61 protein-coding genes, 1 other RNA gene and 1 pseudogene (2 of these 63 only partly in view) are annotated in these 52,529 nt (G+C 66.0%); 25 read left to right on the forward strand and 38 right to left on the reverse strand.

Annotated features, from left to right (window positions below; genetic code table 11):
* The 3 genes in view from ACK4FK_RS06320 to cysG are tightly spaced (at most 15 nt apart) and all read right to left on the reverse strand, a layout consistent with a single transcriptional unit that may run on beyond the window.
* On the reverse strand, positions 1–300 hold the beginning of the coding sequence (locus tag ACK4FK_RS06320) for a nitrite/sulfite reductase (protein WP_409742684.1). Its footprint begins 1,362 nt before the window's first position; 300 of the gene's 1,662 nt are visible here — the first part of the coding sequence; it begins with the start codon at positions 298–300; its stop codon lies off the left edge, out of view.
* A gap of 15 nt (positions 301–315) precedes the next feature.
* Positions 316–624 carry a DUF2849 domain-containing protein gene (locus ACK4FK_RS06325; RefSeq protein WP_409742687.1) on the reverse strand — a complete coding sequence of 103 codons (309 nt, stop codon included), beginning with the start codon at positions 622–624 and terminating at the stop codon, positions 316–318.
* Positions 625–634: 10 nt separating this feature from the next.
* Entirely contained in the window at positions 635–2,047 is a 1,413-nt protein-coding gene (gene cysG / locus ACK4FK_RS06330) for a siroheme synthase CysG (RefSeq protein WP_409742690.1), read from the reverse strand.
* Positions 2,048–2,256: 209 nt separating this feature from the next.
* Here cysG and ACK4FK_RS06335 point away from each other — a divergent pair, with 209 nt between their 5' ends.
* From ACK4FK_RS06335 to ACK4FK_RS06345, 3 genes are all read left to right on the forward strand, one after another.
* Positions 2,257–2,670, forward strand: coding sequence for a hypothetical protein (locus ACK4FK_RS06335; RefSeq protein WP_409742693.1), 414 nt, complete (start codon positions 2,257–2,259; stop codon positions 2,668–2,670).
* A 75-nt stretch (positions 2,671–2,745) separates the two neighbouring features.
* The gene (locus tag ACK4FK_RS06340) at positions 2,746–3,588 is read left to right on the forward strand and encodes a helix-turn-helix domain-containing protein (protein WP_409742696.1); all 843 of its coding nucleotides are present in this window, start codon (positions 2,746–2,748) and stop codon (positions 3,586–3,588) included.
* Positions 3,589–3,653: 65 nt separating this feature from the next.
* A complete protein-coding gene (locus ACK4FK_RS06345; protein ID WP_409742699.1) occupies positions 3,654–4,364 on the forward strand; it encodes a CBS domain-containing protein in 711 nt (236 codons plus the stop codon).
* A gap of 3 nt (positions 4,365–4,367) precedes the next feature.
* On the opposite strand, the gene ACK4FK_RS06350 is transcribed toward ACK4FK_RS06345, so the two are convergent.
* Together ACK4FK_RS06350 and ACK4FK_RS06355 are read right to left on the reverse strand one after the other, a co-directional pair.
* Positions 4,368–4,850 (reverse strand): DUF4442 domain-containing protein, encoded by a 483-nt coding sequence (locus ACK4FK_RS06350; protein WP_409742702.1) that lies wholly within the window; start codon positions 4,848–4,850, stop codon positions 4,368–4,370.
* A gap of 1 nt (position 4,851) precedes the next feature.
* Positions 4,852–5,520, reverse strand: a complete 669-nt coding sequence (locus ACK4FK_RS06355; protein ID WP_409742704.1) for a TetR/AcrR family transcriptional regulator — start codon at positions 5,518–5,520, stop codon at positions 4,852–4,854.
* Between the two features lie 144 nt (positions 5,521–5,664).
* On the opposite strand from ACK4FK_RS06355, the gene ACK4FK_RS06360 reads away from it, so the two are divergent.
* The 3 genes from ACK4FK_RS06360 to zapE all read left to right on the forward strand — a co-directional run bounded on the left by ACK4FK_RS06360 (position 5,665) and on the right by zapE (position 9,547).
* Positions 5,665–6,729, forward strand: a complete 1,065-nt coding sequence (locus ACK4FK_RS06360) for an NAD(P)H-dependent flavin oxidoreductase (protein ID WP_409742707.1) — start codon at positions 5,665–5,667, stop codon at positions 6,727–6,729.
* A 123-nt stretch (positions 6,730–6,852) separates the two neighbouring features.
* The gene (locus ACK4FK_RS06365; protein WP_409742711.1) at positions 6,853–8,352 is read left to right on the forward strand and encodes a CoA-acylating methylmalonate-semialdehyde dehydrogenase; all 1,500 of its coding nucleotides are present in this window, start codon (positions 6,853–6,855) and stop codon (positions 8,350–8,352) included.
* 67 nt (positions 8,353–8,419) lie between these two features.
* Positions 8,420–9,547, forward strand: a complete 1,128-nt coding sequence (gene zapE / locus ACK4FK_RS06370; protein WP_409742714.1) for a cell division protein ZapE — start codon at positions 8,420–8,422, stop codon at positions 9,545–9,547.
* 4 nt (positions 9,548–9,551) lie between these two features.
* On the opposite strand, the gene ACK4FK_RS06375 is transcribed toward zapE, so the two are convergent.
* The 8 genes from ACK4FK_RS06375 to ACK4FK_RS06410 all read right to left on the reverse strand — a co-directional run bounded on the left by ACK4FK_RS06375 (position 9,552) and on the right by ACK4FK_RS06410 (position 18,156).
* Positions 9,552–10,901 (reverse strand): pentapeptide repeat-containing protein, encoded by a 1,350-nt coding sequence (locus tag ACK4FK_RS06375; protein WP_409742716.1) that lies wholly within the window; start codon positions 10,899–10,901, stop codon positions 9,552–9,554.
* A 122-nt stretch (positions 10,902–11,023) separates the two neighbouring features.
* A complete protein-coding gene (locus ACK4FK_RS06380) occupies positions 11,024–11,815 on the reverse strand; it encodes a succinate dehydrogenase iron-sulfur subunit (RefSeq protein ID WP_409742719.1) in 792 nt (263 codons plus the stop codon).
* A gap of 20 nt (positions 11,816–11,835) precedes the next feature.
* A complete protein-coding gene (sdhA, locus tag ACK4FK_RS06385; protein WP_409742721.1) occupies positions 11,836–13,623 on the reverse strand; it encodes a succinate dehydrogenase flavoprotein subunit in 1,788 nt (595 codons plus the stop codon).
* Positions 13,624–13,627: 4 nt separating this feature from the next.
* Complete coding sequence (gene sdhD, locus ACK4FK_RS06390) at positions 13,628–14,023, reverse strand: succinate dehydrogenase, hydrophobic membrane anchor protein (RefSeq protein WP_409742724.1); 396 nt, start codon at positions 14,021–14,023, stop codon at positions 13,628–13,630.
* A gap of 10 nt (positions 14,024–14,033) precedes the next feature.
* Positions 14,034–14,420, reverse strand: coding sequence for a succinate dehydrogenase, cytochrome b556 subunit (sdhC, locus tag ACK4FK_RS06395; RefSeq protein WP_409742727.1), 387 nt, complete (start codon positions 14,418–14,420; stop codon positions 14,034–14,036).
* Positions 14,421–14,612: 192 nt separating this feature from the next.
* Positions 14,613–15,923 (reverse strand): ammonium transporter, encoded by a 1,311-nt coding sequence (locus ACK4FK_RS06400; protein WP_409742730.1) that lies wholly within the window; start codon positions 15,921–15,923, stop codon positions 14,613–14,615.
* 255 nt (positions 15,924–16,178) lie between these two features.
* Positions 16,179–17,267 carry a MaoC family dehydratase gene (locus ACK4FK_RS06405; protein ID WP_409742733.1) on the reverse strand — a complete coding sequence of 363 codons (1,089 nt, stop codon included), beginning with the start codon at positions 17,265–17,267 and terminating at the stop codon, positions 16,179–16,181.
* A gap of 7 nt (positions 17,268–17,274) precedes the next feature.
* A complete protein-coding gene (locus ACK4FK_RS06410) occupies positions 17,275–18,156 on the reverse strand; it encodes an HpcH/HpaI aldolase/citrate lyase family protein (RefSeq protein ID WP_409742735.1) in 882 nt (293 codons plus the stop codon).
* A 141-nt stretch (positions 18,157–18,297) separates the two neighbouring features.
* Here ACK4FK_RS06410 and pdxY point away from each other — a divergent pair, with 141 nt between their 5' ends.
* Entirely contained in the window at positions 18,298–19,164 is an 867-nt protein-coding gene (pdxY, locus tag ACK4FK_RS06415; protein ID WP_409742736.1) for a pyridoxal kinase, read from the forward strand.
* Between the two features lie 6 nt (positions 19,165–19,170).
* On the opposite strand, the gene ACK4FK_RS06420 is transcribed toward pdxY, so the two are convergent.
* From ACK4FK_RS06420 to ACK4FK_RS06445, 6 genes are all read right to left on the reverse strand, one after another.
* A complete protein-coding gene (locus ACK4FK_RS06420; protein ID WP_409742739.1) occupies positions 19,171–19,677 on the reverse strand; it encodes a PAS domain-containing protein in 507 nt (168 codons plus the stop codon).
* On the reverse strand, positions 19,674–20,168 hold the full coding sequence (locus tag ACK4FK_RS06425) for a hypothetical protein (RefSeq protein WP_409742741.1): 495 nt from the start codon (positions 20,166–20,168) through the stop codon (positions 19,674–19,676). The genes ACK4FK_RS06420 and ACK4FK_RS06425 overlap by 4 nt, the downstream gene beginning before the upstream one ends.
* Positions 20,169–20,233: 65 nt before the next feature.
* Positions 20,234–20,671, reverse strand: coding sequence for a DoxX family protein (locus ACK4FK_RS06430; RefSeq protein ID WP_409742744.1), 438 nt, complete (start codon positions 20,669–20,671; stop codon positions 20,234–20,236).
* An 11-nt stretch (positions 20,672–20,682) separates the two neighbouring features.
* Positions 20,683–21,444 (reverse strand): putative DNA-binding domain-containing protein, encoded by a 762-nt coding sequence (locus ACK4FK_RS06435; RefSeq protein ID WP_409742747.1) that lies wholly within the window; start codon positions 21,442–21,444, stop codon positions 20,683–20,685.
* A complete protein-coding gene (locus tag ACK4FK_RS06440) occupies positions 21,441–22,277 on the reverse strand; it encodes a DUF692 domain-containing protein (RefSeq protein WP_409742750.1) in 837 nt (278 codons plus the stop codon). The genes ACK4FK_RS06435 and ACK4FK_RS06440 overlap by 4 nt, the downstream gene beginning before the upstream one ends.
* Before the next feature lie 83 nt (positions 22,278–22,360).
* Complete coding sequence (locus ACK4FK_RS06445) at positions 22,361–22,645, reverse strand: DUF2282 domain-containing protein (protein WP_409742753.1); 285 nt, start codon at positions 22,643–22,645, stop codon at positions 22,361–22,363.
* Between the two features lie 197 nt (positions 22,646–22,842).
* Between ACK4FK_RS06445 and ACK4FK_RS06450 the strand changes: the two genes are divergently transcribed.
* Positions 22,843–23,397 (forward strand): sigma-70 family RNA polymerase sigma factor, encoded by a 555-nt coding sequence (locus ACK4FK_RS06450; protein ID WP_409742755.1) that lies wholly within the window; start codon positions 22,843–22,845, stop codon positions 23,395–23,397.
* The gene (locus ACK4FK_RS06455; protein ID WP_409742758.1) at positions 23,394–24,029 is read left to right on the forward strand and encodes an NrsF family protein; all 636 of its coding nucleotides are present in this window, start codon (positions 23,394–23,396) and stop codon (positions 24,027–24,029) included. The genes ACK4FK_RS06450 and ACK4FK_RS06455 overlap by 4 nt, the downstream gene beginning before the upstream one ends.
* A 61-nt stretch (positions 24,030–24,090) precedes the next feature.
* Here ACK4FK_RS06455 and ACK4FK_RS06460 read toward each other — a convergent pair whose 3' ends face one another.
* Positions 24,091–25,116: an aspartate-semialdehyde dehydrogenase gene (locus ACK4FK_RS06460; RefSeq protein ID WP_409742761.1), complete on the reverse strand. Its 1,026-nt coding sequence runs from the start codon at positions 25,114–25,116 to the stop codon at positions 24,091–24,093.
* Positions 25,117–25,323: 207 nt separating this feature from the next.
* Between ACK4FK_RS06460 and ACK4FK_RS06465 the strand changes: the two genes are divergently transcribed.
* From ACK4FK_RS06465 to ACK4FK_RS06480, 4 genes are all read left to right on the forward strand, one after another.
* Positions 25,324–25,788, forward strand: a complete 465-nt coding sequence (locus tag ACK4FK_RS06465; protein WP_409742764.1) for a DUF1348 family protein — start codon at positions 25,324–25,326, stop codon at positions 25,786–25,788.
* Between the two features lie 108 nt (positions 25,789–25,896).
* Positions 25,897–26,457: a TetR/AcrR family transcriptional regulator gene (locus ACK4FK_RS06470; protein WP_409742766.1), complete on the forward strand. Its 561-nt coding sequence runs from the start codon at positions 25,897–25,899 to the stop codon at positions 26,455–26,457.
* 54 nt (positions 26,458–26,511) lie between these two features.
* A complete protein-coding gene (locus ACK4FK_RS06475) occupies positions 26,512–27,435 on the forward strand; it encodes a glutathione S-transferase family protein (protein ID WP_409742769.1) in 924 nt (307 codons plus the stop codon).
* 15 nt (positions 27,436–27,450) lie between these two features.
* Positions 27,451–28,056, forward strand: coding sequence for a 2-hydroxychromene-2-carboxylate isomerase (locus tag ACK4FK_RS06480; RefSeq protein WP_409742772.1), 606 nt, complete (start codon positions 27,451–27,453; stop codon positions 28,054–28,056).
* Here the strand turns inward: ACK4FK_RS06480 and ACK4FK_RS06485 are convergent.
* Both ACK4FK_RS06485 and ACK4FK_RS06490 read right to left on the reverse strand, forming a co-directional pair.
* The gene (locus ACK4FK_RS06485) at positions 28,053–28,688 is read right to left on the reverse strand and encodes a LysE family translocator (protein WP_409742775.1); all 636 of its coding nucleotides are present in this window, start codon (positions 28,686–28,688) and stop codon (positions 28,053–28,055) included. The genes ACK4FK_RS06480 and ACK4FK_RS06485 overlap by 4 nt on opposite strands.
* A gap of 126 nt (positions 28,689–28,814) precedes the next feature.
* Positions 28,815–29,450 (reverse strand): LysE family translocator, encoded by a 636-nt coding sequence (locus ACK4FK_RS06490; RefSeq protein ID WP_409742778.1) that lies wholly within the window; start codon positions 29,448–29,450, stop codon positions 28,815–28,817.
* A 70-nt stretch (positions 29,451–29,520) separates the two neighbouring features.
* On the opposite strand from ACK4FK_RS06490, the gene ACK4FK_RS06495 reads away from it, so the two are divergent.
* Positions 29,521–30,024 (forward strand): 2'-5' RNA ligase family protein, encoded by a 504-nt coding sequence (locus ACK4FK_RS06495; RefSeq protein ID WP_409742781.1) that lies wholly within the window; start codon positions 29,521–29,523, stop codon positions 30,022–30,024.
* Between the two features lies 1 nt (position 30,025).
* Here the strand turns inward: ACK4FK_RS06495 and ACK4FK_RS06500 are convergent, their stop codons facing one another.
* The 4 genes from ACK4FK_RS06500 to leuC all read right to left on the reverse strand — a co-directional run bounded on the left by ACK4FK_RS06500 (position 30,026) and on the right by leuC (position 34,060).
* Positions 30,026–30,643: a glutathione S-transferase family protein gene (locus tag ACK4FK_RS06500; RefSeq protein ID WP_409742783.1), complete on the reverse strand. Its 618-nt coding sequence runs from the start codon at positions 30,641–30,643 to the stop codon at positions 30,026–30,028.
* A gap of 122 nt (positions 30,644–30,765) precedes the next feature.
* Positions 30,766–31,878, reverse strand: a complete 1,113-nt coding sequence (gene leuB, locus ACK4FK_RS06505) for a 3-isopropylmalate dehydrogenase (protein ID WP_409742786.1) — start codon at positions 31,876–31,878, stop codon at positions 30,766–30,768.
* Between the two features lie 124 nt (positions 31,879–32,002).
* Positions 32,003–32,626, reverse strand: coding sequence for a 3-isopropylmalate dehydratase small subunit (gene leuD, locus ACK4FK_RS06510; protein WP_409742790.1), 624 nt, complete (start codon positions 32,624–32,626; stop codon positions 32,003–32,005).
* A 21-nt stretch (positions 32,627–32,647) separates the two neighbouring features.
* The gene (gene leuC, locus ACK4FK_RS06515) at positions 32,648–34,060 is read right to left on the reverse strand and encodes a 3-isopropylmalate dehydratase large subunit (protein ID WP_409742792.1); all 1,413 of its coding nucleotides are present in this window, start codon (positions 34,058–34,060) and stop codon (positions 32,648–32,650) included.
* Positions 34,061–34,220: 160 nt separating this feature from the next.
* Between leuC and gcvA the strand changes: the two genes are divergently transcribed.
* Positions 34,221–35,129: a transcriptional regulator GcvA gene (gene gcvA / locus ACK4FK_RS06520; protein ID WP_409742795.1), complete on the forward strand. Its 909-nt coding sequence runs from the start codon at positions 34,221–34,223 to the stop codon at positions 35,127–35,129.
* Between the two features lie 106 nt (positions 35,130–35,235).
* Here gcvA and ACK4FK_RS06525 read toward each other — a convergent pair whose 3' ends face one another.
* Positions 35,236–35,640, reverse strand: a complete 405-nt coding sequence (locus tag ACK4FK_RS06525) for a DoxX family protein (protein WP_409742798.1) — start codon at positions 35,638–35,640, stop codon at positions 35,236–35,238.
* Positions 35,641–35,755: 115 nt separating this feature from the next.
* On the reverse strand, positions 35,756–36,406 hold the full coding sequence (locus ACK4FK_RS06530) for a glutathione S-transferase family protein (RefSeq protein WP_409742801.1): 651 nt from the start codon (positions 36,404–36,406) through the stop codon (positions 35,756–35,758).
* A gap of 103 nt (positions 36,407–36,509) precedes the next feature.
* Between ACK4FK_RS06530 and ACK4FK_RS06535 the strand changes: the two genes are divergently transcribed.
* Positions 36,510–36,926 (forward strand): winged helix-turn-helix transcriptional regulator, encoded by a 417-nt coding sequence (locus ACK4FK_RS06535; RefSeq protein ID WP_409742804.1) that lies wholly within the window; start codon positions 36,510–36,512, stop codon positions 36,924–36,926.
* Between the two features lie 126 nt (positions 36,927–37,052).
* Here the strand turns inward: ACK4FK_RS06535 and rplS are convergent, their stop codons facing one another.
* The 8 genes from rplS to ACK4FK_RS06575 form a co-directional block, all read right to left on the reverse strand.
* Positions 37,053–37,436, reverse strand: coding sequence for a 50S ribosomal protein L19 (gene rplS / locus ACK4FK_RS06540; protein WP_409742807.1), 384 nt, complete (start codon positions 37,434–37,436; stop codon positions 37,053–37,055).
* A gap of 39 nt (positions 37,437–37,475) precedes the next feature.
* Entirely contained in the window at positions 37,476–38,210 is a 735-nt protein-coding gene (gene trmD, locus ACK4FK_RS06545) for a tRNA (guanosine(37)-N1)-methyltransferase TrmD (RefSeq protein ID WP_409742810.1), read from the reverse strand.
* A 14-nt stretch (positions 38,211–38,224) separates the two neighbouring features.
* The gene (rimM, locus tag ACK4FK_RS06550) at positions 38,225–38,764 is read right to left on the reverse strand and encodes a ribosome maturation factor RimM (protein ID WP_409742813.1); all 540 of its coding nucleotides are present in this window, start codon (positions 38,762–38,764) and stop codon (positions 38,225–38,227) included.
* An 18-nt stretch (positions 38,765–38,782) separates the two neighbouring features.
* A complete protein-coding gene (gene rpsP / locus ACK4FK_RS06555) occupies positions 38,783–39,148 on the reverse strand; it encodes a 30S ribosomal protein S16 (protein WP_409742816.1) in 366 nt (121 codons plus the stop codon).
* A gap of 67 nt (positions 39,149–39,215) precedes the next feature.
* A complete protein-coding gene (gene ffh, locus ACK4FK_RS06560) occupies positions 39,216–40,589 on the reverse strand; it encodes a signal recognition particle protein (protein WP_409742818.1) in 1,374 nt (457 codons plus the stop codon).
* A 331-nt stretch (positions 40,590–40,920) separates the two neighbouring features.
* A complete protein-coding gene (locus tag ACK4FK_RS06565; RefSeq protein ID WP_409742821.1) occupies positions 40,921–41,277 on the reverse strand; it encodes a response regulator in 357 nt (118 codons plus the stop codon).
* 53 nt (positions 41,278–41,330) lie between these two features.
* Positions 41,331–42,239 carry a DUF3108 domain-containing protein gene (locus ACK4FK_RS06570; RefSeq protein ID WP_409742823.1) on the reverse strand — a complete coding sequence of 303 codons (909 nt, stop codon included), beginning with the start codon at positions 42,237–42,239 and terminating at the stop codon, positions 41,331–41,333.
* A gap of 135 nt (positions 42,240–42,374) precedes the next feature.
* Positions 42,375–42,893 carry a hypothetical protein gene (locus tag ACK4FK_RS06575; RefSeq protein WP_409742825.1) on the reverse strand — a complete coding sequence of 173 codons (519 nt, stop codon included), beginning with the start codon at positions 42,891–42,893 and terminating at the stop codon, positions 42,375–42,377.
* Positions 42,894–43,045: 152 nt separating this feature from the next.
* On the opposite strand from ACK4FK_RS06575, the gene ACK4FK_RS06580 reads away from it, so the two are divergent.
* From ACK4FK_RS06580 to tcmP, 4 genes and pseudogenes are all read left to right on the forward strand, one after another.
* Positions 43,046–45,262 carry an ATP-binding protein gene (locus tag ACK4FK_RS06580; RefSeq protein ID WP_409742827.1) on the forward strand — a complete coding sequence of 739 codons (2,217 nt, stop codon included), beginning with the start codon at positions 43,046–43,048 and terminating at the stop codon, positions 45,260–45,262.
* Complete coding sequence (locus ACK4FK_RS06585) at positions 45,259–45,651, forward strand: response regulator (RefSeq protein ID WP_409742829.1); 393 nt, start codon at positions 45,259–45,261, stop codon at positions 45,649–45,651. The genes ACK4FK_RS06580 and ACK4FK_RS06585 overlap by 4 nt, the downstream gene beginning before the upstream one ends.
* 127 nt (positions 45,652–45,778) lie before the next feature.
* Positions 45,779–46,807 carry a methylmalonyl Co-A mutase-associated GTPase MeaB gene (gene meaB, locus ACK4FK_RS06590; RefSeq protein ID WP_409742832.1) on the forward strand — a complete coding sequence of 343 codons (1,029 nt, stop codon included), beginning with the start codon at positions 45,779–45,781 and terminating at the stop codon, positions 46,805–46,807.
* 173 nt (positions 46,808–46,980) lie between these two features.
* Positions 46,981–47,804: pseudogene (tcmP, locus tag ACK4FK_RS06595) on the forward strand (three-Cys-motif partner protein TcmP).
* On the opposite strand, the gene ACK4FK_RS06600 reads toward tcmP, so the two are convergent.
* On the reverse strand, positions 47,788–48,654 hold the full coding sequence (locus tag ACK4FK_RS06600) for a DUF5131 family protein (protein ID WP_409742834.1): 867 nt from the start codon (positions 48,652–48,654) through the stop codon (positions 47,788–47,790). The pseudogene tcmP and the gene ACK4FK_RS06600 sit on opposite strands and share 17 nt — an antisense overlap.
* A 111-nt stretch (positions 48,655–48,765) precedes the next feature.
* Here ACK4FK_RS06600 and ACK4FK_RS06605 point away from each other — a divergent pair, with 111 nt between their 5' ends.
* Both ACK4FK_RS06605 and ACK4FK_RS06610 read left to right on the forward strand, forming a co-directional pair.
* Entirely contained in the window at positions 48,766–48,990 is a 225-nt protein-coding gene (locus ACK4FK_RS06605; RefSeq protein ID WP_409742837.1) for an AbrB/MazE/SpoVT family DNA-binding domain-containing protein, read from the forward strand.
* 9 nt (positions 48,991–48,999) lie between these two features.
* Complete coding sequence (locus ACK4FK_RS06610) at positions 49,000–49,383, forward strand: type II toxin-antitoxin system death-on-curing family toxin (RefSeq protein WP_409742840.1); 384 nt, start codon at positions 49,000–49,002, stop codon at positions 49,381–49,383.
* Positions 49,384–49,417: 34 nt separating this feature from the next.
* Here ACK4FK_RS06610 and nudC read toward each other — a convergent pair whose 3' ends face one another.
* The gene (gene nudC / locus ACK4FK_RS06615; RefSeq protein WP_409742843.1) at positions 49,418–50,377 is read right to left on the reverse strand and encodes an NAD(+) diphosphatase; all 960 of its coding nucleotides are present in this window, start codon (positions 50,375–50,377) and stop codon (positions 49,418–49,420) included.
* A 119-nt stretch (positions 50,378–50,496) separates the two neighbouring features.
* Between nudC and ffs the strand changes: the two genes are divergently transcribed.
* The 3 genes from ffs to ACK4FK_RS06630 all read left to right on the forward strand — a co-directional run.
* Positions 50,497–50,592, forward strand: an RNA gene (ffs, locus tag ACK4FK_RS06620) — signal recognition particle sRNA small type.
* Positions 50,593–50,676: 84 nt separating this feature from the next.
* Positions 50,677–52,434, forward strand: a complete 1,758-nt coding sequence (locus ACK4FK_RS06625) for a DNA polymerase III subunit gamma/tau (protein ID WP_409742844.1) — start codon at positions 50,677–50,679, stop codon at positions 52,432–52,434.
* Positions 52,435–52,450: 16 nt separating this feature from the next.
* On the forward strand, positions 52,451–52,529 hold the 5' end (the start) of the coding sequence (locus ACK4FK_RS06630; protein WP_409742846.1) for a YbaB/EbfC family nucleoid-associated protein. It continues 245 nt past the right edge of the window; 79 of the gene's 324 nt are visible here — the first part of the coding sequence; the start codon lies at positions 52,451–52,453; its stop codon lies off the right edge, out of view.

The following is a 52,529-nucleotide window of genomic DNA, read 5'->3' on the forward strand; positions in this document are numbered from 1 at the left end:
GTCTTCCAGCCTGATCCAGTTGTATTGCAGGTTCTGCCGGGTGGTGAAGTGGCCCCAGCCCCGGTCGTATTTGCAGCCGATCTGCGCCAGCGCGCGCAATTGCTGCGACGACAGCGTGCCATAGGGGATGGCGATGCGCAGCATGTAGGCGTGCAGCTGCAGATACAGGCCATTCTGCAGGCGCAGGGGCTTGAACTCGTCCTCGCTGATCGCGCCGCTCAGGCGCCGCGCCACCTGGTCGCGGAACTGCGCCACGCGTTCATCCACAAGGGTCTGGTCGATCTGGTCATACTGATACATGGGACAATCCTCAGACTACGCCGCCGGCTGCTGTTCGGTTGTGGGGCCAGCCGCGCGGATGCGTTCGCGGAACTGGATCGGCCGGGGCGGCGTGGTGCTGGCATCCACCGGCACCAGATACGGCGCCACCACGATGTTGCGCGCTGCCTGCGCCTCGGCCTCGGTCAGCCAGGCGGCGGCCGCTTCGGCGTTCGGCGCCACGAAGGCTGCGGCGATGTCGCGGCTCCAGTCGTTGCGCGCCGTCAGGTACACCACGTCGCCGCCGGTCAGGTGGTTGGCGGTGACGATATGGGCCTGGTCTTTCAGTTTGGGGGCTTTGGCCATGGGCGACTCCTCAGGCGCTGCGCTTCTGCGGCATGATGGTGGCCTGCGCGGCCGCGGCGACCTTGCCGATCACCAGCAGAACGGGTCCGGCATCCGTCTCGCCGGCTGTTTCATTGGCGCCGTGCCGCGCGGCGAGCGCGGGCAGGGCGTAAAGCAGGCCGGTGCTGACGCGCTGGTCGGAGCGCGTGCCATTCTCGATCAGCGCGACAGGCAGCGCGGGCGACACGCCGGCCTGCAGCAGGCGGTCACGGATCTCCGCTGCCCGGCTCACGCCCATATAGATCACCACGGTTTCGCCCTGGCGGGCGCGGTCGGCCCAGCGGATGGCATCCTCGCCGTCTTTCAGATGGCCGCTCACCAGCGTAACGCCGTGGCTCAGCTCGCGATGGGTCAGTGGTATGCCGGCGGCCGCCGCGCAGCCCAGCGCCGCCGTGATGCCCGGCACCACCTGCACGGCAATGCCACGCGCCTGCAGGTATTCCATCTCCTCGCCGCCGCGCCCGAAGATGAAGGGATCGCCGGCTTTCAGCCGCACCACGCGTTTGCCCTGGCCGGCCAGCTCGGCCATCAGGGTATTGATCCGGTCCTGGCCCATGCGGTGGCGGCCCTTGCGCTTGCCCACGGGTATGCGCGCGGCGTCGCGGCGCACGCGGTCCAGCACGGCCGGAGCCACCAGGTCGTCGTACAGCACCACGTCGGCACGGCTTAAATGCTGCTGGGCCTTCACGGTCAGCAGGTCGGGATCGCCGGGGCCGGCCCCCACCAGCGCCACGCTGCCCGAAAGCGCGGGCTGCGGCGCGTTGAGCTGGGCCAGAAGGGCGCTGCGCGCGCCGCTCACATCGCCGTCCATCGCCCTCTGCGCCACGGCGCCGTCGAACGCGTTTTCCCAGAAACGCCTGCGTTGGCCGGGTTCGCGGATAATGCGCGCGACGGTGCTGCGGAACTCCCCCGCCAGCGCGGCCAGGTCGCCAAGGCGCGCAGGCAGCAGGGTTTCGATCTGCGCGCGGATGCGGCCCAGCAGCAGCGGCGCGGTGCCGTTGGATGCAATGCCGATGGTGATGTCGCCACGCTCGACGATGGCGGGCACGAAAAAGTCGGAAAGGTCGGCGCGGTCCACCACGTTCACGAAAACGCCGTGTGCCTTTGCTGCATCGGCCAGCGCGAGATTTTCCGCTTCATCCTCGGCGGCGCCGATCGCCAGCCTCATGCCGTCGAGCTGGGAAGGGCAGAAGCCGGCGGCTCGATGTCGCAGGCGGCCGGCGGTGACGTGGCCGGCGATCTCCTCGTTGATGGCGCTGGCCGCGACGGTGACCGCCGCGCCGGCTTTCAGCAGCAGGCGAATCTTGCGCGCGGCGTTTTCGCCGCCGCCCAGCACCAGCACGGGCCGGTCTTTCAGCACCAGGAAACCCGGGAATGTCTGCATGGCGCACCCTCTCCGCGGCGCAGAACCGATGGGGCATGATATTTAACAGTCACTATTGAGAGTCAACGAAATTATACTTTCATAAGTGATATTATAAAAAATCAAACATAATAATAATGTAAAATTAGCGGGCTATTACCTCCTCGGTAATTGTTAAGCCACTGTTATGGCTGAAATATCGGGCCAGCAACACACCAAGGAGGTTTCCCATGCTTATTTTGCGCAATCTGCTCCGTTTCGATAGCGCCCTCTGCCTTGCCTGCGGCCTGCCCGGCCTGCTGGCGGCCGGCTGGACGGCCAAATTCCTTTTGCCCGGCCAGGCCGGTCTGTTCGGTCTGCCCATGGCGGGCGTGATGCTCGCCCTCGGGGTCGCGCTGGCCGCCTATGCCGCGCTGCTGCTGTTCATGTCGGGCCGGCCGCAGCCGCCGCGTGGTTTCGTGGCCTTCACCGTGCTGGCCGACGGTCTGTGGGTTCTCGGTACGCTGGCCCTGCTGGCCGCCTTCGGCGGTGCGTTCAGCCTGTGGGGCAGCGTCGCCCTGCTGGCGGTTGCGGCCGATACGGCGCTGATCGGCTGGCTCAAGGCCCGGGCCCTGCGCGGCGGCGTCGGTCTCGCGGCGGCCTGACCGGGCCATGGCGGGCGTTCCTTCTGGACGTCCGCCATCGGGCCCCGCATAACCGCGGGAGGGAGGTTTCAAGCCATGGCCAGCCTGCATAGCGAACTGCCGGTCCGTACCGGCGCCGTCGATACGCCGGGTTTCGGAACCCTCATGCGGCAATGGCGTCGTCGCCGCGGCTTCAGCCAGCTTGAACTCGCTGAACTGGGCGGCGTGTCGCAGCGTCATGTCAGTTTCCTCGAATCCGGACGCGCCCGGCCCAGCCGGCAGATGGCGCTGCATTTGAGCGAGCTGCTCGACATGCCCCTGCGCGAGCGCAATCGCCTGCTGCATGCCGCCGGATTCGCGCCGGCCTATCGCGAGAGCCGGTTGGACGCGCCGCAACTGGCCGAGGCGCGCCATGCGCTGGATCTGCTGCTGCGCCAGCAGGAGCCGTTTCCCGCCGTGGTCGTCGATGCCGCCTGGAACGTACAGCTCGCCAATGCCGCTGCCCGGCGCATGGTGGGTTTCCTGCTCGGGTCCGGTCTCGATCCGGCACAGCCGCTCAATATGATGAAGCTGCCGCTGCATCCTAAGGCTGCGCGTGGCTATATCCTGCACTGGCCGGAAGTCGCCTCGGCCCTGCTGCATCGACTGCAGCGCGAGGCGATGGACAGTCCTGCGGCCGCTTCGGTGCTGGCCGAGGTGAGGACCTATCCCGATGTGGATGCGCTGTGGCGCAAGGTGGATTGGGACAGCGAGCCGCGCCCGCTGCTCGGTTTCGGGATCGAGAAAGACGGCCTGCGGCTCGACATGATCACCATGATCGCCACTTTCGGCACGCCGCAGGACGTGACCCTGCAGGACATGCGCATCGAAAGCTTCCTGCCAGCCAATCCGGCCAGCGAACAGCTTCTGCGCGAATTGGCGAAACAATCGGGCGATTGACACGGATCAAGCCGGGCGGCGTGGATTGCGCTAGGATCGCGGCAGGTTCGCTTCAGGAGATCCCGATGAAAGCCGCCGACATCATGACCAGTCCTGTCTACACCGTCGCCCATGATGCCAAGGTGGCCGAGGCTGTGCGCCTGATGCTGCAGAAGCATGTCAGCGGCCTGCCGGTGGTGGATGCGGCCGGCAAGCTGGTCGGCATGGTCACCGAGGGCGACTTCCTTCGCCGCAGCGAGATCGGCACTGCCCGGCGCCGGTCGCGCTGGCTCGAGATGCTGCTGGGCCCCGGTGCCCAGGCCGAGACCTACACCCACAGCCATGGCCGCCGCGTCGACGAGGTGATGACACGCGACCCGGTCGCCATCGCCGAAGACACCTTAACGGCCGAAATCGTTCGGCTGATGGAAAAACACCGCGTGAAGCGCCTGCCGGTGGTCCGCGACGGCAAGCCGGTCGGCATCGTCAGCCGCGCCAACCTGCTGCATATGTTTGCCGGCGCGCTGGCCGACGTGAAGCCGGTGGCGGCCAGCGACACGGCGATCCGCGAGCACATCCAGGCCGAGATGAAGGCGCAGTCCTGGGCACCGACCGGCAGCACCAACATCATCGTGCGCGACGGCGTGGTGCAGCTCTGGGGCACCATTTTCGACGAACGCGAGCGCCAGGCCCTGAAGGTGCTGGCCGAAGGCGCGCCCGGCGTGAAGGGCGTCGAGGATCACCTGATCTGGCTGGAGCCGATGTCGGGTCTCTATCTCGAACCGCCCAAAGTCTGAGTCTCAAGCCTTCGCGGCGTCCGGGCCGATCTTCCAGCGCGGCGTGGCGGTCATCACCAGGTCGCCGGCGGTATCGCGCAGTTCCACGCGGCCCGACAGGCTCTGCGGCCGCGACCAGTCCAGCGGCTCCACCTCGCATTGCGCCGTCACCGCGCCGCGCGCCTTCTTGACGAATTCGGTGTCGAAACCGGTGACGATCCAGCGCGCGCCCTGCGCCGGCTGGCGGCTCATGATGGCGAGATTGGCGGTCAGTTCGGCCAGATTCGTCAGCGCCACGGCATGGATCGAGCGCAGGTGGTTGCGCACGGCACGGCGGTCGGCCATCTGCGCCCTGGCGCTGCCCGGCATCAGGCTCAGCACGCGGGCATTGATGGTGGCGGCATAGGGCACGGTCAGGCCGATCAGGCGGCTGAATAGCCACGAGCCGAAGGGCAGACGTGAGACGCGCTGCCATTGCTGCAGGATGGCAGGTTCGTTGCGGGACATGTCATGTCTTCCTTGTCTTGCGGATGGCGGCGGGAACGGCGATGGCGTCCCAGATCAGGTCGGTCAGTCTCTGTGCCGCGGCGCCCGGCTTCAGGCTGGTGCGGCCGGCGCGCGCCATGCGCAGCCAGTTCTGCACCGGGCCGATCACCAGGCTGAGCAGCAGTTCGGGTGGCAGCGGCTTCAGGATGCCGGCGGCTATCGCCGGTTTCAGGCGGCGCACCAGCGGGCGCAGGAAATCGGTGGTGCCGTGCTGCAGCCGCGTTTCGGCCTCGGCGAGCGCGCGGTGATGGCGGTGTTCGGCCAGGAAGCGCGCCGCGGCCGGATTCAGCATCGACCAGGCGATGTGCGATTTGACGAACGCCTCCAGAAGGGCGCGGGCGCCATCATGGCGTGCCAGTTCGGCTGCCATTGTGGTGCGATAACGCCCCAGCAGGTCTTCATACAGGGCGGTGACCAGCCCCTCGCGGCTGCCGAAATGGTGATACAGGCTGCCGATCGAGATGCCGGCCGCGTCACGCACCTCCTCGATGGTGGTCATTTCCACGCCCTGCGCGTCGAACAGCGCCAGGGCCTCCACCAGCGCGCGCTGGCGCGTGCCGGGCTTGCTGCCGCCGGCCTCGGCGGGTGCGGCGGGATAGGCAGGTGCGATGCGGCGGGCGGCCCTGGTCATGGCCGGGTTATAGCAGCATTAGAATATTTTTCTAGAATAATATTCTAATCGCTCCAATCGACACAATTTTGCTGCCGCCATCCCCTTGGCGGCCGCTGCGGAAAGGCGCAGTCTGGTGCCAGACCCATCCGGGGAGAAAACACCATGACAAAAGATTTTATCCGCCGACTCGGCATCGACCATCCGCTGCTGCTGGCCCCGATGGCCGGTGAAACCGCAAAGCCGGCGCTGGCCATTGCCGTCTCCAACGCCGGCGCGCTGGGGGCGCTGGGCGGGGCCTACATGGCGCCGCAAACCCTGCGCGAGGCCATCCGCGCCATCCGCGCCGGTACCCAGCGGCCCTTCCACATCAACCTGTTCGCGCCGACATCCTGGACGGCTGATCCGGCGAAGATGGCCGCTTATCGCGAGGAGCTGGGGCAGGCCCATGCCACGCTCGGCCTGGCCGGGCCCGACCTGCCCAACAGCTACGAGGAATCCTTCGAGGCGCAATTCGCGGTGGTGCTGGAAGAGGTCCCGCCGGTCTTCAGCACGACCTTCGGTGCCCTCGCGCCCGATCGGGTGGCGGCCCTGAAAAGCCGTGGCATCCTGGTGCTGGGCACCGCCACCACGGTGGCGGAGGCGCGGGCCCTCGCGCAGACCGGCGTGGATGCCATCATCGCGCAGGGTGCCGAAGCCGGCGGCCATCGCGGCAGCTTCCTCGCCAGCGTCGAACACAGCCTGGTCGGCACCATGGCGCTGGTGCCGCAGATCGTGTCGGCCGTGAACCTGCCGGTGATCGCGGCCGGCGGCATCGGCGATGGCCGCGGCATCGCCGCAGCTCTCTGCCTGGGCGCCAGCGCCGTGGCCCTGGGCACCAGCTTCCTGCTGGCCGACGAGATGGCGCTGTCGCCCGGCTACAAGGCGCTGCTGCAGAGCGAGCAGGCCGAGAACACGGCACTCACCCGCGCCTTCTCCGGGCGGCATGCCCGCGGCATCCGCAATGCCTTTCTCGACCGCCTGGCCGGCCGCGACGACATCATTCCCGATTTTCCGGTCGCCAATGCCATGAGCAAGGCGATGCGCGGCGCTGCCTCGAAGGCGGGCCAGACTGACTATCAGTCGCTCTGGGCCGGCCAGGCCGCCCGACTGGCGCGGCCCGAACCGGCGGCGGCCATCATCGCCCGCCTGCTGGCCGAGGCAAGGCAGGCATTGCAGACCGGGCTGTGAGCCGGTCCCGGCCCTTGTCATTGGGGCCCGGGCCTTTAGAGTCTCCCGGTCTTATCGAGCATCGGGCTTAACAACATTCGGGCCCCCGGTTATCGCGCCGGAGCCTGTCCTGGGGAGCGAGTCATGGCGAAGGAACTGCATCATTTCATCGGCGGCAAGAAGGTGGCCGGCCAGTCGGGCCGCTTCCTCGATGTCTACAACCCCACCACGGGCGAGGTCGGCGCCAGGGCACCGCTTGCCACCAGGGCGGAAGTCGAGGCCGCGATCGCCGACAGCCAGCGCGCTTTCGCCGAATGGAGCGCCACCTCGCCGCTGGTACGCGCCCGCGTCATGTTCAAGTTCAAGGAGCTGTGCGAGAAGCATGCGGACGAGATCGCGCTGCTGATCTCCAACGAGCATGGCAAGGTGCTGTCCGACGCCAAGGGCTCGCTGCAGCGTGGCCTGGAAGTGGTGGAGTTCGCCTGTGGCATTCCGCACCTGCTCAAGGGCGAGTATTCCGACAGCGTGGCGCGCGGCATCGACGTCTATTCGATGCGCCAGGCGCTTGGCGTTGTCACCGGCATCACGCCGTTCAACTTCCCGGCCATGGTGCCGATGTGGATGTTCGCCGTGGCGATTGCCTGCGGAAACACCTTCGTGCTCAAGCCCAGCGAGAAGGATCCAAGCTGCCCGCTGCGTCTGGCCGAGCTGATGCTCGAGGCCGGCGCCCCTCCGGGCGTGCTGAACTGCGTGATCGGCGACAAGGAAGCGGTCGACACGCTGCTCACCGATCCGCGCATCCAGGCGGTCAGTTTCGTCGGCTCCACCCCGATCGCGCAGTATGTCTACGCCACGGCAGCGGCGCATGGCAAACGCGTGCAGGCCATGGGCGGCGCCAAGAATCACATGATCATCATGCCCGATGCCGACATGGACCAGGCCGTGGACGCCCTGATCGGCGCCGGCTATGGCTCGGCCGGCGAACGCTGCATGGCGGTTTCGGTCGCCGTGCCGGTGGGCAAGGGCACCGCCGACAAGCTGGTCGAGGCGCTGACCCCGCGCGTACGTGCGCTGAAAGTCGGTCCCAGCACCGCCAAGGATTCCGAGATGGGCCCGCTGGTCACCAAGGAGCATCTCGCCAAGGTGAAGGGTTATGTCGATACCGGTGTGGCCGAGGGCGCCAAGCTGGTGGTCGATGGCCGCGGCCTCAAGCTGCAGGGCTACGAGGGCGGCTATTTCATGGGCGGCTGCCTGTTCGACAATGTCACGCCGAACATGCGCATCTACAAGGAAGAGATCTTCGGTCCCGTGCTGTCGGTGGTGCGTACCGAAAGCTTTGAGGAAGCGGCCAAGCTGCCCACCGAGCATGAATTCGGCAACGGCGTGGCGATCTTTACCCGCGACGGCGATGCCGCCCGCGACTTCGCCGCGAAAGTCCAGGTCGGCATGGTTGGCATCAATGTGCCGATCCCGGTGCCGCTCGCTTTCCACACCTTCGGCGGCTGGAAACGCTCGGCCTTCGGCGACACCAACCAGCATGGCCCGGAAGGCGTGAAATTCTTCACCAAGATCAAGACGGTGACGGCGCGCTGGCCGACCGGCATCCGCTCGGGCGCCGAGTTTAACATCCCGACGATGAAATAGCATACTGATGCGGAAACCGAACGGGCGGCGGGTGCCTCTGCCGCCCGTTTCGTTTTAAAGAAGCCCAATGTCCATCCTCGAAGCCTACCGCGCCAAACTCGCCACCCGGGAAATCGCCGAAGACCCGGCGCAGGAACTGGCGGTTGAGAAGCTGGAACTGCTCAGCCGCCGGCTGGCGCATTACCGGCCAGGCGAGGATGGCTGGCTGCAGAAGCTCAGCTTCGGCCGCAAGCGCGAGCCGGCACCGCAGGGCCTGTATATCTACGGCGATGTCGGGCGCGGCAAATCCATGCTGATGGACCTGTTCTTCGGCATGGCTCCGGTGGAGAAGAAACGCCGCGTGCATTTCCATGCCTTCATGCAGGAAGTGCATGCCGAAATCTTCCGCTATCGCCAGCTGCCCGACGACGACGCGGAAAAGAAAAAAGGCGGCGACGACCCGATCCGGCCGCTGGCCAAGAAGATCGCCGAGGCGAGCTGGCTGCTCTGCTTCGACGAATTGCAGGTCACCGACGTGGCCGATGCCATGATCCTGGGCCGCCTGTTCGAGAAACTGTTCGAGCGCGGCGTGGTGGTGATCGCTACCTCCAACCGTGCGCCCGACGACCTGTATCAGGGCGGGCTGAACCGCCAGCTTTTTCTGCCCTTCATCGCGCTTTTCAAGGACAAGCTCGACGTGCTGCATCTGGCGGCCCAGCGCGACTACCGCCTGCAGCGCCTGAGTCGCGAGAAGGTCTGGTTCAGCCCGTTGAGCGCGAAGTCGACGCTGGCGCTGGATCGTGCCTGGGACCTGCTCACCGATGCTGCTGAAGGCAGGCCGATGGATCTTGAACTATTGGGACGCAAGCTGCATGTGCCCGAACAGGCGCGCGGCGTGGCGCGCTTTACCTTCGGCGACCTGTGCGAGGCGGCGCTGGGCCCGGCGGATTTCCTCGCCATCGCGCGCAGCTTCCACACCGTGATGATCGACGGCATCCCCACGCTCAGTCCGGCCCGCCGCAACGAGGCCAAGCGGTTCGTGACGCTGGTCGATACCCTGTATGAGGCCAAGGTGAAGCTGCTGGCCACCGCCGAGGCGCCGCCCGAGACGCTATACCCCGAAGGCGACGGGGCCTTCGAATTCCAGCGCTGCGTGTCGCGGCTCAACGAGATGCAGAGCGAGGATTACCGCGCTCTGGCCCACGCGGCCCAATAGCCGGTCAGTTCGGCAGCAGCAGGTCGCGGGCGCGGTCCAGCCGCGCATTGGTGAACTGCGCGCCGCTCAGCAGCGCGCCTTCGAAACGGCCGTCGGTGAGATCGGCCCCGGTCAGGTCGGCGCCCGACAGGTTGGCTTCGCGCATATCGACGCCGACCAGGCTGGCGCCGCTCAGATTAGAGGCAACCAGCAGGGCCTTCTTCAGCTTGGCGGCGCTCAGGTTGGTGCGCGCGGTGCGGCTGTTGGGCGCTTCCTCGCGGATGGCGGCCAGATTGGCGCCCGAGAGATCGGCGCCATCCAGCGTGGCGCGCGTCAGGCTGGCGCCGCGCAGGTTCGACTTGGTCAGGTTCGCGCCGCGCAGGTCGGCGAAATTCAGACGCGCCAGCGCCAGGTTGGCCTGCGCCAGCTTGGCGTTCGTGAAGCGGGCGCGTTCCAGCAGCGCGCCCATCAGGTTGATGCCCTGCAAATCGCGGCCGGAGAAATCGAAATCGCTCAAATCCGCGCGCAGGCCCTGACGGCCTTCTGAATGAACCCACAGCTCGTGCTGGCGCAGCACATCGCTCAGGTCTTCCGGGGCATGGCGCGACGCGGCGGCAAAAATCGCGGCCGCCAATTCCGGCAGGGCGCGGCTTGCGGCATCGACAATGGCGCCGCGCAGATCGGCGCCGGCGAAGTTCGCGCCGCCGAAATTGGCGCCGGTGAGAGTGGCGCCGGAAAGGTTGGCGCCGGAGAAATCGGAATCCTGCAGGTCGGCCGCTTCGAGCCGGGCCGACATCATCTGCGCCTTGCGCAGGTCGGCACGGGCGAGGTTGCTGTCGTCCAGATTGGCGTCGGCGAAATCGGCGTGTAGCGCGAAGGCGCGGGCAAGCTGGGCGCCCGACAGGTCGGCACGCTGCGCCGAGGCGCCCGAAAGGTCGATGGCCCGCTTCGCCGGGCCGTTGTCGCTGATCTTGCCTTCCGAGTCATAGACCGGGGCCAGGGCCTCCACGCCGTTCGATTCGGCCATGTTGGCGTCATTCAGGCCGGCCGCGCGCAGGCAGGCGCCGCGCAGATCGGCCCAGCGCAGGTCGGCGCCGTCCAGCGTGGCGTTGCGGAAATCCGAGCCGCCGCATTTCGACATCGACAGCCTGGCGCCATCCAGGCGGGCGCGGTGCAGGCGCGTGCCGGTCAGGTTGGCCAGGGTCAGGTTGGCGCCGGTCAGATCGGCATCGGAGAGGTCGGCGAAGGACAGGTCGGCCGGCTTTGCGTCGGTCTTGCCGGCCAGATGGGCCTCGTGTTCACGCAAAATGTCGCGCAGGCGCTCTGCGCTCATCTTGGTCAGGTGCGGGGGAGCCCCGCGGGTAAAATCGCCCATAACGATCTGCGGCCTTGCTAAACAACCGTACACAGAAGAAACAGAGTCGGCCGCGAGTTTATCCCGGACCGGCCATGCCGATCCAGCCGTTTGCTCCCTGTATTGGCCGTAAGTCTAGCAGCTTAGCCGCGACGTTCCACCATCAGCTTCTTGATTTCGCCGATCGCCTGGGCGGGATTGAGTCCCTTCGGGCAGGTCTGCGCACAATTCATGATGGTATGGCAGCGATAGAGCCGGAAGGGATCTTCCAGGTTATCCAACCGCTCGCCGGTCATCTCGTCGCGGCTGTCGGCGATCCAGCGATAGGCCTGCAGCAGGATGGCCGGGCCCAGGTAGCGGTCGGAATTCCACCAGTAGCTCGGGCAGGAGGTGGAGCAGCAGGCGCAGAGAATGCACTCGTAGAGACCGTCCAGTTTCTTGCGGTCCTCGGCCGACTGCAGGCGTTCGCGCGCCGGCGCCGGGCTCTGGGTCTGCATCCACGGCTTGATCGAGGCATACTGCGCGTAGAAGTTGGTGAGATCGGGCACCAGGTCCTTGATCACCGGCATGTGCGGCAGCGGATAGATCTTCACGTCGCCGTCGATATCCTCGCAGGCCTTGGTGCAGGCCAGCGTGTTGCCGCCGTCGATGTTCATGGCGCAGGAGCCGCAGACGCCCTCGCGGCAGGAGCGGCGGAAGGTGAGCGAGGGGTCGATCTCGTTCTTGATCTTGATCAGCGCGTCCAGAACCATCGGACCGCAGTCGTTCATGTCGACCTCGTAGGTGTCGACCTGCGGATTCTTGCCGTCATCCTGGTTCCAGCGATAGACGCGGAAGCGCTTGACCTTGCGCTCCTCGCCCGGCTTGGCCGGCGGCAGGCTCCAGGTCTTGCCTTCGGTGATCTTGGAATTCTTCGGCAGCGCGAACTCGGCCATGGGGAGCGTCCTCGTTTCCTTTAGTACACGCGCTTCTTGGGCTCGATATACGAGACCTCGTTGGTCAGGGTGTAGGTATGCACCGGGCGATAGTCGATGGTGACGTTGCCCTTGTCGCCGAGCCAGGTCAGCGTGTGCTTCATCCACTCCTTGTCGTCGCGCTCGGGATAATCCTCGCGTGCGTGGGCGCCGCGGCTTTCCTTGCGGTTCTCCGCCGAATGCATGGTCACGACGGCCTGGCGGATCAGGTTGTCGAGTTCCAGCGTCTCGACCAGGTCGGAATTCCAGACCAGCGAGCGGTCCGACACGCCGATATCCGGCATCATCGTGTAGACCTCGTCGATCAGGCCGACGCCTTCCTTCAGAACCTCGCCGGTGCGATAGACCGCGCAGTTGTTCTGCATGGCGCGCTGCATCTTGTCGCGGATCCGCGCGGTTGGGCTGCCGCCCTTGGCGTTGCGGAAGCGGTCCAGCCGCGCCAGCGCCTCGTCGCCGGCCTTCGGCATGTCCTTGTGCTTGGCGCCCTTCTCGACCACCTGAGCCGCGCGGATGGCGGCGGCGCGGCCGAACACCACCAGGTCGATCAGCGAATTCGAGCCCAGGCGGTTGGCGCCATGCACCGACACGCAGGCCGCTTCGCCCACGGCCATCAGGCCGGGCACCACCTTGTCGGGATTGCCGTCCTTCAGGGTGACGACTTCGCCGTGATAGTTGGTCGGGATGCCACCCATGTTGTAGTGCACGGTCGGCAGCACCGGGATCGGCTGCTTGGTCACGTCGACGCCGGCGAAGATCTTGGCGCTTTCCGAGATGCCGGGCAGGCGCTCGTGCAGGATCTTCGGATCCAGGTGATCCAGATGCAGATAGATGTGGTCCTTGTTCTTGCCCACGCCGCGGCCTTCGCGGATTTCCATGGTCATGGCGCGGCTCACCACGTCGCGCGAGGCCAGGTCCTTGGCCGATGGCGCGTAGCGTTCCATGAAGCGTTCGCCGGCCGAGTTGACGACATAGCCGCCCTCGCCGCGCGCGCCCTCGGTGATCAGGCAGCCGGCGCCATAGATGCCGGTCGGATGGAACTGCACGAATTCCATATCCTGCAGCGGCAGGCCGGCGCGCAGCACCATGCCGCCGCCGTCGCCCGTGCAGGTATGGGCCGAGGTGCAGGAGAAATAGGCGCGGCCATAGCCGCCGGTGGCCAGGACCACCATGTGGGCGCGGAAGCGGTGAATGGTGCCGTCGGCCAGGTTCCAGGCCATCACGCCGCGGCAGGCGCCGTCCTCATCCATGATCAGGTCGAGGGCGAAGTATTCGATGAAGAACTCGGTGTCGAATTTCAGCGACTGCTGGTACAGCGTGTGCAACATCGCATGGCCGGTGCGGTCGGCGGCGGCGCAGGTGCGCTGGGCCGGCTCGGCGCCAAAGCGCTTGGTCATGCCGCCGAAGGCGCGCTGGTAGATCTTGCCTTCCGCCGTGCGGCTGAACGGCACGCCGAAATGCTCCAGCTCGATCACCGCTGGCACCGCCTCGCGGCACATGTATTCGATGGCGTCCTGGTCGCCGAGCCAGTCAGAGCCCTTGACGGTGTCGTACATGTGCCAGCGCCAGTCGTCCTCGCCCATGTTGCCGAGCGCGGCCGAGATGCCGCCCTGGGCCGCCACGGTGTGGCTGCGGGTGGGGAATACTTTCGAGATGCAGGCGGTCTTCAGGCCCGCCGCGGCAAGGCCCATGGTGGCGCGCAGGCCGGCGCCGCCGGCGCCGACGACAACGACATCGTAGAAATGATCGTGAACCTGATAGCTGGCGGGCATGGTCTTACACCCCAAGGAAAAGCTTGAGCACGGAGAGCGCGGCGATGCCGCCGACGACGAAGACCGCGAAGGTTACGCCGAGCAGGCTGGCCAGCTTGAGGCCCTCGCTATGGACATAGTCCTCGATCACCACCTGCAAACCGAGTTTCAGGTGCCAGAACACCGCCAGGATGGCGAGCAGGGCGACGATGGCGAAAACCGGATGGCGGAAGGCCGCGACGACGGCGGCATGGTCGCCGGTCGCAAGCTTGAGGATGGCCGCCAGCATGATCAGCACCAGCGGGATCATCGCCACGGCGGTGACGCGCTGTACCCACCAATGCTGCACGCCTTCCTTGGCGGCGCCCAGGCCGCGCACGGATTTCAGCGGGCTGCGCATGGTCTTGTTGGTGTTGCTCATGGCGCGCTCCTCACTTCCAGGCGTAGGCGATGATCCAGGCCAGCACGGTCAGCACGACCGAACCGACGATCACCAGCCAGGCCGAGCGGTTGGCGGCGGGGATGCTGAAGCCATAGCCGGCATCCCAGGCCAGATGTCGGATGCCATTCAGCAGATGGTAGAACAGCGCCCAGGTGAAGCCGAACAGGATCAGGCGGCCGAGCCACGAGCCCAGCAGCATCTGCACCCAGGCGTAGTATTCGGGGCCGGCGGCGGCGGCGACCAGCCACCAGGTCAGCAGCAGGGTGCCAAGGGCCAGGCCAACGCCGGTGACGCGATGCAGGATCGACGAGGCCATGGTGACAGGCCAGCGGTAGACCTGCAGATGCGGGGAGAGCGGTCGTTCGACATTCGCCATTTTGTGCGCCTTCGAGTGGGGACGGCGCGCCGGGATCGGTGGGATACGTCTCCTGATCGGCGCCCCGAAAGCGGGGCAGATACTAGACCCGGCCACCGCCTAGTCAATGACTGGCAGCCCTGTTTTTAACGACCTAAACCCGCTGCCGGCAAGGCAAATTGCCGGCAGCGGGGATTGTCTGGGGCATCAGGTCTAGCGGAGGTCGTAGGCCCGTTCGCCATGGGTTGTGATGTCGAGGCCGTCGAACTCCTCCTCCTCGCTCACCCGCAGCCCGCCGGTGACGCGCAGCAGGGCCAGGATGGCCCAGCTCATGCCGCCGGCCCAGGCCGCCGTTACCACTAGGCCCAGAAGTTGGCTGCCCAGTTGCGCCATGGCATCCACGCCTTCGGCAAAGCCGCTGCCGCCGAAGCCCGGCTGGCCGATCAGCGCCACCAGCAGGATGCCCAGAGCGCCGCCCACGCCGTGCACGGCGCAGACATCAAGCGAATCGTCCAGTTTCAGGCGCTGCTTCAGCAGGGCCGTGACGCTGAAGCAGATCGCGCCGCCGCAGGTGCCGGCGATCAGTCCGCCCACCGGGCCGGCCACGCCCGCGGCCGGCGTGATGGTGGCCAGGCCGGCGATAAGCCCGGTGACGGTGCCGACCAGCGAGGGGCGGCCGTGGCGCAGCCATTCGATGGCCATCCAGGTCAGCGCGCCGGCCGCGGCCGACATATGCGTGGCCAGCAGGGCCATGCCGGCGCTGCCATTGGCGGCCAGCGCCGAGCCGGCATTGAAGCCGTACCAGCCGACCCACAGCATGCCGGCGCCGGTGGCGGTCATGCCCGGATTGTGCGGCAGGATCGGTTCATGCGGAAAATCGCGGCGCCGCCCCACCATCAGGGCCGCCGCCACCGCCGCCATGCCGGCGGTGACATGCACCACCAGGCCGCCGGCGAAGTCGATCACGCCGGCCTCGAACAGCCAGCCGCCGCCCCAGATCCAGTGGCAGACCGGCACGTAGACCAGCAGCAGCCACAGGGCCGAAAACCACACGACGGCCGAGAACTTGATGCGTTCGGGATAGGCGCCGACGATCAGCGCCGGCGTGATGATGGCGAAGGTGGCCTGGAACATGAAAAAGACGGCCTCGGGGATGCCGTCCTTCAGCGTGTCGGCGCTGATGCCGGTGAGGAAGACGCGATCCAGCCCGCCGATCCAGGCCTGGTTGGCGCCGCCATCGGAAAAGGCCAGGCTGTAGCCGAAGGCCAGCCACAGCACCGACATCAGGGCGGCAATCACCACGCAATGCATCAGCACGCTGAGCGCGTTCCGCGCGCGCACCAGCCCGGCATAGAACAGGGCCAGGCCCGGCAGGGTCATGAACAGCACCAGCGCCGTGGCGGTGAGCAGCCAGGCCGTGCTGGCCATGTCGAGCGGTTTTTCGTCGGCCGCCATCGCGGGCAGCGTGGATGCAAGCAACAGAAAAGCGGCCGCCGCCAGGCGGCGCGCGAAAAAGGCGATCATGGGGTCCCACCCTGTGTCGTTAAAATTTGGCTCGTTATGTCATGCCCGGCTTTTGCCGGCGGGCGAAACGCCGGCAAAACGGGCAAGTTGCCCAAGCACGAGGCATGCCAATGGACAAGGCGGGATATGGCACGGGAACTGCTGATAAACCCTCAGGCAGGATGGCGCTTCCAGAACAGGGTCCGGAATCTGCCGTCGAATTCGGCATGTAGACGCCGAACAAATACGCTTTTGCCTATATTATGATCAGGTATCTCAGGATAGCAGGCTGGTATTGGTGGTCCTGACCGGCCGCCGCGGCATAGCCACCCAGTAATCCAGGTCGAGTACCACGCTGTCGGGATATTTGCCGCCGGCATCCTTGTCGGGGAAATCGGTCGCCGGCCGATCTTTCGTCGCCACCGTGCGGATGCGCAGCAGGCCCACATCGGTGCGGCCCTCCACCTCGCCTTTGTCCAGCACTTCCGACCAGGCATAGATCGTGTTGCCGGCCAGGGTGGGGTTCACGTGCCGGCCGCCATTGATGCCGACCACGAAGGCGGCGTTGCCCAGGCCGTTGAAGCTCAGGCAGCGCGCCAGGCTGATGACGTGGCCGCCATAGATCAGGCGGCGGCCCAGTTTCTCCTGGCCCTGGCGATACTGGTCGAAATGCACCTTGGCGGTGTTCTGGTAGAGCCGCGTGGCCAGCATGTGCTCGGCTTCCTCGATGGTCATGCCGTCCACATGGTCGATCTTCTCGCCGACCGCGTAATCCTCCCAGCCATGCGGGCTGCCGGCCAGCACCCAGTCGTATTTGCCGAAATCTGTGCCCTCGGGCACGCGCAGCTGTGCGGGCGTCAGCACATCGGCCAGCGGCGGCACATGCTCCTCCGCGATCACGGCGTTTTCGTCGCGCTTCTTGACCATCACCCAGCGCACGTAATCCAGCACCAGATCATTGCCGTTCTTGTAGCCCTGGCTGCGCACATAAACCACGCCGGTCTTTTTGTTTGAATTCTCCTTCAGGCCGATCACGCCGGATACGGTATGCAGCGTATCGCCGGGATAGACCGGCGCGAACCAGCGGCATTGCGCATAGCCCAGATTGGCTACGGCATTCAGCGAGATTTCCGGCACGGTCTTGCCGAAGATGACATGGAAGGCGAGCAGGTCGTCGACGGGAGCCGCCTTCAGGCCGATGCTGCGCGACAGCGTGTCGGCCGATTGCAGCGGAAAGCGCGAACCGTACAGCGCGGTGTATAATGCCACATCGCCGGTGGTGATCGTGCGGGGCGTGGCATGGCGCAGTTGCTGCTTGAGCTTGAAATCCTCGAAGAAATTGCCGGGATTGGTCTTGTCGCTCATGGTCGCCTCATGCCGCCTGCAGTTTCGCGATGGCATCGGCCAGCGCCGCCAGTTTCTTCGCCTGCTCGACATGCAGGTTTTCCACCAGCTTGCCATCCACCACCACCACGGCCTTGCCTTCCTTGGACGCGGCTTCGAAGGCGGCGATGATCTTGTGCGCGCGCGCCACTTCCGCCTCGCCGGGCGCAAACACGCGGTTGGCGGTATCGATGGTCTTGGGGTGGATCAGCGTCTTGCCGTCGAAACCCAGCTCCAGGCCCTGTCTGCAGGCGGCTTCGAAGCCGGCCTCGTCGTCCAGATCGAGATACACGCCGTCGAGGATGCTCAAGTTATAGGCGCGCGCCGCCAGCAGGCACAGCCCCAGCGACGTGATCACCGGCAGGCGCAGCGCCGTGTGCTGCGCGTTCAGGTCCTTCACCAGATCGGAGGTGCCCATCACGAACACGGCCAGCCGCGTCGAGGATGCGGCGATCTCCTCGGCATGCAGGATGCCCTTGGGCGTTTCCATCATGCACCAGATCGCGGTGCGCTCCGGGGCGCCGTTGGCCTTCAGCAGGGCTTCGGCCGCCTGCACCTGGGTGGCGCTCTCCACCTTGGGCAGCAGCACGGCATCGGGCCCGGCCTTGGCCGCGGCGATCAGGTCGTCCTTGCCCCAGGGCGTATCGAGGCCGTTGCTGCGGATGATCAGCTCGCGCCCGCCATAGCCGCCCGCCTGCACCGCCGCGCAGACCTGCTCGCGCGCCAGCGCCTTCTGTTCCGGCGCCACGGCATCTTCCAGGTCGAGGATCAGCGCATCGGCCGGCAGCGTCCGGGCCTTTTCCAGCGCGCGGGCATTCGAGCCCGGCATGTACAGCACGCTGCGGCGGGGACGGACGGGGGCGGCTGACATGCGGATTCCTCTCGGTTTATGGTTATGCTGCAGTGCGAAAAGATCGTCGGCGCCACTATAATCGCGGCCGGGGGCGTGGCAAGTTTCCCAGGTGGGCTTTCCCCCGCGTCACAAGCAATCCGCACAGGAACGATCCTCCCCATGCGCGTGCTGAGCATCCAGAGCCAGGTGATTTTCGGCCATGTCGGCAACAATGCCGGCGTGTTTCCGCTGCAGCGCCAGGGAGCAGAGGTCTGGGCCCTGCCCACCGGCCTGCTCGCCTTCAACCCTTCCTACGGTCCGCCGGCGTTGCGGCCGACCGAACCCGCCGAGATGGATGCCTGGATCGCCGCCCTGCAGACGCGACCGGAATGGGGCCGGATCGATGCCGTGCTGCTGGGCTGGCTGGGCAATCCGCGCACCGCCGAAGCGGCCCTGCGCGCCGCCCTGGCCGTGAAGGCCGCCAATCCGAATGCCATTTTCCTCTGCGATCCGGTGATGGGCGACAGCGACAGCGGTCTGTATGTGCAGGACAGCCTGCCGCCCTTCATCCGCGACCATCTGCTGCGCCATGCCGATATCGCCACGCCGAATGGCTTCGAGCTGGAATACCTCACCGGATCGAAAATCGAAGACCTGCCCGCCGCGCTGGCCGCCTGCGACGCGCTGCGCGCCAAAGGACCACAGACCGTGATCGCGACCACGCTGAAACGCCGCGACGGCAGGCTGAATCAGGGCGTGGGCATGCTGGAAGCCTTGCTGGTCAACCGCGACGGGGCTTGGCTCTGTGCCGTGCCCGACCTGGGCGAAAACCTGCCCAAGGGCGCGGGCGATCTGTTCGCCTCGCTTTTCCTGGCGCGGCTGCTGAAGGGGCGCACGCCGAAAAAGGCCATGCTGTTTGCCATGTCGGGCACCTATGCGCTGCTGCGCGACGCGCTGGAGCACAGGCTGCCGGAAATGCGGCTTGCGGCGATGCAGGAGCAACTGGCCGCGCCCTCGTATCTGCCCGATATCGAGCGGGTGCGCTGATCCGCGCTACAGCGCCGGCTGCAATTCGGCGCCGCTGCCGTCGTAGAAGATGGTGAAACCCAGCAGCATGTTGACGTCGTGGCCATTGGTCGCCAGCGGCAGCATCAGCCGCTCCAGTTCCGCCGCATCGGCATTCATGGCAAAGCGCGGCTTGCCACGCCGGTGGCTGATCCGGCCCTCCGTGGCGGCGGCCACGAAACTGGACTGCATCGCGGCATGGCTGTTGAAGTCGGGTTCTATCTCATGCAGCCAGCGGCCGGTCTTGGGTCCACCGAAACCCAGGTCGACATGGCTGCCCACCAGGCGGAAGCGGAACCGCGGGATCGTCATTCCCTCGCCCGGCGGATGCACCTCCAGCAGCCAGGCGTAAGGCAGCAGGTGGGGCATCTGCAGGGGATCGAGATGCTGCCGGCTCGGCAGCAGGCCCGGCGCGGGTCGCAGCTTCAGCCAGTAGGTAAGGCCGTCATGCATGATGGGATGGGCCGAGGCGGGCAACTGGAAATCGCCGGTCATATGCTGCCCTTCAGCAACTGCCCGTTCTGCGTCAGGAACAGCGACAGGCAGAACAGCATGTCAACCTGCTGCCCGTTGCTCGCCAGCGGCAGGAAGATGCGCTCGATGGTCAGGTGTTCCAGGCCGGGCGGAAAAACCGGCGGGCCCTTGCGATAGCCCGGCCTGCCGTGTTCGGCCACCTCGGCGAAAGCGCCGAAGCGCGGATGGCCGGGCGCGAAGTCGGGATCGATTTCGTCGATCCAGCGGCCCACCACCTGTTCGCCTCTCTGCGTGACCCGGCGGATCGCGGTGCCCAGCAGGCGATAGCGGAAGCGCAGCGGCATGTGCTGTACGTCCACCAGCCAGACATGCGGCAGCAGGCTGGGCACGGCGGTTGGATCCAGCCGCGCGCGCCCCGGCAGGCCGCCCTCGGGCGGATGGATGTTCAGCCAGTATTCATGGGCCCGGCGGATCAGCGGATGCGAATCGGCGGGCAGGACGAAGGCATGCATGCATGCGTATTACGCATGACGGCACCGGCCTGCGCAATCGGTGATTGCGAAGCGAATCGTATCGGTCAGGCCAGGCGCCGCGCGATCAGCGCATCCAGCGCGAGGCCGCCCGGTCCGCGCGCGATGACAATCAGCAGGCAGACGGCCCAGACGCCGTGGGTCGCCCAGGCATCGGGATAAACGAAGACCTGGATCACCGCCGTCATGCCCAGCAGACCGAGCGCGGCGAAGCGACTGGCCAGGCCCAGCACCAGCAGGATCGGCAGCACATGCTCGGCCAGCGCGGCCAGATGCGCGGCCAGCACGGGGTCGATCAGCGGCAGCCTGTATTCCTCGCGGAACAGCAGGATCGCGGTATCGGAAACCTGCCAGCCGTCCAGCTTGGTCTGGCCCGACTGCCAGAACACGGCGGCGGGAAACAGTCGCGCGAAAAAGGCGATCAGGCTGTGCGGGATGCGTTCGAAGCCGGCGATGGTCTGCCGGACCAGGTCTGGAGCTGGCATGCGGATCTCTTTCAGGGGTTGCGGATGGCGATGGCCAGTCCGTCGGCGAACAGCGCCGCCAGTGCGGCAGCGAGATCGAATTGCGGCGCCTCGGAAAAGGCGGCCATGGTCGCCTCGCCCAACCGGCGGCCGCGTTGCAGGCCGGCTAGGAAGGCGCCCGCGCCGGGCGGCAGGCGGCGGATGTCCACGCGCTGCGCCAGGCCCTGGCCCATGCGCAGCACCAGCGCATCCTCTGCCGTCCAGTCGGCGATCTCCCGCAGCGGCAGGATGTCGCTGTTCATCGCCCATATGGTGACGGCGGGATGGGCCGAGCGCAGCAGCGCGCAGGCCGGATGCAGTGTCACATGCAGGTCCTGCAGGCCGGCGGGGTCCAGGCGCGACAGCGTGGCAGGCGGCAGGGCCGGCGCATCGGCGGCGTGATAGACGCGCGTGCGCAACGCCTCCAGCCGCGCCACATCGGCCAGGTAGGGCAGGTCGGTGGCCGGCGCAAAGCCGGCGATGAAGTCGGGCAGGGTCGCGCCATATTGCAGCAGCACGGGCGAGCGCGGCGGCTCGGTCTGCATGTAGGCGCGCGCCATGGCGGCGAAGAAATCCGGCCCGACGATGCGTTCGGTGGCGGGGAAGCCGGCTGCCAGGGCACGTGCCAGACCGGCTGCCCTGTTGTTGCGGTAGACATTGAACCGCTGCGTCGCATCGGCCGGTGCCGTCAATCCTGCCGGCGGCGGCAGCGCGGGGTCCAGCAATGCGGCGGCGAAGGCGGACTGCATGGTCATGCCGCCTGCCGCAGGTTATCCAGCGCCGCCTGCGCCTTGGCTGCTTCCGCCGCCAGCACCGGCCAGTCCGGCAGGTCGTTGTCCCACTCGATCAGCGTCGGCTGCGGACCGCAGAGCCGCAACGCCAACCGATAAAGCTCCCATACCGCATCGGCGACCGGCGCGCCGTGATGGTCGATCCACAAAGGCACGCCATGGTCGTCGGCGGTGGCGTCATGGCCGGCCAGATGGATCTCGCCGACATATTGCTGCGGAAAACGCCGCAGGTAATCCATCGGGTCCTCGCCGCGATTGCGGCAGGCCACATACACGTTGTTCACGTCCAGCAGCAGGCCGCAGCCGGTCTGCTGCGCAATCCGGGCGAGGAATTCGGTTTCCGGGATCGTGCTGGCGCCAAAGCTCAAATATGTCGCCGGATTTTCCAGCAGGATGCGCCGGCCCAGCATCTCCTGCGTCTGGTCGACATGCGCGATCACGCGCGCCAGCGTGACTTCCGTGTAGGGCAGGGGCAGCAGGTCGTTCAGATAGATGCCGCCATGGCTCGACCAGGCCAGATGCTCGGAAAAGCTTTGCGGGTCGTAGCGATCGCACAACAGGCGCAACCGGCGCAGATGCTGCTCGTCCAGGGGCGCCTCGCCGCCGATCGACAGGCCCACGCCATGCAGCGACAGCGCATGGTCGCGGCGCAGGTCGGCCAGCATCGCCTGCGGCAGGCCGCCGTCGCCGAGATAATTCTCGGCATGCACCTCGATGAATCCGAACCGCGCCGCGCTTTCGCGCATGGCGGCGAAATGCTCGGGCTTGAAGCCGGTACCGGCTGAGGCTGGCAGCATGGAAAAACTCCGTAAGGCAAGATCGGGGCGCCGGGGGTAACGGACGGCGCCCCGCCCATCCATCGTGTCAGCGTCTGGAGGGGTCAGCCCTTGATCGGCTGCAGCGAGCCGGCGCCTTTGGGCGTCTTCATGGTGGTGCAGGTGCCCTTGGCGACGTATTTCCAGGCATTACCCTGGTAATCCACCTTCGAGGTGCCGGCGCAGGTGGTGCCGGGGCCGGCGGCGCAATCGTTCTTGCCGGCCAGCGAAACGCCATAGCAGCGTTCCTTGTCGGCCGACTGGGCGCGGGCGTCCATGGCGACCAGGCCGATGGCGGTGGCGAGCGAGCCGGCCAGCAGGGCGGCGGAAAGATGGGTCTTCGCGAGCATGGTGTTTCCTTCAGTGATCGGCCGCGGGTTGCAGAGGCGGGCGGTTGCGGCTTCAGGGCCGCCCTTATCCGGTCATTCGCAGCCATCGCGGCTTGTGTTACGCTGCTCACGGTTTTGTGTCGTGAGCGAAAAATCGGCAGGCCGCTGTAACACTCCACCCTCTGCCCGCGAATACCTATGCAGCGAATGGAATTGAAGTGAGCGAGCGAGATGCCGAATGGGCGGCCCTGATGCGGGCCGGCCTCGCGGGCGACCGCGCCGCCTATCAGGCCCTGCTTGCCCAACTCGCGCCGGTTTTGCGTGCGGCCGCCCGGCGTGGTCTGCAGCGGGCCGGCATGCCGGGCAACGATGCGGAGGATGTGGTGCAGGAAACCCTGCTGGCGATTCACCTGAAACGGCAGACCTGGCGGCCCGACGAGCCGATCGGGCCGTGGGTTCGCGCCATCGCCCGCAACAAGCTGGTCGATGTCATGCGCAAGCGCGGCCGGCGCGGCATCGAGGTGGATGTCGACGATTTCAGCGACCTGCTGGCGGCGCCGCCTGAGCGCGACGACAGCCTGGCCCGCGATGTGGCGCGCCATCTGGACGGCCTGAGTATGGGGCAGCGGCAGGTGGTGCAGGCGATTGCCGTGGACGGTGCCTCGATCCGGGATGCAGCGGCGAAGCTGTCGATGAGCGAGGGTGCGGTGCGCGTGGCCCTGCATCGCGGCCTGGCGGCGCTGGCGGCGAAACTGAGGGAGAGGCCGGAATGAAGACCGACGACCTGATCCGCGCCATCGCCGCAGATGCATCGCCGGCGCCGTCGCTGCATCTGCGCTTCGCACTTCTGCTTGGGCTGGCGGTTGCGGCGGCGGCAACCGCCTTCTGGATTCTGCTCGGCCCGCGCGAGGATGCCGTGCAGTCGCTGGGCGATCTGCGCTTCGTGTTCAAGTTCGTGATCACGCTCGGCCTCGCCGTGCCGGCCATCGGCCTGGTGCTGCGGCTGGCGCGGCCGGGCGCGGCTCTGGGCGCCTGGCGCATCGCGATCCTGCTCAGTCCCGGCCTGCTGGCGCTCGGCGTGGCGCTGGAGCTGGCGGCGCTGCCCTCGGAGTCATGGCGCGATGCGCTGGTCGGCGAGAATGCCCGCATCTGCCTCACCTACGTGCCGCTGATCGGCCTGGCCCCGCTTGGCCTGCTGCTGGCGGCCCTGCGCCAGGGTGCTCCGGCGCATCCGATGCGTTCCGGCGCGGTGGCGGGCCTGATCGCAGGCGGCATCGCCGCCGGCTTCTATGCCGCCCATTGCCCCGATGACAGCCCGCTATTCGTCGCCGTCTGGTACAGCATCGCGATTGCCATGCTCGCGGCCCTGGGCGCGCTGATCGGCGGCCGGCTGCTGCGCTGGTAGACAAAAAAAGGGCCGCGCGAGGCGGCCCTTCGATTTGCGCTGCTTACAAGGCAGGTCGTTTTTACGCCGCCTGCTTTTTGAGATGGCGGGCCGCCAGCTCCTCGGCGATCTGCACGGCGTTCAGCGCCGCGCCCTTGCGCAGGTTGTCGGAGACCACCCACATCGCCAGGCCGTTCTCGACGGTGAAATCCTCGCGGATACGCGACACGAAGGTGTTGTAGTCGCCCGCGCATTCCAGCGGCGTGATGTAGCCGCCCGGCTCGCGGCGGTCCAGCACCTGCACGCCCGGCGCGCTGCTCAGGATCTCGCGCGCCTCATCGGCCGAGATCGGCTGCTCGAACTCGATGTTCACGGCTTCCGAATGGCCGATGAACACCGGCACGCGCACGCAGGTGGCGGTCAGCTTGATCTTCGGGTCGAGAATCTTCTTGGTCTCGGCCGTCATCTTCCATTCCTCCTTGGTAAAACCGTCGTCCATGAAGACGTCGATATGAGGAATGACGTTGAAGGCGATCTGCTTGGTGAACTTCTGCTTTTCGACCGGGTCGTTGACCAGGATCGCCTTGGTCTGACGCTCCAGTTCGGTCACGCCGTCATTGCCGGCGCCCGACACGGACTGATAGGTCGAGACCACCACGCGCTTGATCGTCGCGCGGTCATGCAGCGGCTTCAGCGCCACGACGAGCTGCGCGGTCGAGCAGTTCGGATTGGCGATGATGCCCTTCTTGGTGTAGCCGGCAATGGCGTCGGCGTTCACTTCCGGCACGATCAGCGGCACGTCGGGGTCCATGCGCCACTGGCTGGAATTGTCGATCACCACCGCGCCCTGGGCAGCCACGCGTGGCGCCCATTCCTTCGAGGTGGCACCGCCGGCCGAAAACAGCGCGATGTCGACGCCGCGGAAATCGTAATCGTCGAGCGCCTTAACCTTGATCTTCTGGTTGCCGAAATGGGCGTCCTTGCCGACCGAGCGGCGGGAGGCCAGTGGCACCACTTCCGAGACCGGGAAGTTGCGTTCGTGGAGGATGTTGAGCATTTCGCGGCCCACCACACCGGTGGCGCCGACGACGGCGACCTTATAGGCCATGACGACCTTCTTTCTCTGGTCCGGCAGGTCGACACCCGGCGGACGGTGATACACGAGGACAATGTTGGCGCCCGGCAGGCCGTGCCCAGCAGGCGAGGCGGAAACTAGGCCCGGATTTATCCCCAGGCAAGCGGGAAATTGTCGCGGTTGACACCCGGGCAACCACATTGTACCGATAGGTACAAATCTTCCCAGCCGGAGCCAGTCATGTCCCGCCCACCCTTGCCGCCGTTCACCGCCGAGACCGCCACCCAGAAAGCCCGCCTAGCCGAGGATGCCTGGAACAGCCGCGATCCTTCCAGAGTGGCGCTGGCCTATACCCCCGACAGCCAATGGCGGAACCGGGCGGAGTTCTTTTCCGGCCGGCCCCTGATCGAAGCCTTCCTGGCCCGCAAATGGCAGCACGAGATGGATTACCGGCTGATCAAGGAGGTCTGGGCCTTCACGGAGAACCGCATCGCCGTGCGCTTCGCCTATGAATGGCATGACGACAGCGGCCAGTGGTATCGCAGCCATGGCAACGAGCAGTGGCAGTTCGACGCCAACGGCCTGATGGAGCGCCGTGAGGCCAGCATCAACGACGTGCGGATCGCGGAGGCGGACCGGAAATTCCACTGGCCGCTGGGGCGGCGGCCGGACGACCATCCGGGTTTGAGCGAACTAGGACTCTGATAGTAAAATCATCGTCATGCCCGGACTTGATCCGGGCTTCCACGTCTTACCTAAAAAAACGCGTGGATGGCCGGGTCAAGCCCGGCCATGACAATATAAGGTAAGGCAATGCCCGCAGCCCTGCTCAGCCGTGAAGACGCCGTAACCCGCATCGCCGAGGTATTCCGCGAACACGGCTTTGCCGGCGCGTCTTTAAGCGCGATCACCGAGGCCACGGGGCTCGGCAAGGGCAGCCTGTATAACCACTTCCCCGGCGGCAAGGACCAGATGGGCGAGGAGGTGCTGGCCCATGTCGATGCCTGGTTCGAGGCGCAGGTCTATGCGCCGTTGCGGGACTCCGCCGATCCGCGCGTTGCCATCGCCGCGATGTTCGATGCCGTGGAGGCGTATTTCCGATCCGGCCGGCGCATCTGCCTGGTCGGCGCTTTCGCGCTGGATGCCACGCGCGACCGCTTCGCGGCAGCCGTGCAGGAGTATTTCGCCCGCTGGATCGACGCGCTGGCTGCGGCCCTGGAAAAAGGCGGTGCGACGGAGCCCCATGCGCTGGCCGAAAGCGCCGTGGCCGGCATCCAGGGCGCACTGATTTTAAGCCGCGCGCTGAACGATCCCGCCGTATTCGGCCGGCAGATGCAGGAAATGCGCGCCCGGCTGAATGCCGCGCTTGCCTGACGCAGCGTCAGTACCCTTAATCTCCTCCCAGACCTTGAGGGGAGGAAAAACACAATGTCGGGCCCAATCCTGCATCATTACGGCACCTCGCCGTTTTCGGAAAAAGTGCGCGTCGCCTTCGGCATCAAGCAGCTTGGCTGGCGCTCGGTGAAGATCCCGCCGATGATGCCCAAGCCCGACCTGACGCCGCTCACCGGCGGCTACCGCAAGACGCCGGTGATGCAGATCGGCGCCGACATCTTCTGTGATACGCAGATTATCCTGCGCGAGATCGAACGCCGCCATCCGCAGCCCAGCTTGTTCCCCGGCCTGTCGAAAGGCCTGGCCGAGGGCGTTGCCTACTGGGCCGATCACCAGCTTTTCGCGGTCTGCGTCGCCATTGCGTTTGGCATCATGGGCGAGCAGATGCCCGACGCTTTCCTGGAAGACCGCGCCAAATTCTCCGGCCGCCCGATCGACCGCACGAAACTCAAGCGCCAGTCGGCCGTGATGCATGGGCCGCTGCGTGCCCATCTCGGCTGGGTGGAAGAGGCGCTGAGCGACGGCCGCGCCTTCCTGTTCGGCGATGCGCCTTCGCTGGCCGATCTCGCTGTCTATCATGGCGTGTGGTTCGTGCGCGATCGCGCCAAGTCCGATGCGGTTGCCGATTACGCCAAACTCAATACCTGGGCCGACCGCATGAAGGCCTTCGGCCATGGCACATATACCGAGATGGACGGCAAGGAGGCTCTGGCCATCGCCGCGCAGGCCCAGCCGATGGCCATGCCCGGCGGCGTGGCGCCCAATGCGCTGGGACTCAGCCTGAACGACACCGTCAGCGTCACGCCCGACGATACCGGCCGCGATCCGGTGGTGGGCCAGCTCGTGGCGCTGGATGCCCAGAGCATCACCATCCGCCGGGCATCTGAGGAAACCGGCGAGGTGCAGGTGCATTTCCCGCGCGCCGGTTTCATCCTCGTGCCGCATAAGGGCCAATAAGAGAAGAGGCGCGCCATGCCCAAGCAGATCGAAGTCTTCTACGACGTTTCCTCGCCCTGGACGTATCTGTGCTTCGTCAACGTGCAGACTTTGGCGAAGGAAGAGGGCGCCGAGATCCTCTGGCGGCCCTTCCTGGTAGGCGGTGTGTTCAATACGGTGAACCCCACCATGTACCGCATGCGCGAGAATCCGGTTCCGGCGCGCGACGAATGGACGAAGAAGGACATGCAGGCCTGGGCACGGCTGGCCGGCGTGAAGATCGTGTTCCCGCCTAAGGTATTCCCGGTCAATCCGGTGAAGGCGCTGCGCGCGCTGCTCTGGGCGAAGGAGCAGGGCCGGGAAGTGCCGCTGGCCCAGGCCTTCTTCGAACTCTACTGGAGCGAGGATCGCGATATCAGCCAGGACGACGTGGTGGCGGAAGCAGCGCGGCGTGCATCTCTTGATCCAGCCTCGCTCGCAAAGGCGATCACCGAACCCGGCGTGAAGGAGCAGCTGAAAGCCAATACCGACGAGCTGATCGCCCGCGGCGGCTTCGGCTCGCCCACGCTGTTCGTGAACGGAGAGATGTTCTTCGGCAACGACCGCCTGCCGCTGGTGCGCGAGGTGCTGCGGCGCGGCTAGACCCGCCGCAGCAATCCCGGCGCCGACTGCCACAGGGCCTGCAAACCAAAGCCTAAAAAGATCACGCCTGAAATGCGCGTCACCCAGAGTTCGTGGCGGCGATAGAGTCTGCGCACCGGCGCCGCCCCGATCACCCAGACCAGGATCGCATCTCCGATCACAAAACCGGCGCAGGCCGCCAGCAGCAGGGGCGGCAGGCTGGCCCAGGTCAGCGCGCCGGCATGGGCAGCCAGCAAGGCCGTGAACATAGCGATCGCCACGGCATAGCTTTTGGGATTGGTGATGCCGAAGGCGAGTCCACGGCGCAGGGGCTGCGTGACTTCGGTGCTGAGATTGCCGTCGTCCCGCCGTTGCACGGTCACGGCGCGCCAGCCGAGCAGCAGCAGATAGGCGCCGCAGACCACGCCGAGAATGTCGAAGACCAGCGTCCCTAAGCTGGCCGAGCCGATGATGGCAGTCAGCGCCAGCGCAGCCCAGACGATGTCGCCCGCGAAATGCCCGGCCAGGAATTTCAGGCCTGCCACGCGGCCCTGCCCCGCGCCGATGCCCAGCAGGGCGAGGAAGGCGGGGCCAGGGGTGAGGGTATAGGCGGCGCCGGCGATGGCGGCGGCGAGATAGAGCGAGAGCGGCATGGCGCCAGCCTAGCGGATCGCGCCGGCCGGCGGAACAAGCCAGTCTCGATGGGCATCATAGGATTTTGTTATGCCTGCCGTGATCGCCGGAGCGGCCTTTGGCCCGGCCATGACGGTGTTGCGGAATCATCCCCGCCTGATCAGTCCAGACGCCGACTGCCACAAGGCCTGCAGGCCGAAGCCGATGAAGATCACGCCGGAAATCCGCGTCACCCAGAGTTCATGCCGGCGATAGAGCCGGCGTACCGGTGCTGCGCCGATCACCCAGGTCAGCACCAGATCGGCACCAAGAAAGCCGGCGCAGGCCGCCAGCAGCAGACCGGGCAGCACGTCCCAGCTCAGGCTGGCCGATTGCGACGCCAGCAGCGCGGTGAACATCGCCACCGCCACGGGATAGCCTTTTGGGTTGGTCAGGCCGAAGGCCAGGCCACGCAGCAGCGGCCGCGCCACCCGGTTGTCCAGGCTGCCGTCTTCCGTGCGCTTCACCGTGACGGCGCCCCAGCCGAGCCACAGCAGATACAGGCCGCAGGCCAGCCCGAGCAGTTCAAAGACCAGTGTGCCGAGCTGCGCCGAGCCGATGATCGCCACCAAGGCCAGGGTCGCCCAGACAATGTCGCCGGCGAAATGACCCAGCAGGAATGTCAGGCCGGCGCGGCGGCCCTGACTGGCGCCGATACCCAGCACAGCGAGGAAAGCCGGGCCCGGGGTGAGGGTGGTGGCGGCGCCGGCGATGGCGGCGGCGAGATAAAGCGAGAGTGGCATGGCGCCAGCCTAGCGGATCGCGCCGGCCGGCGGAATATGCCAGTCTCGATGGGCATCATAGGATTTCGTCATGTTTGCCGTGATCGCCGAGCCCGATTTTGCGCCCAGTGACGCCGCCTGGATCGATGCGGTCCGGCGCAGCCACGATCCGCAGCATGGCCGGGTCGCCACCCATGTCACGCTATGCTTCCCGCATGAACCGGCCGATGCCGCCTGGTTCGCTGGCCATGTCGCCAGCATCGCCGCCGTCACCGCACCCTTCGATGTGGCTTTCGACCGGCTCGAGCGCATGGACGATCCGTTCAACCCCAAATACCGCCATCTCGCTGTGTTGCTTGCCGACGCGGACTCCGCTGCACCTCTCACGGCGCTGCATCGCGCGCTGGGCGGCGAAGGCGACTACCGGCCGCATGTCACGCTGGCGCGGTTCGGCGCGGTGTTTTCGGCAAAAGCCCTGCTGCGGCAGATGGGCCACCTGCGGCAGCCCCTGCGCGGGCGCATCGCGGCGCTGGAGCTGCTGACGCTGGAGAACGGCGCGATCCGCAGGGAGGCGTCGCTGCCGCTACGCGGCTAGCTCAGGGCGTTTCCAGTTTGTGCGCCTGGAAGGCGGGCAGGGCCTCGGCGCGGGCGGTAAGGTCGTGCAGTTTCGGATACAAGCCGCTGCCGATCAGTTCGGGCAGCATGGCCTGCAGGAAGGTCACCGTCACCGCAGCGGTGATGTCGGCCATGGTCAGCCGCTCGCCCTGCAGCCAGGGACTTTGCGGCCGCTGTTCAAGTGCCGCCAGGCCGCCGGTGGCCTGACGCAGCAGATGCTGGCGCCAGGGCTCGTGGATTTTCTCCGCCGGCCGGCGGCGCACCTCGTAGATCGCATTCACCGCCTTGTCCAGCACGCCGCTGCCGATCGCCATCAGCTGCAAGCAGTCGCGCCGCGCCTTGCCATGCGGCGGGATCAGGCTTTTCGCCGGCCCCACAAGGTCCATCAGGTAGTCGAGGATCGCACCGGATTCGATCAGCGTGTCGCCGTCCTCCAGTTGCAACGCCGGCACGCGGCCGACCGGGTTGATTTCCAGCCCACGATCCGGATCGGCCGTCACCGAGAGGTATTCGCGCGCATGCGGCACGTCCAGCATGGTCATGGCAATCGCCACGCGGCGCGTATAGGGCGACAGGTTGCGGCCGATCAGCGTCATCATGGTCTTGCCCTCCCGGTAACGGCGGCAAGAGTTGCGCCATCGCGCGTCGATGGCAAGGGGCTGTCATGAAAAAGGCCGGGATAAGTCCCGGCCTTTTTGTATCGGTGCAATGCGTGGCGGCGTTATGCCGCCAGCTTGTCCAACTCCTTGAGCAGAGCATCGCCCATGCCGCTGGTGCCGACCTTGGCGGAACCGCCTCCCAGATCGGCGGTGCGCACGCCGCTTTTCAGCACATTCTCGGCGGCCTTGTCGATCAGGTCGGCATCGGCGCCCAGGTCGTAGGCATAGCGCAGGGCCATCGAGAAGCTCTGGATGGTGGCGAGCGGGTTGGCCACGCCCTTGCCGGCGATATCGGGCGCCGAGCCATGCACCGGCTCGAACAGCGCCATGCGGCGGCCAGTCGCCGGATCGGCAGCGCCGATCGAGGCCGAGGGCAGCATGCCGAGCGAACCGGTCAGCATCGCGGCCTCGTCCGAGAGGATGTCGCCGAACAGGTTGTCGGTCACCATCACGTCGAACTGCTTCGGGTTGCGCACCAGCTGCATGGCGCCGTTATCGGCATACATATGCTCAAGCTGCACGTCTTTGTACTTCTCCTGGTGCAGCTTGGTGACTTCCTCGCGCCACAGCACGCCGGATTCCATCACATTGGCCTTTTCCAGCGAGGTGACCTTGTTGTTGCGCTTCTGCGCCAGCTCGAAGGCCACGGCGGCCACGCGGCGGATTTCGCTCGTGGTGTAGACCTGGGTGTTGATGCCGCGGCGCTCGCCGTTGGGCAGGGTCTCGATGCCGCGCGGCTGGCCGAAATAGACGCCGCCGGTGAGCTCGCGCACGATCATGATGTCCAGCCCGCGCACCAGTTCAGGCTTCAGGCTGCTGGCTTCCACCAGGGCGTCGAAGCATTTCGCCGGGCGCAGGTTGGCGAACAGGTCCATTTCCTTGCGCAGGCGCAAAAGGCCGCGCTCCGGCTTCTTGTCGAAGGGCAGGTTGTCCCATTTCGGGCCGCCCACCGCGCCCAGCAGCACCACGCCGCAATCCAGCGCGTCCTGCATGGTCTTGTCGGCCAGCGGCGTGCCGTGCTTGTCATAGGCGGCGCCGCCGACCAGGTCTTCCTTCACGTCGAAGGAAACATGCCGGCGCTTGTCCATCCATTCGATCACCCGGCGCACTTCGCCCATCACCTCGGGGCCGATCCCGTCGCCGGGCAGCATCAGCATGGTACGGTTGGAAGCCATTCTTTCAGTCCTCTCTCAGTCTCTTTAATCGTCATGCCCGGCCTTGTGCCGGGCATCCACGTCTTAAAAGAACTCGTGGATGCTCGGGCCAAGCCCGAGCATGACGGCTTTGGTATGGGGGCGTTCAGCGCCCCGCCTGGGCGTAGAGCCAGGGCTGGGTGCGATGCTGCCTGCTCTCGAAGGCGTCGATCTTCGCCTTCTTCTCCAGCGTCAGCCCGATATTGTCCAGGCCGTTCAGCAGGCAGTGCTTCTTGAAGGCGTCGATCTCGAACTTGATGGTGCCGCCATCGGGGCCTTTGATCTCTTGGCGCTCCAGATCGACGGTGACGCGGGCATTCTGGCCTCGCTTGGCGTCGTCCATCAGCTTGTCCACATCGGCCTGCGGCAGCTTGATCGGCAGGATGCCATTCTGGAAGCAGTTGTTGTAGAAGATGTCGGCAAACGAGGGCGCGATCACGCAGCGGATGCCGTAATCCAGCAGGGCCCAGGGGGCGTGCTCGCGGCTCGAGCCGCAGCCGAAATTATCGCCGGCCACCAGGATCTGCGCGCCCTTGTATTGTGGCTGGTTCATGAAGAAATCCGGCACTGGCTTGCCATCCGGCGTCTCGCGCAGCTCGAAGAACAGGCCCTTCGCCAGCCCGGTGCGCTCCACCGTCTTCAGGAACTGCTTGGGGATGATCATGTCGGTGTCGACATTGATCATCGGCAGCGGGGCGGCCACGGCCGTCAGTGTGGTGAACTTGTCCATGTCTGTCTCTCCCTGTCCGGCTCAGGCGATCTTGCGTACGTCGGCCAGCTTGCCGGCAATCGCCGCCGCCGCCGCCATGGCCGGGCTCATCAGATGGGTGCGGCCGCGCGCGCCCTGGCGGCCTTCGAAATTGCGGTTCGAGGTGGAGGCGCAGCGTTCCTCGGGCTTCAGCTTGTCGGCATTCATCGCCAGGCACATCGAGCAGCCCGGCTCGCGCCATTCGAAGCCGGCCTCGAGGAAGATCTTGTCCAGGCCTTCCTCCTCGGCCTGGTGCTTCACCAGGCCCGAACCGGGCACCACCATGGCCTGCACGCCAGCGGCCACCTTGCGGCCCTTGGCCACGGCGGCAGCGGCGCGCAGGTCCTCGATGCGGCCATTGGTGCAGGAGCCGATGAAGACACGCTGGATCGGCACGGTATCCAGCTTCTCGCCCGGCTTCAGCCCCATGTAGTTCAGCGCGCGCTCCAGGGCGGCGCGCTTCTGCTCGTCCTTCACGTCACTCGGATTGGGCACCATGCCGGTGATCGGCGCCACGTCCTGCGGGCTGGTGCCCCAGGTGATATGCGGCGCGATGTCCTCGGCCTTCAGTTCCACCACGGTGTCGTAATGCGCGCCCGGATCGCTGGGCAGGGTCTTCCACCAAGCCAGCGCCTGTTCCCAGGCGGCGCCCTTGGGCGCATGCGGCTTGCCCTTCACATACTCAAACGTCTTCTCGTCGGGTGCGATCAGGCCGGCGCGGGCGCCCGCCTCGATCGACATGTTGCACACCGTCATGCGGCCTTCCATGGAAAGGGCGCGGATGGCGCTGCCGGTATATTCCATCACATAGCCGGTGCCGCCGGCGGTGCCGATCTTCCCGATGATGGCGAGGATGATATCCTTGGCCGTCACACCGGGGCCGAGCTGGCCGTCGATGTTGATCTTCATGTTCTTGGCCTTGCGCTGCGGCAGGGTCTGGGTCGCCAGCACATGCTCGACTTCCGAGGTGCCGATGCCGAAGGCCAGGCTGCCGAAGGCGCCATGGGTGGAGGTGTGGCTGTCGCCGCACACGATGGTCATGCCCGGCTGGGTATAGCCCTGTTCCGGGCCGACGATGTGCACGATGCCCTGGTTGATGTCGTTCATCGGGTAGTAGTTGACGCCGAACTCCCGGGCATTGCGGTCCAGCGTCTCGACCTGGATGCGCGCCTCCTCGTCCTCGAACACGAACTGGGCGCGGTCGGGCGTGGTCGGCACGTTGTGGTCGGGCACCGCCACGGTGCGGTCGGGGCGGCGCACCTTGCGGCCGGCGGCCTTCAGGCCGGCAAAAGCTTGAGGTGATGTCACCTCATGCACCAGGTGCAGGTCGATATAGAGCAGGCCGTTGCCCTCGGAATCGATGTCGACGAGGTGGCTGTCCCAGATCTTGTCATACAGGGTGCGGGGCGCGGTCATGGCGGCTGGTCCGTTCTCTTGCGTACTTTTATTGCGAGTACAGGGCGTTTCGGGGCCAAAAATGGCCGGGGAATTCAACCCGACCGGCCCCCGTCCGTCCAGAGCCGATTGCATTCCGCGCGGTGGATTTAAATTCGCCTCCGGCTTAAAAGAAATTCCCATGCCTCATCTGCCCAGCCGCCGCCTGCTGCCCCTCAACGCCCTGAAGGCCTTTGAGGCCGCCGGGCGCCACCTAAATTTCACCGCTGCCGCCGAGGAACTCTCGGTCACGCTGTCGGCGATTTCCCACCAGATCCGCCAGCTCGAGGAACTGTTGGGTGTGCCGCTGTTCCACCGCACCCGCAAGGGCCTGGTGCTTTCCACGGAAGGCCAGCTCATCCTGCCCGACGTGCAGGAGGGCTTCGACCACCTGGCCTCGGCGCTTTCCAAGCTGGAGGCCCGGCGCGGCGAGGGCACGCTCACGGTGTCGATGCTCTCCACCTTCGCCATGCGCTGGTTCATCCCGCGCCTGCCGCGTTTCCAGGAGCAGTATCCCGATATCGAGGTGCGCATCACCACCTCGCTGAAACCCGCCGACCTGGAGCGCGAGGGCATCGATTGCGCCATCCGCCATGGCGACGGTGTGTGGCCCGGCCTGTCCTGCACGCGGCTGTTCTCGGAATCGCTGGTACCGGTGGCGCATCCGAAATTTGCGGCACAGATCAAGCAGCCGGCCGATCTGAAGGACCAGAAGCTACTGCACAGCCAGAACCGGCGCGACGACTGGCGCATCTGGCTCAACTCGGTGGGCGAGACCCGCATCGATGCGAATGTGGGCCAGATGTTCGAGACGCGCTCCTACGCGATCCAGGCCGCCGTCCAGGGCATGGGCATCGCGGTGATGGACCCCGAACTGGTGGCCGAGGAAGTGGCGGCCGGCCGGCTGGTGAAGCTGTTCGACAAGACCCTGCCGCTCACCAACGCCTACTGGTTCGTCTGCCTCGAACATATGGCCGACGCGCCGCGCATCAAGGCGATGCGCGACTGGCTGGTGCAGGACGTGTCGGCGAAAAACGGCGAAGGCGCCTGACGGCGCCTTCGGCTCTATGCTGTTCCCGTCGTCCCCGCGAAGGCGGGGACCCAGTACTGAGGCTGGACGCCCACCTTCGCGGGCATGACGAGCCGATATATGTCGATCAACCCTTGCGGCTGTCGAGGCTCAGCGGGCCGGCGCCGAAGGCGGCGACGAACAGCAGGCCGCCGACGATGGCCAGGTTCTTGAAGAACTGGATCTGCTGCATCATCACCTGCTCGGCTGGCACGGCCCAGAAATTGTGAAAGATCACAGCGGCGACGAAGGTGAAGGCGGCCAGCACCAGGGCGGCATAACGCGCCTTGAAGCCCACCAGCAGCGCGGCGGCCACGGCAACCTCGACGACAATGGTGCCGGCGGCGGCCACCTGCGGCAGCGGCAGGCCCTTCGAGGCGATATAGCCTACCGTGCCCTGGAAGCCGCCGATCTTGTTGATGCCGGCGGGGATGTACAGCAGCGCGATCAGGATGCGGCCCAGCAGCGGGGCGAACTTTTCAATGGCGGTCATGGGAAGTGTCCTTTGCTTTTCTGACGTTCGGTGAGTGCGGGGCGACACCAGTCTATGGTGCCGCCCCGATTCCGTGATCTACACGAAACGGTGATTCAGGCTTTATGCTGGCCGCTTACGCCGCCTTGTCCATCGCGGCCATTGCCTCGGCCTCGCGGGCCAGGGCGCGCTGCACGGCCGGACGCTGCTTCATGCGCTCGGCATGCTTGGCGTAGTTGGGATATGGCGCCAGGTCGAGGCCTAGCTTGGCTGCCCAGTTGTAGAACACGAAGATATAGGCATCCGCCGCCGACCATTCGCCGAACACCCAGTCCTTGCCGGCCAGCGTCTTTTCGATCAGCGCGAAATTGCCCGCCGTGGCCTTGGCGGCCAGCGACTTCACGTTGTCGGCGCTCTCGGGCAGGTCGCAGAAATTCTGCGGGCCGAAGAAGCGGCTCATCACCGGATGCACGCCCGAGGCGCACCAAGCGATGAAGGCCATCGCCTCGGCTTCCTTCAGCGCATCCCCGGCGGGCAGCAGTTTCGCATTGGGAAAGCTGCGGTTTAGGTAGGTGATGATGGCGGTGTTTTCGGTCAGCATGCGCCCGTCGATGCCCAGCATCGGCACCTTGCCCTTGGGATTCAGCGCCAGATATTCCGGCGTGCGGGTCTGGCCCTTGCGGGTATAGGTGGGTTTCGGCGTAAACGCCGCGCCGGTCTCCTCAAGGCAGATATGGGTGGCCAGCGAGCAGGCGCCGGGCGAAAAATAGAAATCCAGTTGGGCCATCGGGGGTTATCCTCCTTGTAGCGGCACGAAACAGCCGGACCAGAGGGATAGGCAATGTAGTATCAATTTGCAAGTAGGCACCTGTTGGCTCTATACTTGCCAAATGGATACCAAAGACTTGCTCGATTTCCGGCACGAACTGACCGAAGACGGCCAGCCGCTTTGCGCCCGCATGATCTGCGCCACGCTCGACCTGATCGCCAACAAATGGGCGGTGCCGATCATCCTCACGCTGGCCCGTTCGCAGGCTACCCCCCCGGGCGAGCCGCTGCGCTTCTCCGAACTCTCCCGCGCCATTCCGCTGATCACCCAGAAGGAGCTGACCAAGCAGCTTCGCGCGCTGGAAACCGCCGGGCTGGTCGGCCGCCGCGTGCATGCCGCCGTGCCGCCGAAGGTGGAATACTGGCTCACCGATCTGGGCCAGTCGCTGCGTCCCGTGCTGGATGCGCTTGGGAAGTGGGCGGCGCAGAACGGCCCACGCCTGCGTGGGTCGCAGGCAGAGCGCGACGCGGCGGAATAACCCCAGACAAACAAAAGCCGCCCGCATCCCGGCCCTGAATGGCAGGCGGGGATGCAGGCGGCTTCCAGTTCAAACCGCAGGCGAGGATGCGATGCCGGCCGGGTTTGCCCCTTGGCCGGCGCCGGATCACTCCTTGTCGGCAGCGCCCTGGTTGTCGCGCTTCTCGGTGATGCGGGCGGCCTTGCCGGTGCGGCCGCGCAGGTAATACAACTTGGCACGGCGTACATCGCCGCGACGCACCACCACGATCGACTCGATGCGCGGCGAATATAGCGGGAAGATACGCTCCACGCCCTCGCCGTAGGAAATCTTGCGCACGGTGAACGACGAGTTCACGCCGCGGTTGGAGCGGGCGATGCACACGCCCTCATAGGCCTGCACGCGCTCGCGGCCGCCTTCGACCACCTTCACGTTGACCTTCAGCGTGTCGCCGGGAGCGAAATCCGGCACCGCGCGCGCGGCGGCCAGGGCGTCCGACTGCTCTTTCTCGATCTGCTGCATCAGGTTCATGGCACTCAGCCTTTCTCTTCGTAAAAGTCCAAACTCGTTTCAATGCTTTGCCGCCGGCTTGCGCCTGCGGTAACGCTCCCACAAATCCGGCCGGCGCTCGGCGGTGATCTTCTCCGCCATCTCGCGCCGCCAGACTGCGATCCTCTCGTGGTGGCCCGACAGCAGCACCTCCGGTACCGCGCGGCCTTCCCACTCCTGCGGCCGGGTATACTGGGGGTATTCCAGCAATCCGTCCGCGAAACTCTCCTCGGTGCCGGACTCTTCGGCACCCATCACGCCGGGCAGCAGCCGCACCACCGCGTCGATCAACGCGTAGGCTGCGATCTCGCCGCCCGAAAGGACGAAATCGCCGAGGCTGACCTCGACGACGGGGCGCGCCTGCAGCAGGCGCTCGTCCACCCCCTCGAACCGGCCGCAGATCAGCGTTGCGCCGCCTGCCGCCTTCACCTCGTGTACCAGCGCCTGGTCCAGGCGCCGGCCGCGCGGCGAGAAATAGATCAGCGGCTGCTGCGCAACCGCCGGGTTCCCGGCCCGGGCCGCCGCGACCGTTTGGTCGATCGCCGCTGCCAGCACATCGGGCCGCATCACCATGCCGGGCCCGCCCCCGCTGGGGGTGTCGTCGACGGTGCGGTGTTTATCGCGCGCGAAATCGCGGATGTCCACCACCGCCAGCGACCACAGGCCCTCGCTCAGGGCCCGTCCGGCCAGGCTTTGCCCCAGCGGGCCGGGGAACATCGCGGGATAGAGGGTCAGCACCCGCGCCGTCCACGGCATCGCCGTTGCCATCGTTACGCCTCGACCTTCCGGTCCTCGTCCGCCTCCGGATCGCCCAGCCAGAAGGCCGGTTCGACCAGCACGCGACGCCCTGCAAGGTCCACCTCCGGCACCGCGTCGTCGGTGAACGGCACCATGGCCGAGCGACCGCCTTCGGTCTTCACCTCCAGCATGTCGCCGGCGCCGTAATTATGCACCGCCACGACCTGGCCCAGTACGCGGCCGGCGGTGGTGAGCGCGATCAGGCCAATCAGATCGGCGTAGTAGAACTCGCCCTCTGCGGCCGGCGGCAACGCGCTGCGTGGCACGAACAACTCGGTGCCCTTCAGCGCTTCCGCCGCATTGCGGTCGTCGATGCCCTTGATACTCGCAATCACCACATCACCCTTGGCCATCCGCCGCACGGTCAGCCGGTACGTCACCTCGCCGCGCGCATCCTGCAGGGGACCGTAATCTCCGATGGCCTCCGGATCGCCGGTGAAGGTTTTCACCTTCACCTCGCCGCGGATGCCCTGCGCGCCGATGATCACGCCCAGCAGGACCGTGTCGGCCATGCTTCAAGCGTCGCAGGCTTACTGCGCGTCGGCGGCCGGCGCGGCAGCGGCCTTCGCGGCTTCCTCGGCGGCCTTGATGCGCTCCTGCGCCTTGGCCTTCGGCTTGCCCTTCTCCGGGTTGTTGCCGTGTTCCCACTTCATCAGGCCGGCCTGGCTGAAGAAACGGGCGCAGCGGTCGGACGGCTGCGCGCCCTGGCTCAGCCAGTACTTCACGCGCTCGACGTCGAGCTGCACGCGCTGCCGATCCTTCGGCAGCATCGGATCGTAGGAACCGATCTTCTCGATGAAACGGCCATCGCGCGGGCTGCGCGAGTCGGCCACCACGATGCGGTAATAGGGGCGCTTCTTGGCGCCGCCGCGGGTCATGCGGATCTTGACGGACATGGTCTTCCTTCCAGTTAAACGTTGAAACCCAGAAACTCGAAAACAAACGAACCCATTCAGCGCAGCCTCACAGCTTCGGCATGCCGGGCATGCCCGGCAGCATCGCTCCCATGCTGCGCATGAAACCCTTCTGGCCGAGCTTGGACATGCGCTTCATCATGTCGGCCATCTGCATATGCTGCTTCAGCAGCTTGTTCACATCCTGCACCGAGGTGCCCGAGCCCGCCGCGATGCGTTTCTTGCGCGAGGCGTGGATCACCTTGGGATTCTTGCGCTCGTCCTTGGTCATCGAGCCGATGATGGCTTCCTGGCGCTTCAGCACCGTTTCGTCCACGTTGGCCTGGGCCATCTGCTGCTTGATCTTGCCCACGCCGGGCAGCAGGTTCATCACGCCCGACATGCCGCCCATCTTGCGCAGCTGCTTGAGCTGGCTGGCCATGTCGTCCAGGTCGAACTGGCCCTTCTGCACGCGCGCCGCCAGGCGCTCGGCCTCTTCCTTCTCGATTGTCTCGGCGGCCTTCTCCACCAGCGAGACGATGTCGCCCATGCCCAGGATGCGCTGCGCGATGCGCTCGGGATGGAAATTCTCCAGCGCATCGGCCTTTTCGCCGACGCCGATCAGCTTGATCGGCTTGCCGGTCACGGCGCGCATGGACAGCGCCGCGCCGCCGCGGCCGTCGCCGTCCACGCGGGTCAGCACGATGCCGGTGACGCCGACGCGCTCGTTGAAGCTTTTTGCGACGTTGACGGCGTCCTGGCCGGTCAGGGCATCGGCCACCAGCAGCGTCTCGTGCGGCTGCACGGCGTCGCGCACCGCGGCCACTTCCAGCATCAGGGTTTCATCGATATGCAGGCGGCCGGCGGTATCCAGCAGCAGCACGTCGTAGCCGCCCAGCTTGGCGGCCTGCAGCGCGCGCTTGGCGATGTCCACCGGCATCTGGCCGGCCACGATGGGCAGGACGGGGATGTTGTTCTGCTCGCCGAGAATCCTGAGCTGGTCCTGCGCGGCGGGGCGATAGACGTCCAGCGACGCCATCAGCACCTTCTTGCGTTCCTTGGTCTGCAGCCGCAGTGCGATCTTGGCCGTGCTTGTCGTCTTGCCCGAACCCTGCAGGCCGACCATCAGCACCGGCACCGGCGGCACGGCATTGAGGTTGATCTCCTCACCCTCACCGGCGCCACCCAGCATCTCGACCAGGTGATCGTGAACGATCTTGATCACCATCTGGCCCGGCGTCACCGAGCGCAGCACTTCCTGGCCGACAGCCTTGGCCTTCACGCCGTCGATGAAGCTTTTGACGACGGGCAGGGCGACGTCGGCTTCCAGCAGCGCCACGCGCACCTCGCGCAGGGCTTCCGAGACATCGGATTCCGTCAGCGCGCCGCGCTTGCGCAGCCGCTCGAAAACCTCGCCCAGTTTGCCGCTCAGAGACTCGAACATGTCGACCCTGAAATTCCCTTTTGCCAAAGCCCAAAACGAATTGACGCCCGTGCGCGACACTCGCGGACGGACGGCGATCCTCGGACCGGATTGCTCCCAAAAGTCGGAAAGCGCGCGGAATAAAGCGGTTTGGCGCCTTCAAGTCAACGCAGATGTGGGGTTTTTCCCAATCGGCTTGGGATTTATCCCGCTTTTCCGTCGCCCCGGCCCACCGGGCCCGCGCTTTGCGCGGCCCTGCGGCCTGCTTCAGGAACCGGGAGCTCATGAATGAATTGGATGCCGGGTCAAGCCCGTGCGACGAGATTTTTTATTTATATTATAGAAAAATCAATTACTTAACAAGATTTCTCAACACCTCGACCAGCCTGCGCGGGTCCACCGGCTTCACCAGCACTTCGTTCATGCCGCAGGCCAGGCATTCCCGGCGCACCTCCGGCCCGTCGGCGGCGGTGATGGCGATAATCGGCACGGTCATGCCGCCCGGGCCGCCGGCCAGGCGGATTTCCTGGGTCGCCTTGATGCCGTTCAGGCCGGGCATGCGGATATCCATCAGGATCAGGGCGATGTCTGGGTTCTCGACGAACAGGGCGATGGCCGTGCGGCCGTCCTGGGCGAACAGGGTCTCGAAACCCAGCGCGCCGAGCAGTTTTTCGAACACGGCACGGCCGGCGGTGCTGTCCTCTGCCACCAGCGCTTTCCGCGGCGGGGCTTTGCGGGGCGGCGCCTTGTCCAAGACGTCGCTCAGGGTGGCGGAAGCTGGGGCATCTCGGCGCGGATGAAGCCCAGCGGCGCCAGCCAGTCGCGGCCGTTCAGCTTGGCGCGGCTGATCCAGCCCCGGGCCGAACCGAGCCGGAAGCCGCCCTCCATCTGCACCGGCAGCCAGACCGAGAATCCCGGCGGCTGCACCAGCCAGATGTAGGTCGGCTGCTGGTCCTTCTCGCTCCAGCTCGCGAGATACTTGCGGTCGTAGCCGGCGATGGGCTCGCTGCGGATCACGCATTTGAAGGCCGGGCCGCTATAGGCGGTACGGTTATGCGGCTCCACCATGTCGGGGCCGATGGGCGCGTAATGCAGGTTATAGCGGCGCCGGCCGTCATAGACCGCATCGCTGCCCGTGCAGGGCGGCTCGGCGCCCTCGCGCAGGGCGCGGGCGAAGATCGCGGTGGTGGGATCGACGGTGCCGAGCTTGAGATGGTCGGGCACTTCGTCGCGGTCGTCCTCCGTATTGGGCGGGCTCACCTCCGCCACCGGCAGGCCGTCATCGCCCCAGCGCATGCGGGTCATGCGCTTTGACCAGCTTCCGTCGCTCTGGATGTCGTAGCGCACTGGACGCAAGGTGCCGTCCTCGAAACGCGCCTCGACCTGGCCCTGCATGGTGAAGCTCATCGCCCAGTCCAGCATGCCGGCGGTGCGCATCGCCGTGGCCATCTCCAGCCGGCCGGCCTTGCGCTCGGCCGAGACCGAGAATTCGACGCCTTTTGATCCCAGGGCGTAGACGCCGAAGCTCAGGTCGGCGCTGTGCAGGCGCTGGATGGCCTGTGCGCCGGCCGTCGGGGGATCGGAATCCTGGCTAAAGGCCGCAAAGGCGGGGCCGGCGGCAATCGGCAGGGCCAGCAGGAATCCGGTCGCAAGCGAAACGGCGTGGCGCATGGCTTATACTTTAGTCTGGATTCGCCGATTTCCAGACTGCAAATTTGCTTAAATTTGCCGATGGCACGGTTATGCGCCGTGCGCGGAGCGCTTGGGGGCCGCCGTGCGCGGAGCGCTTGGAGGCCGCGGATACGCCTAGGCGTTGATCGGCCGCAATTCGCGCGCCACCGCCAGCCGCAGGCCGCGCAGCAGGTCTTCGCCGGCCCGACCCATATCGGCGCGGCTTTCGGCCCGCCGCAGGGCATATAGCGCGTCGATCAGCAGGCCGATCACGTTGAGGTGGCGTTCTTCCGAGGGCAGGGCGCGGCGCAGGCAGTCGCTCAGCAGGTCCACCCCGGCGGCCATCATCGGCCACTGGGCCGCTTCGCAGGCCTCCGTCAGGGCGTCGCAGTCGCGCTGGGCATCGCCCAGGAACAGCAAGGCCGAGATCGCGTCCCCGCGCGACTTGGCGAAGCGCGCGCGCATCAGGTCGATGCGTGCGGCGATGGCGGCGGGATCGACCTGCGGCGCCGCATCCGCTCCGGTGGCCGCAGCAGCGGCAGCTTCCTCGCCCCGGTCCTCGCCGCGCCGCGCGGTGCGCGACAGATCGGCCCGCGCCTGCTCCAGGCGGCGCAGGGGATCGGTCGGGAACAGTGATTCGTTCCGATTCGCCATGGTGTTACCGAATACGAATCTAGCAGAGTCGCTGTCAATCGCGATCTGGGAAAACCGGATGGTTGCTCGCCAAAGTAGTAATTTCTTGGTGACTTTGTGGGGCTTTGCTAGGTTGGCGCAGGGGAAAGAACAGCCGCGGAAAGAAACAGGGGATGGAGCGCGCACGCATGCTGGCCGGGCCTGTTGTCGCCGATCCGGCCACGCCTGCGGGCGCCGCGCCCGCCGCCCGGCCACGCCGGCTGTCTGCCCGCATCGTCGATGTCTTCGTGCCGCCGGCCGTGCTGCGCGAGGGTGATCCGCGCAAGCTGCACCGCTATCGCAGCAACCTGCAGCTCACGCTGTCCGTCGCCGCGGCGCTGCTGCTGATCCCGCCCTATCTGCTGATCCGCTCCGGCCTGAACCTGTGGGAGGTGGCGGGTTTCGTCTCGATGATCGGCGGGCCGCTGGCCGGCGCGCTGCTGATCCGCTTCACCGGCAACATCGCGCTGGCGATCGGCGTGATGGCGCTCAATGGCGGCCTGGGCAACACCGTGCTCACGCTGGGCACCGGCGGGCTGGCGTCCAGTTTTGCGCTGTTTTCCGTGCTGGGCCTGGCGCTCACCATGCTCACCAACAACGGTCGCGTGATCGCCTGGGTGGCGGCGATGGCGACCTTGAATTTCGCCGTGCTGCTGGCCTGCCATCAGTTCGATCTGGTGCCGGCCTTCGATGTGTCCCGCCAGGAACAGGTGCTGCTGCACTTCCTCTGCCTGATGTTCGCCGTGCTGCTGATGACGCGCTCGGCCATCGCCGCGTTGCATGCGCGCAACATCTCGCGCGCAGCCCTGCAGGCCGCCCGCATCGAGGCCGAGGCGGCAACCCGGGCGAAATCCGATTTCCTCGCCATGATGAGCCACGAGATCCGCACGCCGATGAACGGCGTGCTGGGATTGACGCGGCTGCTGCTGGAAACGAAGCTGGACGACGAGCAGCGCGGCCTGGCCGCCACGGCGCTGCAATCGGGCGAGGCCCTGCTCGCCATCCTCAACGACATCCTCGATTTCTCCAAGCTTGAGGCCGGCCGCATCGATCTGGAAGACATCGACTACGATTTCGCCGCCCAGGTGCAGGCTGCCGTGGCGCTGCTGTCGCCGCGCGCTGCCGAAAAGGGTCTGACCCTGCGCCACGAGATCGCCCCCGGCCTGCCGCAATTCCTGCGCGGCGATCCCGGCCGCCTGCGCCAGGTGCTGCTCAACCTGATCTCTAATGCGATCAAGTTCACCGAACGGGGCGGCGTCACGGTGATTGCCCAGCCTGCCGGCGGATCGCTGCGCATCATCGTGCGCGACACCGGCATCGGCATCGCGCCGGAACAGGTGGGCAAATTGTTTGCCCGCTTTGCCCAGGCCGATTCCTCCATCACGCGCCGCTTCGGCGGCACCGGGCTGGGCCTGGCGATCTGCCGCGCGCTGGTGGAGGCGATGGGCGGCGAGATCGGCGTGGACAGCAGGCCGGGCGAAGGCAGCGATTTCTGGCTGAGCCTGCCGCTGCGGGCCGGCGCGGCGCCGGTGGCCCGCGCCGCCGCGCCGCGGGCGCCGCTGCCGCGCCTGCGCATCCTGGTGGCCGAAGACAATGCGGTGAACCGCAAGGTGCTGGGCGGCCTGCTGGCGGCGCGCGACGATGACGGCGAGCACGAGGTGGTGTTCGCCGAAACCGGCCGCGCCGCGCTCGATCTGGCGGCCGCGCAGGATTTCGACCTGATCCTCACCGACCTGCACATGCCCGAGATGGATGGCGTCGCCGCCACGCGCGCCATCCGCGCCCTGCCGCCGCCGCGCGGCCGGGTCAAGATCGTCGCCGTCACCTCCAGCATCGGGCCCGACGGCATGCGCCGCTGCCTGGAGGCCGGCATGGACGGCTTCGTGGCCAAGCCGGTGCATCCCGACGCGCTCGACCTCGCCATGCGCCGGGCACTGGGCCTGGCCGAAACGGAGGCGGGTTTCGGTGCTGGCGCCGATGCAGCTGCGCCGGTTGCCGATCACGAACCAGCCACATTGCAGATGCTGGTCGATGGCGTTGGCCGCCAGGGCCTGGCCGAACTGATCGACCTGTTCTTCGCCATGCAGGATGGCCTGCGCGCCGACCTAGCTGCCGCGCTGCAGGCTGCTGACTGGCCGCGTCTGGCGCGGCAGGCCCATACCCTGCGCGGTCCGGCCGGCAGCCTGGGCCTCAATCGCGTGCTGGCCCTGGCGCGGCGGATCGAGGCGGCCGGGCTGGCTGGGCCGGTCGATGCCGCGCGGCTGGCGGAACTGGAGGCGGCATTGCGGGACGGCTGCATCTGGCTGCGCGAGCAGCGCGCCATGCTGGGGGATGGAGACAGGGCGGAATGACCGACTTCAAGGATCTGTTGGTTTTGCTGGTCGAGGACGACCTCTATTCGCAGCGCCTGACCCAGATGATGCTGCGGCAATACGGCGTGGAAAAGCTGGAGACGGCCAATAACGGCGCCAAGGCGCTGGAGATGATCAAGGGCGTGAAGGGGCATTACGACCTGATCATTTCCGACTGGAACATGCCCGAGGTCACCGGCCTCGACCTGCTGAAACAAATTCGCGAAATGGGCGTGCGCACCAAGTTCCTCATGCTCACCAGCAATGCCGGCAAGGAATTCGTGCTGCAGGCGCGCGAGCATCGCGTGGACGCCTATATCGCCAAGCCGTTTTCCTCGCTGCAGCTCAAGCAGAAGCTCACCGCCCTGTTCAACATCCGGCCCTGGTAGGCGCCCGTCGGCAAGCGGGCGATTCGGCTGCGATCTGCCGGTGGCGCCCATCTGCCGGTGGAGCCCATCTGTTGGTGGCGCCCATCTGTTGGTGGCGCGATGGGCGGGGCTTGGCTAAGGTCCCGCCATGTCACCCACGCTGCATGCCGGCCGCCGCGCCGCCGATCCCGCCCAGCTGGCCGAACGCCTGCTGACCGGCGACCGGCGCGCGCTGGCCCGCGCCATCACGCTGGTGGAATCGAGCCACCCGCAGGACCAGGCCGCTGCCGACACCCTGCTGCAGAGCATCCTGCCCCATACGGGCCAGAATGCCGCCGGTGCAAAAGGCGGCGCCATCCGCATCGGCATTTCCGGCACGCCCGGCGTGGGCAAGTCCAGCTTCATCGAGCGTTTCGGCCTGTTCCTCACCGGACAGAATCTTAAAGTGGCCGTGCTGGCGGTCGATCCCTCGTCGTCGCTTTCCGGCGGCTCGATCCTGGGCGACAAGACCCGCATGGAACAGCTCGGCCGCGAGCCCAACGCTTTCATCCGGCCCTCGCCATCGGGCGGCTCGCTGGGCGGCGTGGCGCGGCGCACGCGCGAGGCCATGCTGCTGGTGGAGGCCGCCGGCTTCGATGTGGTGCTGGTGGAAACCGTCGGCGTCGGCCAGTCGGAAACCACCGTGGCCGAGATGGTCGACATGTTCCTGCTGCTGCTGGCGCCGGCCGGCGGCGACGACCTGCAGGGCATCAAGCGCGGCATCATGGAACTCGCCGACCTCGTCATCATCAACAAGGCCGATGGCGACCTGCTGCCCAAGGCACGGCTGGCGGCCGCCGACTACCGCATGGCCCTGCAGCTCATGCGTCCGCGCCATGCCGACTGGAAACCCGAAGTGCAGATGGTCTCGGCTTTGCTGAACGAGGGCATTGCGGATGTCTGGCGCATCATCGGCGCATATCGCAAGGCGCTGGACAAAACCGGCGCGCTCCAGGCCCAGCGCCGCAAACAGGCCGAACACTGGCTGCTGCGCGAATTGCAGGACGGCCTGCTCGACTGGCTGCGCCGCGACCCGGCCATCGCCGCGGAACTGCCGCGCCAGCAGAAGGCCGTGGCCCAGGGCAAGATCACGCCGGCGGCCGCGGCGCGCAAACTGCTCGGGATGCTGGGACGGTAAATGCTCTGGTATTCAAAGCTCGTAGTTATCAAGATTCTTTGCGCTTCTAGAAATTTCATGCCAAACCCAATGTGCACACACGAACGCGTGCATATCTAGGGTAGGTAAATTTGACGGCGCAAAAATTCGGCGGCATATGGTCGCTTCTAAAGGTTGAAGCGGTTTCCACCTATATGAAGCAGTTCAATACTGCTTTGCAGCACCAACCATCGAAATATCGGCCTTTCGAGCGCATCTATATAGATGCCTTTGCAGGTAGTGGTTCCTTTTCTTTTGACGATTCAATTTCTGCGCCTTTGCTCGATATAAATGAAGCGGCGAAAGAGCATGAGGGGTCGGCTCGGCGTGCCCTGGCCATAGAGCCTCCGTTCACTCGCCTGTTTTTCATAGATAAGAAGCCTGCAAATATTAGAGCTTTAGAAGCTTTGCGCGCTCGCGATTCTCGCGTCAGCGTTATTGCTGGAGATGCCAATGTAGAGGTGGAGAAAATTATGATGCGATTGATTGGCAGAAGACGCGCGGTGTAATTTTCCTTGATCCGTTTGGTAATTCAGTCGGCTGGAAGACTCTAGAAGTAATTGGGAAAACCAATCTTGACCTTTGGTATCTGTTTCCTTTGTCAGGTGTGTACCGGAATGCGCCGAACGACCACTCTCAACTAACACAAGACAAAAGAGACACGTTAAATTTCATTCTGGGAACAAAGGATTGGGAGAGTGCGTTTTATGGTGCGCCGCCTGTGCCTTCAACTTCAGATTTGTTCGGCGTTGCTCCACCGCCACCCAAGCTTCAGCGGATTTTAAACGCAGATGGTATTGAGGCTTGGGTCAAGCAGAGGCTGGAAACGGAGTTCCCTCTTGTTCTACCGCCTGCTCGGATTTTGGGGCCGACAAACGCCCCTATGTATAGTCTGTTTTTTGCTATGGCGAATCGCTCTTTAGCTGCACAGAGTGTAGGTAGGCGGATTGCGACGGCTGTTCTCAAGATGCTCCGATAGCCGGCCGTTCATCCCAGGTCCGGCCATTCAATTTACGGCCAGTCTTCGCCTTATTTGTGCCGCCCCACTGTTTGAAGAAAAATGCCGTATCGTACTCGCGGCAGAGGTCGCGGATTTCTTCCACCCATTCCTTGTCCATCGGGCGGGCGCGGGGACCGGACTCGCCGCCGACGATGGCCCATTGAATTTTCGTCAGGTCGGCATCTGCGACTGAACCGAGCAGCGGCTCGAAGCTGACGAAACGGATTGTCGCCGGCGTCTTGCGCAATTCATCCAGCCGCCAGAGCGTGTCGGCATGCTCAACCGTCGTGCCGAGCCAGGCATTCGGCAGTGGTTTACGGTTCAGCACACCGGCCACTTCCCGCATGCGCGATGGGCGCTTGGTCAGAATCTGATAGGTGTGCTGCGGCGTCTGGCGCATCACGTCCCATACCCGGCTGATAAAATCGGCCGGCACGCTGTCGTGGAACAGGTCGCTCATCGAGTTGACGAAGATGTGGCGCGGCTTGCGCCAGCTCAGCGGCAGTTCAAGCGAAGCCTTGTCCAGCCGCGTCTTGCCGGTCCAGACAAACCGGCCGCCGGATTTGCGGGTCAAGCCGGCATATTTTTCCACGCCCATGGCATCCAGTCGGGCGGCCATGCGCATGGCATAGCAGTTCGTGCAGCCAGGCGTGATCACCGTGCAGCCGGCAACGGGGTTCCAAGTCGCATCGGTCCATTCAATGCTGCTCTCGGCCATGGCACACCTCACGCTTCCGATGAATCGAATCAAAACGCCTTGCCGCGAGAGGCAAGGCGAATCGTAGCGAGTTGAATCGATTAGTCGTAAAAATAGCATGAACATGAACATTATGCGAACATTGAAAATTTCTATTACCAAATAATGCCTTGCCGAATGAGATTGCGGAATTTCCGGTGAAAGATTATGTTATCACTCATGTAATAACTTCCGAGGCGCGCCATGTTCACGCTGAAACTGACCCAGATCGGCAATTCCACCGGCGTGGTGTTGCCCAAGGATGCGCTGGCCAAGCTGAAGGTGGAGAAGGGCGACACGCTCTATCTGACCGAAACGCCCGACGGTTTCCGGATCACGCCCTACAACCCGGAATTCGAGCGCCAGATGGAAGCGGCGCAACGGATCATGAAGAAGCGGCGCAATCTGTTACGCGAACTCGCGAAATAGGCGTTTGCCATGGAATGGGAGTGGATCGATGCCGGCTTGCTGCTGGCGGTGCATGACGTGCAGATCGCCGAACATGGTGGCGGCGAGGGACTGCGCGATGCCGGATTGTTTGAATCCGCATTGGCACGGCCGGTGAACCTTGCCGCTTACGGGCAACCGGATGTCGCCGATCTTGCGGCGGCCTATGGCTTCGGGATTGCGAAGAATCATCCATTCGTAGACGGCAACAAGCGCACCGCGTTTGTCGCGATGGAATTGTTTCTCGATCTGAATGGCTATGAACTGACGGCAGGCGATGCGGATGCATTGCCGGTCATGCTGGCTTTGGCGGCCGGTGACCTTGCCGAAACGGCGCTGGCCGAATGGGTGCGCGGAAATATACGAAGGCTGTAGCTTCACGCCCCCGCCAACCACTCCGCCGGCGCCGTCAGGCGCCGGCCAACCAACGGCGGGCGAGCTGATGCGCCAGCGCCAGCGGCGGCGACAGGCGCGGGCTGGCTTCCATGTCGGTGGATTTCACCCGCATCTCCTCCAGCTCGTCGCGGCTGAACCAGCGCGCCTCTTCCAGTTCGGTGGGGTCCACGGTGATCGCGCTGCTGGTCGCTTCGGCGATGCAGCCGATCATCAGCGAAGACGGGAACGGCCAGGGCTGGCAGGCGACGTAACGCACCGCGCCGGTTTCGATGCCGGCCTCTTCCAGAATCTCGCGGCGCACGGCCTCCTCGATGGTCTCGCCCGGCTCCATGAAGCCGGCCAGCGCCGAATACATGCCGGGCGGAAAGCGCGACTGCCGACCCAGCAGCACCATGTCCTCGCCGGTTGTCTCGTCGCGGCGCACCGCCAGCATGATCACCACCGGATCGGTGCGCGGAAAATGCTGCGCCTTGCAGCCCTCGTTCGTGCAATGCCGGCTGTAGCCGGCTTCGGCCATCTGCGTGGGGCTGCCGCACTGGGCGCAGAAGCGATGCCGCTGGTGCCAGTCGACCAGGCTGCGTGCCTGGGCCAGGATGGCGGCTTCCTCCGGCGGCAGCATCGCCGCGATCGAGCGCACGTCGATGAACTTGACGGCCTCGCCATGCAGGGTCGCGGTGGTCTCGTCCGCGTCGCAGTCGACGGCAAAATGCGCGATGCCGGCTTCGTCCAGGCCGAGGAACAGGCAGGGCAGGGGGGCATGGGCATCGGCCCAGGCCGTATCCAGCCAGGCGATGCGCGCCGGTTTCGCCGTGATGTCCACCAGGGCCTTAAGCTCGCGCAGGGGCAGGAAGCGGCTGTCGGCCCGGCGGCGCTTTTCCCCCAGCCAGTCCGGATTGCGGCGCGGATTGCCCGCGCGGTCCAGATTCGAGCCGGAAAAGACGATGGGTTTTGTCGGGCGAGGGGCGGTAAGCATGCCGAAACGCTGGCATATCCGGCGCGCCGCGTCCATTGCCGGCAAGGTGCGGGATTGGGGCGGGAATCCTATCGGCCTACCCATTGAAAACCATGGCTTAATGACGGATATAAGGCCCGGGAGGTTGGTGGCGGACGGGCGCCTCGCCAACCCGGTCAGGTCCGGAAGGAAGCAGCCGTAACGAGTTTCCGCTCGGGTCGTTGCCAGCCTCCCACCGCATCCTTGCCCAGTCCGGCGCTTGCAGTCCGGGCGCAGCCCATCCAATCAAAGGGCCAGTGAGCGAATGAGCCTGTGAGCGAATGAGTCAGCCGGCGCCCTATCGCGTGCTTGCGCGCAAATACCGCCCCAGCACCTTCGCCGAGATGATCGGCCAGGATGCGCTGGTCCGCACGCTCACCAATGCCATCGCCACCGGCCGCATCGCCCAGGCCTTCATCCTCACCGGCGTGCGCGGCGTGGGCAAGACCACCACCGCCCGCATCATCGCCCGCGCGCTGAACTGCACCGGTCCCGACGGCCAGGGCGGCCCGACGATTGCACCCTGCGGCGTCTGCGACAACTGCAAGGCCATCGCCGAGGACCGCCATCCCGACGTGTTCGAGATGGACGCCGCCTCGCGCACCGGCATCAATGACATCCGCGAAATCATCGAGGCGGTGCGCTATGCCCCCTCGATGGCGCGCTACAAGATCTACATCATCGACGAAGTGCACATGCTCTCCACGGCGGCCTTCAACGGCCTGCTCAAGACGCTGGAAGAGCCGCCGCCGCATGTGAAATTCGTCTTCGCCACCACTGAAATCCGTAAAGTTCCCGTCACGGTGCTGTCGCGCTGCCAGCGTTTCGATCTCAAGCGCGTCGAGATCGCCGTGCTGAATGCGCATTTCAAGCGCATCGCCGAAGCCGAAAACGCCCGGATCGACGACGACGCGCTCACGCTGATTTCGCGTGCCGCCGAAGGTTCGGTGCGCGATGGCCTCTCATTGCTCGACCAGGCGATTGCCCATGGCGCGGGTAGCGTAAATGCCGAACTGGTGCGCGACATGCTGGGCCTGGCCGACCGCGGCCAGGTCTTCGCCCTGCTCGACCTGCTGCTGCACGGCAAGCTGGCCGAGGCGCTGGATAACCTGCAGGCGCAGTATAATCTCGGCGCCGATCCGGCTGTCGTGATGCAGGACCTGCTCGATCTTACCCACTGGCTGACGCGCGTGAAGGTGATCGGCGGCACGCCCGACGACGTGACGCTGCCCGAAAGCCAGCGCCAGCGCGGCAAGGAACTGGCCGCCAAGCTGGGCATGCCGGTGCTGGCGCGCTCGTGGCAGATGCTGCTGAAAGGCCTGGCCGAGGTGCGCAGCGCGCCGGTGCCGCTGGCGGCGGCCGAGATGGTGCTGGTGCGCTTTGCTTACGCTGCCGACCTGCCCAGCCCGGCCGATCTGGCGAAGGAATGGAAAGAGAAGGGTGGCGCCCCTAACGCTGCGCCGGCTGGCCCGCGTGCGCCGCTCGGTGGCGGTAACGGTGGCGGCGGCAATGGCGCCACGGCAACCGCCGTCGCCGCGCAGCCGCGTGCTGTTGCCTCACCCGCCCCGCAGCCGGGCGAAACCGTCGCGCTTGCCGCCATGCCGACCAGCTTCCCGGCCCTGGTGCAGCTGGCGAAGGACATGCGCGAGGGCATCCTCGCGGCCGAGCTTTACAACGACGTGCATCCGGTCAGCTTCGAGCCCGGCCGCATCGAATTGCGGCTGGAACCCGGCGCGCATCACGACCTGCCCGGCCGCCTGATCGAGAAGCTGAAAGCTTGGACCGGCCAGCGCTGGGTGGTGAGTTTAAGCAAGCTGCCGGGCGAGCCGACCCTGGCCGAGCAGGAACAGGTCGAGGAATCGCGCCGCCGCGCCCATGTGCAGGCGCATCCGCTGGTGCAGGCCGTGCTCACCGCTTTCCCCGGCGCCGTGCTGGATGCCGTGCGCGAGGCCGCGCCGCCCGAGCCCGAAGCCGTCGAGGAGGATGCCGGCGACGGCTATGTCACCGACGATGTCGATCCGCTCGACGAGCTGGATTGAACCCAAGGAGTCGACCATGAAGAATCTCGGCAACATGCTGAAACAGGCGCAAGCCATGCAGCAGCGCATGCAGGAAATGCAGGCCGAGCTGGAGC

Origin of the sequence: Ferrovibrio sp. (assembly GCF_046297895.1) — a bacterium.
GTDB lineage: Bacteria > Pseudomonadota > Alphaproteobacteria > Ferrovibrionales > Ferrovibrionaceae > Ferrovibrio.

Coding starts and splice junctions, on each gene's coding strand:
- ACK4FK_RS06490 (WP_409742778.1), bottom strand. CDS start 29,450: ATGCCACTCTCGCTTTATCTCGCCGCCGCCATCGCCGGCGCCGCCACC.
- ACK4FK_RS06375 (WP_409742716.1), bottom strand. CDS start 10,901: ATGGGCGATTTTACCCGCGGGGCTCCCCCGCACCTGACCAAGATGAGC.
- ACK4FK_RS06580 (WP_409742827.1), top strand. CDS start 43,046: ATGGAGCGCGCACGCATGCTGGCCGGGCCTGTTGTCGCCGATCCGGCC.
- ACK4FK_RS06380 (WP_409742719.1), bottom strand. CDS start 11,815: ATGGCCGAGTTCGCGCTGCCGAAGAATTCCAAGATCACCGAAGGCAAG.
- ACK4FK_RS06355 (WP_409742704.1), bottom strand. CDS start 5,520: ATGACCAGGGCCGCCCGCCGCATCGCACCTGCCTATCCCGCCGCACCC.
- ACK4FK_RS06440 (WP_409742750.1), bottom strand. CDS start 22,277: ATGCTGCCAGCCTCAGCCGGTACCGGCTTCAAGCCCGAGCATTTCGCC.
- ACK4FK_RS06465 (WP_409742764.1), top strand. CDS start 25,324: ATGTCCCGCCCACCCTTGCCGCCGTTCACCGCCGAGACCGCCACCCAG.
- ACK4FK_RS06340 (WP_409742696.1), top strand. CDS start 2,746: ATGGCCAGCCTGCATAGCGAACTGCCGGTCCGTACCGGCGCCGTCGAT.
- sdhC (WP_409742727.1), bottom strand. CDS start 14,420: ATGGCGAATGTCGAACGACCGCTCTCCCCGCATCTGCAGGTCTACCGC.
- nudC (WP_409742843.1), bottom strand. CDS start 50,377: ATGCTTACCGCCCCTCGCCCGACAAAACCCATCGTCTTTTCCGGCTCG.
- trmD (WP_409742810.1), bottom strand. CDS start 38,210: ATGCCGTGGACGGCGCGGGTGCTGACCCTCTATCCCGCGATGTTCCCC.
- ACK4FK_RS06325 (WP_409742687.1), bottom strand. CDS start 624: ATGGCCAAAGCCCCCAAACTGAAAGACCAGGCCCATATCGTCACCGCC.
- leuB (WP_409742786.1), bottom strand. CDS start 31,878: ATGGCTTCCAACCGTACCATGCTGATGCTGCCCGGCGACGGGATCGGC.
- cysG (WP_409742690.1), bottom strand. CDS start 2,047: ATGCAGACATTCCCGGGTTTCCTGGTGCTGAAAGACCGGCCCGTGCTG.
- ACK4FK_RS06470 (WP_409742766.1), top strand. CDS start 25,897: ATGCCCGCAGCCCTGCTCAGCCGTGAAGACGCCGTAACCCGCATCGCC.
- gcvA (WP_409742795.1), top strand. CDS start 34,221: ATGCCTCATCTGCCCAGCCGCCGCCTGCTGCCCCTCAACGCCCTGAAG.
- ACK4FK_RS06420 (WP_409742739.1), bottom strand. CDS start 19,677: ATGACCGGCGATTTCCAGTTGCCCGCCTCGGCCCATCCCATCATGCAT.
- ACK4FK_RS06475 (WP_409742769.1), top strand. CDS start 26,512: ATGTCGGGCCCAATCCTGCATCATTACGGCACCTCGCCGTTTTCGGAA.
- ACK4FK_RS06345 (WP_409742699.1), top strand. CDS start 3,654: ATGAAAGCCGCCGACATCATGACCAGTCCTGTCTACACCGTCGCCCAT.
- ACK4FK_RS06605 (WP_409742837.1), top strand. CDS start 48,766: ATGTTCACGCTGAAACTGACCCAGATCGGCAATTCCACCGGCGTGGTG.
- ACK4FK_RS06460 (WP_409742761.1), bottom strand. CDS start 25,116: ATGGCCTATAAGGTCGCCGTCGTCGGCGCCACCGGTGTGGTGGGCCGC.
- ACK4FK_RS06500 (WP_409742783.1), bottom strand. CDS start 30,643: ATGATGACGCTGATCGGCCGCAACCTGTCGCCCTATACGCGCCGCGTG.
- ACK4FK_RS06585 (WP_409742829.1), top strand. CDS start 45,259: ATGACCGACTTCAAGGATCTGTTGGTTTTGCTGGTCGAGGACGACCTC.
- rimM (WP_409742813.1), bottom strand. CDS start 38,764: ATGGCCGACACGGTCCTGCTGGGCGTGATCATCGGCGCGCAGGGCATC.
- ACK4FK_RS06400 (WP_409742730.1), bottom strand. CDS start 15,923: ATGATCGCCTTTTTCGCGCGCCGCCTGGCGGCGGCCGCTTTTCTGTTG.
- sdhA (WP_409742721.1), bottom strand. CDS start 13,623: ATGCCCGCCAGCTATCAGGTTCACGATCATTTCTACGATGTCGTTGTC.
- leuC (WP_409742792.1), bottom strand. CDS start 34,060: ATGACCGCGCCCCGCACCCTGTATGACAAGATCTGGGACAGCCACCTC.
- ACK4FK_RS06525 (WP_409742798.1), bottom strand. CDS start 35,640: ATGACCGCCATTGAAAAGTTCGCCCCGCTGCTGGGCCGCATCCTGATC.
- ACK4FK_RS06535 (WP_409742804.1), top strand. CDS start 36,510: ATGGATACCAAAGACTTGCTCGATTTCCGGCACGAACTGACCGAAGAC.
- ACK4FK_RS06455 (WP_409742758.1), top strand. CDS start 23,394: ATGAAGACCGACGACCTGATCCGCGCCATCGCCGCAGATGCATCGCCG.
- rplS (WP_409742807.1), bottom strand. CDS start 37,436: ATGAACCTGATGCAGCAGATCGAGAAAGAGCAGTCGGACGCCCTGGCC.
- ACK4FK_RS06570 (WP_409742823.1), bottom strand. CDS start 42,239: ATGCGCCACGCCGTTTCGCTTGCGACCGGATTCCTGCTGGCCCTGCCG.
- ACK4FK_RS06360 (WP_409742707.1), top strand. CDS start 5,665: ATGACAAAAGATTTTATCCGCCGACTCGGCATCGACCATCCGCTGCTG.
- ACK4FK_RS06485 (WP_409742775.1), bottom strand. CDS start 28,688: ATGCCGCTCTCGCTCTATCTCGCCGCCGCCATCGCCGGCGCCGCCTAT.
- ACK4FK_RS06430 (WP_409742744.1), bottom strand. CDS start 20,671: ATGCCAGCTCCAGACCTGGTCCGGCAGACCATCGCCGGCTTCGAACGC.
- ACK4FK_RS06405 (WP_409742733.1), bottom strand. CDS start 17,267: ATGAGCGACAAGACCAATCCCGGCAATTTCTTCGAGGATTTCAAGCTC.
- meaB (WP_409742832.1), top strand. CDS start 45,779: ATGTCACCCACGCTGCATGCCGGCCGCCGCGCCGCCGATCCCGCCCAG.
- ACK4FK_RS06625 (WP_409742844.1), top strand. CDS start 50,677: ATGAGTCAGCCGGCGCCCTATCGCGTGCTTGCGCGCAAATACCGCCCC.
- ACK4FK_RS06365 (WP_409742711.1), top strand. CDS start 6,853: ATGGCGAAGGAACTGCATCATTTCATCGGCGGCAAGAAGGTGGCCGGC.
- ACK4FK_RS06410 (WP_409742735.1), bottom strand. CDS start 18,156: ATGTCAGCCGCCCCCGTCCGTCCCCGCCGCAGCGTGCTGTACATGCCG.
- ACK4FK_RS06530 (WP_409742801.1), bottom strand. CDS start 36,406: ATGGCCCAACTGGATTTCTATTTTTCGCCCGGCGCCTGCTCGCTGGCC.
- ffh (WP_409742818.1), bottom strand. CDS start 40,589: ATGTTCGAGTCTCTGAGCGGCAAACTGGGCGAGGTTTTCGAGCGGCTG.
- leuD (WP_409742790.1), bottom strand. CDS start 32,626: ATGGACAAGTTCACCACACTGACGGCCGTGGCCGCCCCGCTGCCGATG.
- zapE (WP_409742714.1), top strand. CDS start 8,420: ATGTCCATCCTCGAAGCCTACCGCGCCAAACTCGCCACCCGGGAAATC.
- pdxY (WP_409742736.1), top strand. CDS start 18,298: ATGCGCGTGCTGAGCATCCAGAGCCAGGTGATTTTCGGCCATGTCGGC.
- ACK4FK_RS06445 (WP_409742753.1), bottom strand. CDS start 22,645: ATGCTCGCGAAGACCCATCTTTCCGCCGCCCTGCTGGCCGGCTCGCTC.
- sdhD (WP_409742724.1), bottom strand. CDS start 14,023: ATGAGCAACACCAACAAGACCATGCGCAGCCCGCTGAAATCCGTGCGC.
- ACK4FK_RS06435 (WP_409742747.1), bottom strand. CDS start 21,444: ATGACCATGCAGTCCGCCTTCGCCGCCGCATTGCTGGACCCCGCGCTG.
- ACK4FK_RS06495 (WP_409742781.1), top strand. CDS start 29,521: ATGTTTGCCGTGATCGCCGAGCCCGATTTTGCGCCCAGTGACGCCGCC.
- rpsP (WP_409742816.1), bottom strand. CDS start 39,148: ATGTCCGTCAAGATCCGCATGACCCGCGGCGGCGCCAAGAAGCGCCCC.
- ACK4FK_RS06350 (WP_409742702.1), bottom strand. CDS start 4,850: ATGTCCCGCAACGAACCTGCCATCCTGCAGCAATGGCAGCGCGTCTCA.
- ACK4FK_RS06425 (WP_409742741.1), bottom strand. CDS start 20,168: ATGCATGCCTTCGTCCTGCCCGCCGATTCGCATCCGCTGATCCGCCGG.
- ACK4FK_RS06480 (WP_409742772.1), top strand. CDS start 27,451: ATGCCCAAGCAGATCGAAGTCTTCTACGACGTTTCCTCGCCCTGGACG.
- ACK4FK_RS06600 (WP_409742834.1), bottom strand. CDS start 48,654: ATGTTCATGTTCATGCTATTTTTACGACTAATCGATTCAACTCGCTAC.
- ACK4FK_RS06335 (WP_409742693.1), top strand. CDS start 2,257: ATGCTTATTTTGCGCAATCTGCTCCGTTTCGATAGCGCCCTCTGCCTT.
- ACK4FK_RS06610 (WP_409742840.1), top strand. CDS start 49,000: ATGGAATGGGAGTGGATCGATGCCGGCTTGCTGCTGGCGGTGCATGAC.
- ACK4FK_RS06575 (WP_409742825.1), bottom strand. CDS start 42,893: ATGGCGAATCGGAACGAATCACTGTTCCCGACCGATCCCCTGCGCCGC.